Annotated in this window: 56 protein-coding genes and 2 tRNA genes (2 of these 58 running past the window's edge); 37 read left to right on the top strand and 21 right to left on the bottom strand. The window is 65.3% G+C overall.

The features are described from left to right. Together preA and AC2D9V_RS15000 are read left to right on the top strand one after the other, a co-directional pair. Positions 1 to 1173, top strand: partial view of an NAD-dependent dihydropyrimidine dehydrogenase subunit PreA gene (gene preA, locus AC2D9V_RS15005; RefSeq protein WP_484714894.1) — the 3' portion only. Its footprint begins 126 nt before the window's first position; the window shows 1173 of its 1299 coding nt (coding positions 127-1299); the start codon falls outside the window, past its left edge; it ends in the stop codon at positions 1171 to 1173. Further along, positions 1170 to 1841, top strand: coding sequence for an SDR family NAD(P)-dependent oxidoreductase (locus AC2D9V_RS15000; protein ID WP_484714893.1), 672 nt, complete (start codon positions 1170 to 1172; stop codon positions 1839 to 1841). The genes preA and AC2D9V_RS15000 overlap by 4 nt, the downstream gene beginning before the upstream one ends. Position 1842: 1 nt before the next feature. Here AC2D9V_RS15000 and AC2D9V_RS14995 read toward each other — a convergent pair whose 3' ends face one another. The 4 genes from AC2D9V_RS14995 to AC2D9V_RS14980 all read right to left on the bottom strand — a co-directional run bounded on the left by AC2D9V_RS14995 (position 1843) and on the right by AC2D9V_RS14980 (position 4266). Beyond that, on the bottom strand, positions 1843 to 2142 hold the full coding sequence (locus tag AC2D9V_RS14995; RefSeq protein WP_484714892.1) for a hypothetical protein: 300 nt from the start codon (positions 2140 to 2142) through the stop codon (positions 1843 to 1845). Positions 2143 to 2307: 165 nt separating this feature from the next. Then, complete coding sequence (locus tag AC2D9V_RS14990) at positions 2308 to 2925, bottom strand: TetR family transcriptional regulator C-terminal domain-containing protein (protein WP_484714891.1); 618 nt, start codon at positions 2923 to 2925, stop codon at positions 2308 to 2310. A gap of 233 nt (positions 2926 to 3158) precedes the next feature. Continuing rightward, a complete protein-coding gene (locus AC2D9V_RS14985) occupies positions 3159 to 3611 on the bottom strand; it encodes a heme-degrading domain-containing protein (protein ID WP_484714890.1) in 453 nt (150 codons plus the stop codon). A 7-nt stretch (positions 3612 to 3618) separates the two neighbouring features. Beyond that, positions 3619 to 4266, bottom strand: coding sequence for a TetR family transcriptional regulator C-terminal domain-containing protein (locus tag AC2D9V_RS14980; protein WP_484714889.1), 648 nt, complete (start codon positions 4264 to 4266; stop codon positions 3619 to 3621). A 134-nt stretch (positions 4267 to 4400) separates the two neighbouring features. Here AC2D9V_RS14980 and AC2D9V_RS14975 point away from each other — a divergent pair, with 134 nt between their 5' ends. Genes AC2D9V_RS14975 through hydA form a run of 3 tightly spaced genes read left to right on the top strand, consistent with a single transcriptional unit; the run spans position 4401 to position 8226 of the window. Further along, the gene (locus AC2D9V_RS14975; RefSeq protein WP_484714888.1) at positions 4401 to 5651 is read left to right on the top strand and encodes a Zn-dependent hydrolase; all 1251 of its coding nucleotides are present in this window, start codon (positions 4401 to 4403) and stop codon (positions 5649 to 5651) included. 9 nt (positions 5652 to 5660) lie between these two features. Further along, entirely contained in the window at positions 5661 to 6779 is a 1119-nt protein-coding gene (locus tag AC2D9V_RS14970; protein WP_484714887.1) for a glycosyltransferase family 61 protein, read from the top strand. After that, positions 6772 to 8226, top strand: coding sequence for a dihydropyrimidinase (hydA, locus tag AC2D9V_RS14965; RefSeq protein WP_484714886.1), 1455 nt, complete (start codon positions 6772 to 6774; stop codon positions 8224 to 8226). The genes AC2D9V_RS14970 and hydA overlap by 8 nt, the downstream gene beginning before the upstream one ends. Before the next feature lie 4 nt (positions 8227 to 8230). Here hydA and AC2D9V_RS14960 read toward each other — a convergent pair whose 3' ends face one another. Then, positions 8231 to 8368 (bottom strand): hypothetical protein, encoded by a 138-nt coding sequence (locus AC2D9V_RS14960; protein ID WP_484714885.1) that lies wholly within the window; start codon positions 8366 to 8368, stop codon positions 8231 to 8233. Positions 8369 to 8460: 92 nt separating this feature from the next. Here AC2D9V_RS14960 and AC2D9V_RS14955 point away from each other — a divergent pair, with 92 nt between their 5' ends. The 10 genes from AC2D9V_RS14955 (at position 8461) to AC2D9V_RS14910 (ending at position 18176) form a co-directional block, all read left to right on the top strand. Then, complete coding sequence (locus tag AC2D9V_RS14955) at positions 8461 to 9258, top strand: ABC transporter ATP-binding protein (RefSeq protein WP_484714884.1); 798 nt, start codon at positions 8461 to 8463, stop codon at positions 9256 to 9258. 60 nt (positions 9259 to 9318) lie between these two features. Further along, the gene (locus tag AC2D9V_RS14950) at positions 9319 to 9654 is read left to right on the top strand and encodes a hypothetical protein (RefSeq protein ID WP_484714883.1); all 336 of its coding nucleotides are present in this window, start codon (positions 9319 to 9321) and stop codon (positions 9652 to 9654) included. Further along, positions 9651 to 10517 (top strand): ABC transporter permease, encoded by an 867-nt coding sequence (locus AC2D9V_RS14945; protein WP_484714882.1) that lies wholly within the window; start codon positions 9651 to 9653, stop codon positions 10515 to 10517. The genes AC2D9V_RS14950 and AC2D9V_RS14945 overlap by 4 nt, the downstream gene beginning before the upstream one ends. Further along, the gene (locus AC2D9V_RS14940) at positions 10514 to 11359 is read left to right on the top strand and encodes an ABC transporter permease (RefSeq protein ID WP_484714881.1); all 846 of its coding nucleotides are present in this window, start codon (positions 10514 to 10516) and stop codon (positions 11357 to 11359) included. The genes AC2D9V_RS14945 and AC2D9V_RS14940 overlap by 4 nt, the downstream gene beginning before the upstream one ends. A 40-nt stretch (positions 11360 to 11399) precedes the next feature. After that, the gene (locus AC2D9V_RS14935; RefSeq protein WP_484714880.1) at positions 11400 to 12380 is read left to right on the top strand and encodes an ABC transporter substrate-binding protein; all 981 of its coding nucleotides are present in this window, start codon (positions 11400 to 11402) and stop codon (positions 12378 to 12380) included. Between the two features lie 87 nt (positions 12381 to 12467). Then, complete coding sequence (locus AC2D9V_RS14930; RefSeq protein WP_484714879.1) at positions 12468 to 13745, top strand: helix-turn-helix domain-containing protein; 1278 nt, start codon at positions 12468 to 12470, stop codon at positions 13743 to 13745. 79 nt (positions 13746 to 13824) lie between these two features. Next, positions 13825 to 14187 carry a response regulator transcription factor gene (locus tag AC2D9V_RS14925; protein WP_484714878.1) on the top strand — a complete coding sequence of 121 codons (363 nt, stop codon included), beginning with the start codon at positions 13825 to 13827 and terminating at the stop codon, positions 14185 to 14187. Continuing rightward, a complete protein-coding gene (locus tag AC2D9V_RS14920) occupies positions 14187 to 14447 on the top strand; it encodes a hypothetical protein (RefSeq protein WP_484714877.1) in 261 nt (86 codons plus the stop codon). The genes AC2D9V_RS14925 and AC2D9V_RS14920 overlap by 1 nt, the downstream gene beginning before the upstream one ends. A gap of 1 nt (position 14448) precedes the next feature. Continuing rightward, positions 14449 to 17133, top strand: coding sequence for an ATP-binding protein (locus AC2D9V_RS14915; RefSeq protein WP_484714876.1), 2685 nt, complete (start codon positions 14449 to 14451; stop codon positions 17131 to 17133). A 74-nt stretch (positions 17134 to 17207) separates the two neighbouring features. Continuing rightward, the gene (locus AC2D9V_RS14910; RefSeq protein WP_484714875.1) at positions 17208 to 18176 is read left to right on the top strand and encodes a FliM/FliN family flagellar motor switch protein; all 969 of its coding nucleotides are present in this window, start codon (positions 17208 to 17210) and stop codon (positions 18174 to 18176) included. A 6-nt stretch (positions 18177 to 18182) separates the two neighbouring features. Here the strand turns inward: AC2D9V_RS14910 and AC2D9V_RS14905 are convergent, their stop codons facing one another. Continuing rightward, on the bottom strand, positions 18183 to 18614 hold the full coding sequence (locus AC2D9V_RS14905; RefSeq protein ID WP_484714874.1) for a protein tyrosine phosphatase family protein: 432 nt from the start codon (positions 18612 to 18614) through the stop codon (positions 18183 to 18185). A gap of 149 nt (positions 18615 to 18763) precedes the next feature. Between AC2D9V_RS14905 and AC2D9V_RS14900 the strand changes: the two genes are divergently transcribed. From AC2D9V_RS14900 to AC2D9V_RS14890, 3 genes are all read left to right on the top strand, one after another. Next, positions 18764 to 19096 carry a TraR/DksA family transcriptional regulator gene (locus tag AC2D9V_RS14900; RefSeq protein ID WP_484714873.1) on the top strand — a complete coding sequence of 111 codons (333 nt, stop codon included), beginning with the start codon at positions 18764 to 18766 and terminating at the stop codon, positions 19094 to 19096. Continuing rightward, positions 19093 to 19314: a hypothetical protein gene (locus AC2D9V_RS14895; protein ID WP_484714872.1), complete on the top strand. Its 222-nt coding sequence runs from the start codon at positions 19093 to 19095 to the stop codon at positions 19312 to 19314. Before AC2D9V_RS14900 ends, AC2D9V_RS14895 begins: the two co-directional genes overlap by 4 nt. An 85-nt stretch (positions 19315 to 19399) precedes the next feature. Beyond that, positions 19400 to 21115 carry an enoyl-CoA hydratase/isomerase family protein gene (locus AC2D9V_RS14890; RefSeq protein WP_484714871.1) on the top strand — a complete coding sequence of 572 codons (1716 nt, stop codon included), beginning with the start codon at positions 19400 to 19402 and terminating at the stop codon, positions 21113 to 21115. On the opposite strand, the gene AC2D9V_RS14885 is transcribed toward AC2D9V_RS14890, so the two are convergent. Next, entirely contained in the window at positions 21112 to 21327 is a 216-nt protein-coding gene (locus tag AC2D9V_RS14885) for a hypothetical protein (RefSeq protein WP_484714870.1), read from the bottom strand. The genes AC2D9V_RS14890 and AC2D9V_RS14885 overlap by 4 nt on opposite strands. Positions 21328 to 21460: 133 nt before the next feature. Here AC2D9V_RS14885 and AC2D9V_RS14880 point away from each other — a divergent pair, with 133 nt between their 5' ends. Next, positions 21461 to 21715 carry a DUF2312 domain-containing protein gene (locus AC2D9V_RS14880; protein ID WP_484714869.1) on the top strand — a complete coding sequence of 85 codons (255 nt, stop codon included), beginning with the start codon at positions 21461 to 21463 and terminating at the stop codon, positions 21713 to 21715. A gap of 25 nt (positions 21716 to 21740) precedes the next feature. Here the strand turns inward: AC2D9V_RS14880 and AC2D9V_RS14875 are convergent, their stop codons facing one another. Continuing rightward, complete coding sequence (locus AC2D9V_RS14875; protein ID WP_484714868.1) at positions 21741 to 22613, bottom strand: hypothetical protein; 873 nt, start codon at positions 22611 to 22613, stop codon at positions 21741 to 21743. Between the two features lie 111 nt (positions 22614 to 22724). Here AC2D9V_RS14875 and AC2D9V_RS14870 point away from each other — a divergent pair, with 111 nt between their 5' ends. Together AC2D9V_RS14870 and AC2D9V_RS14865 are read left to right on the top strand one after the other, a co-directional pair. Further along, a complete protein-coding gene (locus AC2D9V_RS14870; protein WP_484714867.1) occupies positions 22725 to 24377 on the top strand; it encodes an ABC transporter permease in 1653 nt (550 codons plus the stop codon). 43 nt (positions 24378 to 24420) lie between these two features. Next, a tRNA-Thr gene (locus AC2D9V_RS14865) sits at positions 24421 to 24496 on the top strand. Positions 24497 to 24586: 90 nt separating this feature from the next. Here the strand turns inward: AC2D9V_RS14865 and AC2D9V_RS14860 are convergent. From AC2D9V_RS14860 to AC2D9V_RS14845, 4 genes are all read right to left on the bottom strand, one after another. Continuing rightward, positions 24587 to 26680, bottom strand: coding sequence for an oxidoreductase (locus AC2D9V_RS14860; RefSeq protein ID WP_484714866.1), 2094 nt, complete (start codon positions 26678 to 26680; stop codon positions 24587 to 24589). An 89-nt stretch (positions 26681 to 26769) separates the two neighbouring features. Beyond that, a complete protein-coding gene (locus tag AC2D9V_RS14855) occupies positions 26770 to 27108 on the bottom strand; it encodes a TfoX/Sxy family protein (RefSeq protein ID WP_484714865.1) in 339 nt (112 codons plus the stop codon). A gap of 74 nt (positions 27109 to 27182) precedes the next feature. Further along, positions 27183 to 27317, bottom strand: a complete 135-nt coding sequence (locus AC2D9V_RS14850) for a hypothetical protein (RefSeq protein WP_484714864.1) — start codon at positions 27315 to 27317, stop codon at positions 27183 to 27185. A gap of 180 nt (positions 27318 to 27497) precedes the next feature. Continuing rightward, entirely contained in the window at positions 27498 to 27695 is a 198-nt protein-coding gene (locus AC2D9V_RS14845) for a heavy-metal-associated domain-containing protein (protein ID WP_484714863.1), read from the bottom strand. Positions 27696 to 28036: 341 nt separating this feature from the next. Between AC2D9V_RS14845 and AC2D9V_RS14840 the strand changes: the two genes are divergently transcribed. The 7 genes from AC2D9V_RS14840 to AC2D9V_RS14810 all read left to right on the top strand — a co-directional run bounded on the left by AC2D9V_RS14840 (position 28037) and on the right by AC2D9V_RS14810 (position 40854). Next, positions 28037 to 30445 (top strand): glycogen/starch/alpha-glucan phosphorylase, encoded by a 2409-nt coding sequence (locus AC2D9V_RS14840; protein ID WP_484714862.1) that lies wholly within the window; start codon positions 28037 to 28039, stop codon positions 30443 to 30445. 33 nt (positions 30446 to 30478) lie between these two features. Beyond that, complete coding sequence (gene glgB, locus AC2D9V_RS14835; RefSeq protein ID WP_484714861.1) at positions 30479 to 32650, top strand: 1,4-alpha-glucan branching protein GlgB; 2172 nt, start codon at positions 30479 to 30481, stop codon at positions 32648 to 32650. A gap of 34 nt (positions 32651 to 32684) precedes the next feature. After that, on the top strand, positions 32685 to 33956 hold the full coding sequence (gene glgC / locus AC2D9V_RS14830; RefSeq protein ID WP_484714860.1) for a glucose-1-phosphate adenylyltransferase: 1272 nt from the start codon (positions 32685 to 32687) through the stop codon (positions 33954 to 33956). Positions 33957 to 34032: 76 nt separating this feature from the next. After that, on the top strand, positions 34033 to 35475 hold the full coding sequence (glgA, locus tag AC2D9V_RS14825) for a glycogen synthase GlgA (RefSeq protein ID WP_484714859.1): 1443 nt from the start codon (positions 34033 to 34035) through the stop codon (positions 35473 to 35475). Beyond that, positions 35472 to 37604, top strand: coding sequence for a glycogen debranching protein GlgX (glgX, locus tag AC2D9V_RS14820; RefSeq protein WP_484714858.1), 2133 nt, complete (start codon positions 35472 to 35474; stop codon positions 37602 to 37604). Before glgA ends, glgX begins: the two co-directional genes overlap by 4 nt. After that, positions 37601 to 39226: an alpha-D-glucose phosphate-specific phosphoglucomutase gene (locus AC2D9V_RS14815; RefSeq protein WP_484714857.1), complete on the top strand. Its 1626-nt coding sequence runs from the start codon at positions 37601 to 37603 to the stop codon at positions 39224 to 39226. Before glgX ends, AC2D9V_RS14815 begins: the two co-directional genes overlap by 4 nt. 95 nt (positions 39227 to 39321) lie before the next feature. Continuing rightward, positions 39322 to 40854, top strand: a complete 1533-nt coding sequence (locus AC2D9V_RS14810; RefSeq protein WP_484714856.1) for a trimethylamine methyltransferase family protein — start codon at positions 39322 to 39324, stop codon at positions 40852 to 40854. A gap of 58 nt (positions 40855 to 40912) precedes the next feature. Here AC2D9V_RS14810 and AC2D9V_RS14805 read toward each other — a convergent pair whose 3' ends face one another. From AC2D9V_RS14805 to AC2D9V_RS14795, 3 genes are read right to left on the bottom strand one after another with little or no spacing between them, the layout of a single operon-like run. Continuing rightward, complete coding sequence (locus AC2D9V_RS14805; protein ID WP_484714855.1) at positions 40913 to 41713, bottom strand: metallophosphoesterase family protein; 801 nt, start codon at positions 41711 to 41713, stop codon at positions 40913 to 40915. Beyond that, on the bottom strand, positions 41710 to 42633 hold the full coding sequence (locus AC2D9V_RS14800) for a diacylglycerol/lipid kinase family protein (protein ID WP_484714854.1): 924 nt from the start codon (positions 42631 to 42633) through the stop codon (positions 41710 to 41712). Before AC2D9V_RS14800 ends, AC2D9V_RS14805 begins: the two co-directional genes overlap by 4 nt. 24 nt (positions 42634 to 42657) lie before the next feature. Beyond that, on the bottom strand, positions 42658 to 43116 hold the full coding sequence (locus AC2D9V_RS14795) for a transglycosylase SLT domain-containing protein (RefSeq protein ID WP_484714853.1): 459 nt from the start codon (positions 43114 to 43116) through the stop codon (positions 42658 to 42660). 178 nt (positions 43117 to 43294) lie between these two features. On the opposite strand from AC2D9V_RS14795, the gene AC2D9V_RS14790 reads away from it, so the two are divergent. The 9 genes from AC2D9V_RS14790 to pgi all read left to right on the top strand — a co-directional run bounded on the left by AC2D9V_RS14790 (position 43295) and on the right by pgi (position 52844). Beyond that, complete coding sequence (locus tag AC2D9V_RS14790; protein WP_484714852.1) at positions 43295 to 43816, top strand: SRPBCC family protein; 522 nt, start codon at positions 43295 to 43297, stop codon at positions 43814 to 43816. Between the two features lie 39 nt (positions 43817 to 43855). Beyond that, positions 43856 to 44341: a (2Fe-2S)-binding protein gene (locus AC2D9V_RS14785; protein WP_484714851.1), complete on the top strand. Its 486-nt coding sequence runs from the start codon at positions 43856 to 43858 to the stop codon at positions 44339 to 44341. A gap of 13 nt (positions 44342 to 44354) precedes the next feature. After that, positions 44355 to 46733, top strand: coding sequence for a xanthine dehydrogenase family protein molybdopterin-binding subunit (locus AC2D9V_RS14780; RefSeq protein ID WP_484714850.1), 2379 nt, complete (start codon positions 44355 to 44357; stop codon positions 46731 to 46733). A 12-nt stretch (positions 46734 to 46745) separates the two neighbouring features. Further along, positions 46746 to 47534 (top strand): FAD binding domain-containing protein, encoded by a 789-nt coding sequence (locus AC2D9V_RS14775; RefSeq protein ID WP_484714849.1) that lies wholly within the window; start codon positions 46746 to 46748, stop codon positions 47532 to 47534. Between the two features lie 179 nt (positions 47535 to 47713). Further along, complete coding sequence (locus tag AC2D9V_RS14770; protein ID WP_484714848.1) at positions 47714 to 48298, top strand: HNH endonuclease; 585 nt, start codon at positions 47714 to 47716, stop codon at positions 48296 to 48298. Positions 48299 to 48301: 3 nt separating this feature from the next. Next, entirely contained in the window at positions 48302 to 49000 is a 699-nt protein-coding gene (locus tag AC2D9V_RS14765; protein ID WP_484714847.1) for an MgtC/SapB family protein, read from the top strand. Positions 49001 to 49119: 119 nt separating this feature from the next. Beyond that, positions 49120 to 50574: a glucose-6-phosphate dehydrogenase gene (gene zwf / locus AC2D9V_RS14760; RefSeq protein ID WP_484714846.1), complete on the top strand. Its 1455-nt coding sequence runs from the start codon at positions 49120 to 49122 to the stop codon at positions 50572 to 50574. Further along, positions 50571 to 51242, top strand: coding sequence for a 6-phosphogluconolactonase (pgl, locus tag AC2D9V_RS14755; protein ID WP_484714845.1), 672 nt, complete (start codon positions 50571 to 50573; stop codon positions 51240 to 51242). The genes zwf and pgl overlap by 4 nt, the downstream gene beginning before the upstream one ends. A 3-nt stretch (positions 51243 to 51245) precedes the next feature. Further along, positions 51246 to 52844 (top strand): glucose-6-phosphate isomerase, encoded by a 1599-nt coding sequence (pgi, locus tag AC2D9V_RS14750; protein WP_484714844.1) that lies wholly within the window; start codon positions 51246 to 51248, stop codon positions 52842 to 52844. A gap of 79 nt (positions 52845 to 52923) precedes the next feature. Here pgi and AC2D9V_RS14745 read toward each other — a convergent pair whose 3' ends face one another. The 6 genes from AC2D9V_RS14745 to AC2D9V_RS14720 all read right to left on the bottom strand — a co-directional run. Next, a complete protein-coding gene (locus tag AC2D9V_RS14745; protein ID WP_484714843.1) occupies positions 52924 to 53277 on the bottom strand; it encodes a RidA family protein in 354 nt (117 codons plus the stop codon). A gap of 35 nt (positions 53278 to 53312) precedes the next feature. Beyond that, entirely contained in the window at positions 53313 to 53624 is a 312-nt protein-coding gene (locus tag AC2D9V_RS14740; RefSeq protein ID WP_484714842.1) for a hypothetical protein, read from the bottom strand. Positions 53625 to 53701: 77 nt separating this feature from the next. Then, positions 53702 to 53775 (bottom strand) — tRNA-Gly (locus AC2D9V_RS14735). Positions 53776 to 53889: 114 nt separating this feature from the next. Further along, entirely contained in the window at positions 53890 to 54435 is a 546-nt protein-coding gene (locus AC2D9V_RS14730) for a fasciclin domain-containing protein (RefSeq protein WP_484714841.1), read from the bottom strand. A gap of 107 nt (positions 54436 to 54542) precedes the next feature. Continuing rightward, positions 54543 to 55196 carry an anti-sigma factor gene (locus AC2D9V_RS14725; RefSeq protein WP_484714840.1) on the bottom strand — a complete coding sequence of 218 codons (654 nt, stop codon included), beginning with the start codon at positions 55194 to 55196 and terminating at the stop codon, positions 54543 to 54545. Further along, positions 55193 to 55570 carry the 3' portion of a sigma-70 family RNA polymerase sigma factor gene (locus AC2D9V_RS14720; protein WP_484714839.1) on the bottom strand. 159 nt of this gene lie beyond the right edge of the window, so the window shows 378 of its 537 coding nt (coding positions 160-537); its start codon lies off the right edge, out of view — the gene reads right to left on this strand; it ends in the stop codon at positions 55193 to 55195. Before AC2D9V_RS14720 ends, AC2D9V_RS14725 begins: the two co-directional genes overlap by 4 nt.

Raw genomic sequence — 55570 nt, 5'->3', positions numbered from 1 at the left:
GTGTGGAAGACACTGGGTGCCGAAGGCCCGCCGATCGTTAACGTGAATGGCCCGCGCTATGGCGCGATCTGGGGCGCGGACCGCCGCCTTCTGGGGCTGAACAACATCGAGCTCATCACCGACCGCCCGCTGGAGGTGAACCTGCGCGAGATCAAGGAGGTCAAGCGCAAGTGGCGTGACCGGGCGATGATCATCAGCCTGATGGTGCCCTGCGACGAGGAGTCGTGGAAAGACATCCTGATGCGGATCGAGGATACGGAAGCCGACGGGGTGGAACTGAACTTCGGCTGCCCGCATGGCATGGCGGAACGTGGCATGGGGTCTGCGGTGGGCCAGGTGCCCGAATACATCGAGATGGTCACCCGCTGGGTCAAGCAGTACAGCCGGATGCCCTGCATCGTGAAGCTGACGCCCAACGTGACCTCGATCCTGCCGCCGGCCATGGCGGCGCATCGCGGCGGGGCCGATGCGGTCAGCCTGATCAACACCGTGAAGTCGATCACCAATGTCGACCTCGACCATTTCTCGCCCTTCCCGATGATCGACGGCAAGGGCAGCCACGGCGGCTATTGCGGCCCGGCGGTCAAGCCCATTGCCCTGAACATGGTGGCCGAGATTGCCCGCAACCCGGAAACGCGCGGCCTGCCGATCTCGGGCATCGGTGGCGTCACCACCTGGCGCGACGCGGCCGAGTTCCTGGCACTTGGCGCCGGGAACGTTCAGGTCTGCACCGCTGCCATGACCTACGGCTTCAAGATCGTGCAGGAGATGATCTCGGGCCTCTCGCAATACCTCGACGACAAGCAGATGTCGCTCGACAGCCTGATCGGACGCGCGGTGCCGAACTTCGTCGAATGGCAGGACCTGAACCTGAACTACGTGACCAAGGCGCGGATCGACCAGGACCTCTGCATCAAATGCGGTCGCTGTTACGCCGCCTGCGAGGACACGAGCCACCAGGCCATCTCGATGAGCGCGGATCGCGTGTTCGAGGTGATGGATGACGAATGCGTCGCCTGCAACCTCTGCGTCAACGTCTGCCCGGTCGACAATTGCATCACGATGGAGGAACTGCCGAAGGGTGCGGTCGACCTCCGGACCGGCAAGCCGGTGGGTGACTATGCCAACTGGACGACGCATCCGAACAACCCCAGCGCTCGCGCGGCAGAGTGAGGCGGATCGTCGTCGCCGGAGCCTCGCGCGGCATCGGTGCCGCGGTGGCGGGACATTACGTGGCAAGGGGCGACGATGTTATCTCCCTGTCGCGGGGGGCACCGCCGCATGGCCGCTGGCTGTCGGTCGATCTTGCCGAGGCCGCCCAGATTGCGGCCTTGCCCGAAAGGATCGGCGGGCAGGTCGATGCATTGCTCTACACCGGCGGGATCTGGGAGGACGGGGCCTTCACTGATGCCTACCGTTTTGCTGCCAGCCCGCCCGAAGAGGCGCAGCGCGTCATTGCCGTCAACCTGACGGCGCCGATCCTGCTGACCCGGGCGCTCTTGCCCCTAATGTCCGCCGGGGGCAGGGTAGTCTTTATCGGCTCGCTTTCTGCCCTCGACAACACCGCCACTCCAGAGGTTGCCAACAGTGCCTCGAAGTATGGCCTGCGCGGCGCGGCGCAGGCCCTCGCCAGAACGTTGCAGCAGCTCGGAATCGGTGTCGGGGTCATCAACCCGGGCAATGTCGCGACCGATGAAGTGCTCAGCGACATATCCGAAGGCCGGTTCGACGATCAGGTGCCGATCCCGATGTCGGATCTGCTCTCTGCGTTCGACTTTGCGCTGTCACTGTCCCCGGCCAGCGTGGCGACAGAGATCAACCTGGCGCAGATGCGCGGTTAGCTCAGGGCAAGGGCAGCGGACTGACACCGGCAGCGATGCTCGCCTTGATATAGGCTTCGCGCGCGGCATCTGCCGCGGCGCGGGCCTCGGCTGCGGGATGCTCGCTTTCGTCGCGTTCGGCTAGCCGTGCCGTCACGATGCCCGCCGAGACCGCTGGCTGGCGCACGGCATCGAAGCGCTCGGCCTCTGCCACCGGCGGCGCGGTCTGCGCCGCGGGTGCGCTGGTCAGGCGGTCCGTGGCAGGCTGGGTCGGCTGGGATGGCACCGGGGCCTGCAGACGGATCGCAGTGACAGGGTCCATCTCGGCCTCCTCGTGTCAGGCGTTCCTCGCCCCAGAAATAGCGCAGAAAGCGCTAACGCGCTTGAGGAAACTGCCTAAAATGCCGTGGAACAAACCTTTCCAAAACCTTAATGCGAACTTTTAAGATATTGATAAAAATATACAAAGCGGAAATGACCACTGTGGTCACTGCGGCGCCAGAAGGCGCGTAAAGAGCGTCTCCAGATACCCCCCGGCCTCGGCAAAGGGGTCGTGCCCGGGCCCCAGGACCGCCCGCACCTGCACTTCGAAGTCGGCATAATGCTGGGTCAGGGCCCAGATCGAGAAGATCAGATGCACCGGATCGACCCGGGCGATGCGCCCCTCGTCCATCCAGCCGGTCAGGACCCTCGACTTCTCGGCCACCAGGTCCCGCAAGTCTCCCTCGATCGCCGCCCGCATCCGCGGCGCGCCCTGCAGGATCTCGTTGGCGAAGAGCCGGCTCTCACGCGGGAAGTCGCGGGCAAGGTCCAGCTTGCGGCGGACATAGCCCAGGATCTCGCGCAGGGGGTCACCCTTGGGGTCCATCGCCCGCAATGGGTCAAGCCAGGTGTCCAGAAGCCCGGTCAGAAGGGCAGTATGCACCTCTTCCTTCGACGGGAAGTAGTATAGGAGGTTCGGCTTCGACAGCCCCGCCACCTCGGCGATCTGGTCCAGCGTCGCCCCCCGGAAGCCGTGCAGCGAAAACACCTCCAGCGCCGCGTCAAGGATCGCTTCGCGGTTCTTCTGCTGGATGCGGGATCGCGGACGCGGGTTGGGTGACATGCGGGACCTTGCCGGACGGGCCCCTTGGATAGCCCGGCGGCAGGATCAGGTCAAACCCGCCCCCTGATTACTGGACGATCTGCATGATCCCCCAGGGCAGGACTGTCAGCATCGCGACGATGATGGCAAGCGAACGGGTAAGGCCGGTGAACATCCCTGTACTCCCTGTGGCGTCTCACGTGGCACATGGGTTCGGGCCGTGGAGGCTCAACGGGGCGGAATGTCGCAGCTCTTCAGCCCGCCATCAGCGCGCGGATCGCCCGGACGACCAGCCGGTGATCCTCAACCTGCGGCAGGCCCGACACGGTGGCAACCGCCACCACGCCAACCCCCAGCACCCGGATCGGCACCGCGCCACCGTGGTCGGCGTGGTCCGAAAGGTCCAGCCCATGCTTGGCCAGGGTCTCGCCCTTTTCCCGGTGCCGGGTCCCGACCAGAAGCGAGGCTTCGTGGAACTTGAGCGCCGTGTTCGACTTCCGCCGCGCCCAGAGGTCGTTCAGGGGCGCCGAGCCGGGCAGCGCGGCGTGGAAGAGGGTGCGGTCCGGGGTGCGGATGTCGATCACTACGGGCAGGTCCTCGGCCAAAGCGAGATCGACAAGGATATTGCCCAACCTCAGTGCTGCGGCCTCGTCGAAGGCGGGGAAAATCAGGCCCGCGGCCTCGGCTTCCAGATCCTTGGCGTCCATCATCCCCTCATTTCGCCCCGATCCCGCGCAGGACCATCTGCTTCACGCTGTCCTTGGCCTCGCGCCACTGCCTTTCGCTCAAGGGCTTGCCGCCGTTCAGCGTCTGGATCTGGTGGCCGAAGTCAGCGTAATGCTGCGTCGTGGCCCAGAGCATGTAGAGGAGGTGCCGTGGGTCGACCGGCGCCATCTTGCCCTCGTCGATCCAGCGCTGGATCACGGCGATGCGGCCGTCGGTCCATTCCCTTAGGGTCGTTTCCAGATAGTCCTGGATCACCGGCGCGCCATGCATCACCTCGGACGCCCAGACCTTGGACCCATGCGGATGGGTCCGGCTGATGTCCATCTTGGCGTCTACATAGGCCCCGATCCCCTCCACCGGACCCGGGGCTTCGTCGAAGCTTGAGGCTGCATCCAGCCAGATCTCGAATATCTGCGCCACTACGCGGCGGTAGAGGTCCTCCTTGGTGGCAAAGTAGTAATGCAGGTTCGCCTTCGGCAGCCCCGCCATGTCGGCGATGAGCTGCATCGTTGCCCCCCCGAACCCGGCCTCGGCAAAGACCTTCTCGGCGGCGTCCAGAATGACACGCTCATTCTCGCGCCGGATATCTGTGCGCCGACCCGGTTTGAGCCTTGAAATCTGGGCATCACCGCTCATCGCGTTCCCATATTTTCGTTGACCGTCTGGTCAGGTTGTGGTGCGCTTCACCCTGACCATACGGTCAGGAAACGAGTCGTTCAACGTGCTTTGGGCAAGGGGCAGGATGGCCCCGCCCGACCAGGGAGCTACAGATGCCAGCCACCGGGGACAACCTGCGGATCGACCCTGCGCGCTTGTGGGAGTCGCTTGAGGAGATGGCGAAGATCGGCCCCGGCGTGGCGGGCGGCTGCAACCGGCAGACACTGACCGATGCCGATGGCGAGGGGCGGCATCTCTTCAAGCGCTGGTGCGAGGCGGCGGGAATGTCGATGGGCGTCGACACGATGGGCAACATGTTCGCCACGCGGGCGGGGACGGACCCTGCGGCACTGCCGGTCTACATGGGTTCGCATCTGGATACCCAGCCGACGGGCGGGAAGTATGACGGCGTGTTGGGAGTCCTTGGTGCGCTGGAGGTCGTGCGGACGCTGAACGACATGGGTGTGAAGACGAGGCACCCGATCGTGGTGACGAACTGGACCAACGAGGAAGGCGCGCGGTTTGCGCCGGCAATGCTCGCCTCGGGTGTCTTCGCGGGGATCCATACGGAAGAATACGCCAAGTCGCGGAAAGACCTCGACGGCAAGGTCTTCGGCGAGGAACTCGCGCGCATCGGCTGGGTCGGCGATGAGAAGGTCGGCGCGCGGAAGATGCACGCGATGCTGGAACTTCATATCGAGCAGGGACCCATCCTCGAGGCCGAGGGCAAGGACATCGGCGTCGTGACCCACGGGCAGGGCCTGTGGTGGCTGGAGATCACGCTGACGGGGAAGGACGCCCACACCGGCTCCACCCCCATGCACATGCGGGTCAATGCAGGCCTCGGCATGGCGCGGATCACCGAACGCGTCCACCAGATCGCGATGAGCCACCAGCCGAACGCCGTGGGCGCAGTGGGGCAGGTGAAGGTCTTCCCGAACTCGCGCAACGTGATCCCGGGCAAGGTGGTGTTCACGGTCGATATCCGTTCCCCGGAACAGGCCAAGCTCGACGCGATGAAGGCCGAAGTCATCCGCGCCGCCCATGCGGTGGCAAGGGAGCTGGGGCTGGGCTGCGAGATCGAGGATGTGGGTCACTTTGACCCCGTCACTTTCGACCCGGGTCTTGTTAAGATCGTCCGCCAGGCCGCTGAAAAGCTGGGCTATTCCCATATGGACATCGTCTCTGGTGCCGGTCACGACGCCTGCTGGATCAACCGCGTCGCCCCCACGGTGATGGTGATGTGCCCCTGCGTGGACGGGCTTTCGCACAACGAGGCCGAGAAGATCAGCCCCGAATGGGCCGCGGCGGGGACGGATGTGCTCCTTCACGCTTGTCTCGAGGTGGCAGAGGTGGTGGGGTGAGGATGGTCCATGGCCTATGACCTGCCGCGCCAACCGGACCTTCCCTTGCGCGGACGCATTGCCGAGATAAGGGGTGCGCTTCTGGTGCCGGCTGCGGTGCGTGGCTTGCCGAAGCCCTGCGGGGTCTTTTCGGAGGGAGTGCCCGTGGAGATGAGCACCTGTTTTGGCGGCAAGGCAGGTGAGGCCATCACCGTCTTTCCCGAACCCAGCGCACCCGAACGGCATCTGGCCGGAACCTATCTCTTCGGTGGCGTGCTCTGGGACCATTTCGGCCACATGCTGTGTGAAGGGACCGCGCGGCTCTGGGCCCTTGCCGGTCGTCAGGACATTGACGGTGTCCTGTTCTTTCCGCAGCCAGCAGACAATGCCCGACTGTGCGCCAGGGGGTTTGCGGCTTTGGCAAAGCAACTGGGCCTGCCTGAGGTCATCGTACTGGAGGCCCCGGTCACAGTTGATCTTCTTCTTGTTCCTGAACAGGGACTTGGTTCGGGCGACCTGATGCTTGGTCGTCCGGAGTCGCGTGCCTTCCTTCGCAACCGGCTTGCGCGGCCACCCGGGAGAGAGCGATCCCGTCGGCTCTATCTCAGCCGGTGCGGACAGCCGCGCCGCCGAGGCATGGTTCTTGGCGAAGCGGGGCTGGAGAGGTTATTCGCTGCGCAAGGCTTCGAGATCATTCGGCCAGAGCGTCTGGACCTGTCGGCCCAATTGGACGCCTATCACGCGGCCAGCCACGTTGTGGGCACGGAAGGCTCGGCCTTTCATCTCCTCGCTCTCGCGGGGGGGAGCGGCTGTCAGGTCGCTGTGATCAAGCGGCGCGAGTCGCCGCTGTTCGGTCTGATCTGTGACCAACTGGATATCTTTCTTCAAACCCGGTCCGTCCGGATCGAGACGGTGCTTCAGATTTTCGCCCCCAGGCGGTTCCGTGACCCGAACTTCATCTTTCTGGAGATGTCGCGGCGGGCAATGTGGAGCGACCTTGCGGCGCATGGCTTCGTTTCGGGCGATCCGTGGGATGAGATGGATGAGGAAGAGCGTCAGGCCGCAAAGGCATGGCTGCAGGAAGGCATCGGCAAACGCATTGTGCGGGTCGAGGGCCAGGATGCGATGAAAGGAGAAGAACGTGTCTGAGACCATCATCAAGAACGGCACCGTCGTCACCGCCGACCTGACCTACAAGGCCGATGTCCGGGTGGAGAAGGGTGTGATCACCGATATCGGGCAGGGCCTTAAGGGCGGGACGGAGCTGGACGCGACCGGCTGCTATGTGATGCCCGGCGGGATCGACCCGCATACGCATCTGGAGATGCCCTTCATGGGCACCTATTCGGCGGATGACTTCGAAAGCGGAACGCGCGCGGCCCTCAGCGGCGGGACCACGATGGTCGTCGACTTCATCCTGCCGGGCCAGGGCCAGGACCTGATGGATGCGGCCAAGGCGTGGCACAACAAGTCCACCCGCGCGACCTGCGACTACTCCTACCACATGGCCGTCACCTGGTGGGGCGAGAAGGTCTGGACCGGGATCGAGGATTCGGTGAAGGCCGGGATCACCAGCTTCAAGCACTTCATGGCCTACAAGGGTGCGTTGATGGTGAACGACGACGAGTTGTTCAACAGCTTCCGGCGGGTGGGGGACCTGGGCGGCCTGGCGATGGTTCATGCCGAGAACGGCGATGTGGTGGCGGAGCTGACGGCGAAGCTGCTGAAGGAGGGCAACACCGGCCCCGAAGGCCACGCTTACAGCCGCCCGCCGCAGGTCGAGGGCGAGGCCACCAACCGCGCGATCATGATCGCCGACATGGCGGGCGTGCCGCTTTACGTCGTCCACGTCTCTTGCGAGGACGCGCATGAGGCGATCCGGCGGGCACGGGCCCAAGGCAAGCGGGTCTGGGGCGAGCCGCTGATCCAGCACCTGACGCTGGATGAGTCCGAGTACTTCCACCCTGACTGGGACCACGCCGCGCGCCGGGTGATGAGCCCGCCGTTCCGGAACAAGCAACATCAGGACAGCCTTTGGGCGGGGCTGATGTCGGGGTCGCTCTCGGTGGTCGCAACCGACCATTGCAGCTTCACGACCGAACAGAAGCGCTTCGGCCTTGGGAACTTCTCGAAAATCCCGAACGGGACGGGGGGGCTGGAGGACCGGATGCCGATGCTCTGGACCCACGGGGTGGGTACCGGGCGGCTGACGCCGAATGAATTTGTCGCCGTAACCTCAACCAATATCGCGAAAATCCTGAACTGCTACCCGAAGAAGGGCGCGGTTCTGGTGGGGGCGGATGCCGACCTGGTGGTCTGGGATCCGGAGAAGACAAAGACGATCTCCGCCGGAAAGCAGCAGTCGAAGATCGACTACAACGTCTTCGAGGGCCACACGGTCAAGGGCCTCCCGCGCTTTACCCTGACCCGCGGCCATGTCGCGATCCACGACGGCGAGGTGCGGACGCAGGAAGGCCACGGCAAGTTCGTCGCCCGCGAGGCGCGGCCTGCGGTGAACCGTGCGCTGACCCAGTGGAAGGACCTGACCGCCCCGCGCCCGGTGGAGCGGACGGGTGTTCCGGCGACGGGGGTCTGAGGTGTCAGGGTTCGCCGGGTTCGCTTTCCTCGTCGTCGGCAGGCGTGCGGAAGGTGACCACGGGGGCGCGGAAGTCGATGTCGTCAAGATCCTCGGGCACGGGGGCGAAGGCGAGGGTCGTCTGCAAGGTGTTGAAAAGCATGGCGGTCCTCCGGTTTCGCACGAGGTGGGAAGGCCAGTGGCGACGTGCAAGGGTAGCATGGCCAGGCAACGGGAATGTGAAGGAATGTCAGGGTGAAGGATACGTTGAACGCCCATCCGCCGGTGATCGAGGCCAGGGGGCTGAACCTGGTGTTCCAGACCGCCGACGGGCCGGTGCAGGCGCTGAAGGACGTGAACCTGACGGTCAATCAGGGCGACTTCGTCAGCTTCATCGGGCCAAGTGGTTGCGGAAAAACGACTTTCCTGCGAGCCGTCGCGGCGCTGGAGCATCCGACCTCCGGCACGCTCACGGTTAACGGAATGTCTCCGGACGAAGCGCGGCGGAAGCGGGCTTATGGCTATGTGTTCCAGGCGGCGGGGCTTTATCCGTGGCGGACGATTGCCGGGAACATCAAGTTACCCTTGGAAATCATGGGATTTTCAAAGAGCGAGCAGGACGAGCGGACGGAACGGGTGCTGGAGCTGGTGGAGCTGAAGGGGTTCGGGAAGAAGTTCCCCTGGCAGCTTTCGGGGGGGATGCAGCAGCGCGCCTCCATCGCCCGGGCACTGGCCTTTGACGCGGACATCCTTCTCATGGACGAACCCTTCGGGGCCCTTGATGAGATTGTCCGGGACCGGCTGAACGAGGAGACGCTGAAGCTTTGGGCGCGGACCGGAAAAACCGTTGGATTCGTTACACATTCCATCCCCGAGGCGGTTTACCTTTCGACCAAGATCGTCGTCATGTCCCCCCGACCGGGCCGGATCACGGATGTGATCGACAGCCCACTTCCGAAGGAACGCCCGCTGGATATCCGCGACAGCCGCGAGTTCATCGAGATCGCCCACCGGGTGCGGGAGGGGCTGCGGGCCGGGCATCATGAAGACTAGGTTAAGCGTCTTCCCTGCATCTTCCTTGTGTCTTCCTTCCGTCTACACGGGAGGTGGCGCGTGACGGGTCTGACCTTCCTCTGGCTCGGGGCGGCGACGGCGGTCTTTGTCGCCGCAAATGCCGTCCTCAAAGTCTATGCGACGAAGGGACAGGTGCCGGTCCTGATCGGGGCGCTGCTGCTGTTCTGCCTGGGCAACTGGCTGATGGTTCAGGTCATGCGGCTGAACGGGCTGGGGCTGGCCATCGCGCTTTCGGCGATCTTTCAGTTGGTGGCGATTTCGGTCATGGCGATCTTCGTCTTTGGCGAGCGGCCCACGGGGCTGCAACTGGCCGGGATGGCTCTTGGCGTGGTGGCGGTGGCGATGATCGCCTGGCCGTCGGGAGGGAATGCATGAACCGCGTGCTTCCCGTCCTGACCGTCCTCGCCGGGATCGTCGTGATCTGGTACGCCGCTGCCGTCTGGATGAACTCCACCTGGGTCTTCGATCAGGCCGAAAGGGCCGGAACGCCTGTCATCTGGGCCGAGGTCATCCCGCAGACGATGGCGCAGGAACGGCCGCTCTTGCCGCCCCCGCATCAGGTCGCGGCGCAGCTTTGGGACGGGATCGCGGGGCAGGCGGTCACTTCGAAGCGGAGCCTTGTCTACCACGCTTTCGTCACGCTGAAGGGCACGATGATGGGCTTTGCGCTGGGGATCGTCTTCGGCGTCGGGCTGGCCATGGCGATCGTGCGGTTCCGGGTCATGGACATGAGCGTGATGCCCTGGGCAATCATCAGCCAGACGATCCCCATTGTGGCGTTGGCGCCGATGATCCTGGTGGTGTCGAGCCAGCTGGGGATTCAGGGACGCGACATTCCGAAGGCGATCATCGCCGCTTACCTGTCGTTCTTCCCGGTGCTGGTCAGCATGGTGAAGGGGCTGCGGTCGCCTGACCAGATGCAGCTGGACCTTCTGAAAACCTATGGGGCGAGCGAGGCGCAAACCTTCCTCAAGCTGCGGATCCCGGCCTCGATGCCCTATTTCTTCGCCTCGCTGAAGGTTGCCATCGCGGCCAGCCTGATCGGGACCATCGTGGGCGAGCTTCCGACCGGGGCCATCGAGGGCCTGGGCGCGCGGATGCTGATCGGCAGCCAGTTCGGCGACCCGCTGATCATGTGGTCGGCACTCTTTGCGGCGGCAATTCTGGCGGGGCTTTTGATCGTCGCGGTCGGGTTTGTCGAACGTTTCGCGCGGGCGCGGATGGGGGTGCCGGCATGACCTGGATTGCGGGCACCGTCGCGTTCTGGCTGGCAGCCTGGGCCCTAAACGCCCGGATCGCGGCCAGTGCCTGGTCGCGGACGACGGCAGGGCGGCTGTTTGTGCCGATTATGTTCGGTCTGACCGTGCTGGTCCTGTGGGAGGGTCTGGTGCGTGGCCTGGGCGTGGCACCTGTGATCCTGCCTGCACCAAGCGTGATCGCGGCGAAGATCGCCACCTCACTGCCCGTGCTGTGGGGCGACTTCGTCCAGACCGTGCTGAAGGGCGCGGTGCCGGGCTTCCTGATCGGCGCGGGGGCCGCGGTAGCGACGGCGATTGCCATCGACCGTTCCCCCTTCCTGCAGCGGGGCCTTCTGCCCGTGGGCAACTTCGTCGCGGCCCTGCCGATCGTCGGCCTCGCCCCGATCCTTGTCATGTGGTTCGGCTTTGACTGGCAGTCGAAGGCGGCGGTCGTGGTGGTGATGGTGTTCTTCCCGATCCTTGTGAACATGGTTGCGGGGCTTCAGGCGTCCGAGCGGATGCAGCGCGACCTGATGGCGACCTGGGGCGCGTCCTACTGGCAGACGCTCTTCAAGCTGCGGCTGCCGGCGGCGATGCCGTTCCTTTTCAACGGGCTAAAAATTGCATCGACTCTGGCCCTGATCGGGGCCATCGTTGCCGAGTTTTTCGGCAGTCCGATCTATGGCATGGGCTTCCGCATCTCGACCGAGGTGGGGCGGCTTGGCCTTGACATGGTTTGGGCCACGATTGCGGTCGCGGCTCTGGCGGGGTCGGCCTTTTACGGGCTGATCGCGCTGATCGAACGGCGGGTGACATTCTGGCATCCGTCGCAACGGCATTAACCAAAGGCCCTGACAGACGGGCCCAACACGGGAGACGACGATGAAAAGACTGATGACTGCTGCATTCCTCGCCGCGCTTGGCACCGCCGCACAGGCCGAGGACGTGACGCTCCAGCTGAAATGGGTGACCCAGGCCCAGTTCGCGGGCTATTACGTCGCCCAGGCCAAGGGGTTCTATGAGGAAGAGGGCCTGAATGTCACCATCCTGCCGGGCGGCCCGGACATCGCGCCGACGCAGGTGATCGCAGGCGGCGGGGCCGATGTGGTGGTGGAATGGATGCCGGCGGCCCTTGCCGCGCGGGAAAAGGGCCTGCCGCTGGTGAACATCGCGCAGCCCTTCGCGTCTTCGGGCATGATGCTGACCTGCCTTGCGGAAACCGGGATCAAGACCCCGGCCGATTTTGCTGACAAGACGCTGGGCGTCTGGTTCTTCGGCAACGAGTACCCCTTCCTGTCGTGGATGAGCACGCTTGGCCTCAAGACCGATGGCTCGCCCGGCGGGGTTACGGTGCTGAAGCAGGGATTCAACGTCGATCCCCTGCTGCAGAAGCAGGCGGCCTGCATCTCGACCATGACCTACAACGAATACTGGCAGGTGATCGACGCGGGCATCAAGCCCGAGGAGCTGGTGACCTTCAAGTATGAAGACCAGGGCGTCGCGACGCTGGAAGACGGGCTTTACGTGCTGGAAGACCGTCTGGCCGATCCGGCCTTTGCCGAGACGATGGTCAAGTTCGTCCGCGCGAGCATGAAGGGCTGGAAATATGCCGAGGCGAACCCGGACGAAGCCGCGATGATCGTGCTGGAGAATGACCAGACCGGTGCGCAGACCGAGAACCATCAGAAGCGCATGATGGGCGAGATCGCCAAGCTGACGGCGGGGTCGAACGGGGCGCTTGACGTGGCTGCGGCGGAACGCACGGTTGCCACGCTTCTGGCCGGCGGGTCGGACCCGGTGATCACCGCGGCCCCGACCGGCGCCTGGACCAGCGCCATCACCGACGCGGCCCTGGCGAACTGAAGCCGTGTGAAATTGGGGGCGCCGTCCTGCGGGGGCGGCGCCCCTTTTCATGTTTGTAAAGCTTAACAGGGCCTGTAAAGTCGGCCCATGCCCCTGTCTTCGCTTACCGGAACCCGTCTTCGCGAACGCCGTCTGGCGGCAGGTTTGCGGCAGGCGGATGTGGCTGCGATGGCGGGGATCTCGGCCTCGTACCTCAACCTCGTCGAACATAATCGCCGCAAGGTGACGCCAGAGGTGGCCAGTCGCCTGGCCGAGGCGCTAGGGCTGGATCGGGCGGCCCTGTCCGGGAGTGGGGCGGCGGTCCTGCTTGAGGGGTTGCGGTCTGCTGCGGGGCGCACGCCGGCGGTTCCGGCCGAGGTGGAGCGGATGGAGGAGTTCGTCGGGCGTTTCCCCGGCTGGGCGGCACTGGTCGCCGATCTTGACGGGCGGGTCGAGGGGCTGGAGCGGGCGCTGGCGGCGATGAACGACCGCATGACGCATGACCCGCATCTGAGCCAAGCGTTGCACGAGCTTTTGTCCTCGCTGTCATCGGTCCGGGCGACGGCGGCGATCCTGGCCGAGACCCCGGACCTGTCGGGCGAATGGCTGGGAAAGTTCCACCGCAACCTGCATGGCGACAGCGAACGGCTGGCGACCGGGGCGGAGGCGCTGGTCGCCTATCTTGATGCGGGCAGCGCGATTGCCGAGCAGGGGATTGCCGCGCCGCAGGAAGAGGTGGAGGACTGGCTGTCGCGCCGGGAGTGGACGATCGGCGATGAGGAACTGGCTGCGGGGTTGGGGGACGAGGTGGCTGCCCTTGCCTCATCCGCGGCGCGGAGCCTGGCCGAGGCGCATCTGGCGCTGGCGGCGCGGGACGCGGCGCTCTTGCCGATGCCGGTCCTTACGGCGGCGATTGCGGCAGAAGGGGTGGATGCGTTCGGGATCGCGGGGGCGCTGGGGCTGGAGCCGATGGTGGTGATGCGGCGGCTGGCGGCGGTTCCGGCGCTGGGGGTGGGGCTGGTGATCTGCGATGCATCGGGGACGCTGACTTTCCGCAAACCCACCGCCGGGTTTGCACTGCCGCGCTTTGGAGCGGCTTGTCCCTTGTGGCCGCTCTTCACCGCTCTGGGTCAGCCGCGGCAGCCGGTCGAGGCGCTGGTCGAAAGTGCGGGGCAGGGCATGCGCAGCTTTCGCGTCCAGGCCTGGTGCGACAGCCGGCGGGCGGATGGGCCGCGGGGGCCGGAACTGCGGCAGGCGGCGATGCTTGTCCTGCCGGCGGGACGGACGTCAGCCGCACCTCTGGTCGTGGGGTCGAGCTGCCGGGTCTGCCCCCGGCCTGACTGCCCGGCGCGGCGCGAGCCGACGATTCTTTCCGAGGCCGGATGAATTTCGTCTTTTGACAGCCGGGCAGCTTCCACCGATAGTGACCTCAGGGAGCGGGGGGAGAACTGCTCCGGGGGACCGGTTGGCCATGCATGTGCTCCTCGTCGAGGATGAGCCGAACATTGCTGAGGCGATGAGCTTCATTCTGGCGCGCGAGGGCTGGAAGGTCAGCCATATCGCCGATGGGAACCGGGTTCTGGCGGCCCTGCACAGCGATCTGCCGGACCTGATGATCCTGGACCACATGCTGCCCGGAATGTCGGGGCTGGAGATCCTGACCGCGTTGCGGGCCGATCCGGAACTCCGGCATCTGCCGGTGATGATGCTGACGGCAAGGGGCCGGGACCGGGACCTTGCGGAACGGGCCGGGGCCGACCGGTTTGTCTCGAAACCCTTCTCGAATGCCGAACTGGTTGCCGAGGTCCGGGCCATGATGGGCCACTGATGGCACGGCCAAAACCCCCCCTGTTCCTTGCGCGCGCCTCATACCGGATGCGCCGGCTTCGGGATGCGGCGCGTCTTCTGCCGGTCGTCGGGGCGTTCCTTCTGATCCTGCCGACCCTGTGGGTGGCTGACGGCACGATCCACATGACGGCGTCCGACCTGATCTACTTCTTCGCCGTCTGGCTGCTTCTGGTCATCGTCGCGGCGGTCTTTTCCCGGGGGCTGCGCCAGGGGGAAAGGATCGACGAGGAGGAGGATTGAGATGCCGTTCAACCTTCTTGTCGCGGCCTGTGTCCTCTATGTCATCGCGCTGTTCGCCGTCGCCTTCATCGTCGAGCGGCGGGCGGCGCATGGTCGGCTGGGCTGGCTGCGGTCGCCCCTTGTCTACACCCTGTCGCTGTCGATCTATTGCACCGCCTGGACCTTTTACGGCGCGGTCGGCTATGCCACGCGGTCGGGCCTCGAGTTTCTGACCATCTACTTCGGGCCGACGCTGGTCTTCGTCGGCTGGTGGTGGATCCTGCGCAAGCTGGTGCGGATCGGGAAGCAGTATCGCGTGACCTCGATTGCCGACCTGATTTCGGCGCGGTTCGGCAAGTCGAACATGCTGGGGGTGATCGTCACGCTGATCGCCGTTGTTGCGACGACGCCTTACATCGCACTGCAGCTGCAGTCGGTGGTCCTGGCCTTCGGAGTCTTTGCGACCGCTCCGGCGGATGGGAGCGCTGCGCCCGAAGCCACGCAGACCGCCTTCTGGGTTGCGGTGGGGCTGGCGCTGTTCACGATCCTGTTCGGAACCCGGAACCTCGATGCACGCGAGCAGCATCACGGGATCGTTACCGCGATCGCGGTCGAGGCGGTCGTCAAGCTGGTGGCCCTGCTGGCGGTGGGTGCCTTCGTCGTGTGGGGGATCGCAGGGGGGATCGGCGATGTCATTGCCCGGATCGGCGCCGCCGATCTTGCTGCCTGGCAAGTGCAGCCGGGACGCTGGACCGGCCTTATCTTCCTGAGCGCCGTCGCGGTCATCACACTGCCGCGGATGTTCCAGGTGATGGTGGTCGAGAATGACGACGAAGGGCACCTTGCGCGGGCGAGCTGGGCCTTTCCCTTCTACCTGCTTCTGATGAGCCTCTTCATCGTGCCGATCGCGGTGGTCGGGCTGGAGCGGCTGCCCGAGGGGGCCAATCCGGACATGTTCGTTCTAACGCTTCCGTTGTCCGAAGGGCAGGGAGGCTTGGCGATGCTGGCCTTTCTGGGCGGGTTCTCTTCGGCCACATCCATGGTGATCGTGGAATCGATCGCACTGGCGACGATGATCTCGAACCACATCGTCATTCCCCTGTGGCTGCGCCTTCGCCCGGCAGCGGGACCCGGGGATGATTTGCGGACGGTCGTCCTTACGGCGCGGCGGCTGGCGATTGCGGGGGTGCTGGCGCTTGGCTACGGGTATTACCAGTTTTCCGGGGGAACGGCGGCGCTGGCCGCGATCGGGCTGATCGCCTTTCTTGGCGTGGCGCAGGTGTTTCCGGCGCTGGTCGGCGGGCTTTACTGGCGCGGGGCAACGCGGATCGGCGCGATGCTGGGGCTGACGACCGGCTTTGTCGTCTGGGCCTATACCTCCTACCTGCCGTCCTTCGGTCCGGGTGCGGTCCTATCCGAGGCTGTCTACACCCAAGGTCTGTTCGGGATAGGCTGGCTGCGTCCGCAGGCCCTGTTCGGGACCGAAGGGATGGACCCGCTGATCCATGCCATGTTCTGGTCCCTTGCGCTGAACACGGCGGCGTTCTTCCTTGGATCGCTTCTTACCTTTCCCGGTCCAGTCGAACGCCTTCAGGGCGCGGCCTTCGTCAATGTCTTCGAGGGCGGGGCAGGCCGGGGCCACTGGAGCCAGGGCCAGGCCGAGCCGGAAGCGCTGCTGACCATGGCGCAGCGCATCCTCGGGGAAGAGGCGGCGCAGGCGCTGTTCCAGGCGGCGGCGCACGATCAGGGCAAGGACGGTTTCCTTCCCGACCCGACACCGGCCTTCCTTGACCGCCTTGAGGCCCGATTGTCGGGCTCGGTCGGGGCCGCGACGGCGAGCGCTATGATCAGCCAGCTTGTCGGCCGCGCCACGGTGACGGTCGAAGACCTTATGGCCGTGGCCTCGGAATCCGCGCAGATCATGGAGTATTCGGCAAAGCTCGAAGCACGCGAGGCCGAGCTGACCCGGACGGCCGGGGCGCTGCGCGAGGCGAATGAGAAGCTGACGCAGCTGTCGATGCAGAAGGATGCCTTCCTCAGCCAGATCAGCCACGAGCTGCGGACGCCGATGACCTCGATCCGCGCCTTTTCCGAGATCCTGACCGAGGGCGAGCTGCCGCCCGAGACGGTGTCGAAGTATGGCCGGATCATCCATGACGAGGCAAAGCGGCTGACGCGGCTTCTGGACGATCTTCTGGACCTGAGCGTTCTGGAGAACGGCACGGTCCAGCTGTCGCTGAGCCTGGCAAGCTTGCGCGACATGATCGATTCCGCCCTGACGGCGGCGCGGCAGACGCGGCCGGAGCGCAGCTTTACCGTCCACCGGGACCTGCCGTCCGAGGCGATCTTCATCCGCACCGATGCCGACCGGCTGATGCAGGTCTTCATCAACCTGATCTCGAACGCGCGGAAGTATTGCGACGCGAAGGATCCCGAGTTGCGGATTGCCGTCCGCCAGCGCGCCGGGCGGGTGATGATCGATATCATCGACAACGGCAGCGGCATCCCGAAGGAGAGCCAGTCGCTGATCTTTGAGAAGTTTGCGCGACTGACCGATGCGAACCGGGCCGGCGGGGCAGGGCTGGGGCTGGCGATCTGTCGTGAGATCATGACCAACCTCGGGGGGTCGGTCACTTATGTTCCGGGGCAGGGCGGGGCGGCGTTCCGGGTGACCGTGCCCCTGCGGCTGGAAAAGGCCGCGGCCTGAGCCGCCAGGCCTTAACGCTTCGGCAAGGCCGGGTCGTCTAGGCTGGCGCGGTTCCAGACCGCCGGGGCCCGCCGATGCCAGATATCCTGCGCCGCAAGATCGACCTCTCCCGCCAGCCGCAGGCCGATGGTGCACCGGGGGCTGACCGCGGCTGGCGGCTGGCGCTGGCGCGGGCGACGCGGGATGCGATGGGCCTCGACATCGACTTTCGCCAACTGGTGATCAGCCGCGCCGGGCTGGCCGAGGTGCTGGACCTTGCGCCGCTGCACGGGTTGATCGCGCTTCTGGATGGGCCGCAGGGGGGGCTTGGGGTCCTGATGCTGGGACCGGCGGTCACGGCCAGCCTGATCGAGATGCAGACTCTGGGCCGCCTCGCGGGCCCGGCCCCGGAACCGCGGAAGCCGACGCGGATCGATGCGGCGATGGTGGCGGGGGTGGTCGACCGGGCGCTGGCGGGGCTCGACCAGTCGCTGGCGGAAGAGGCGGACCGGGTCTGGGCGGGGGGGTTCCGCTATGCCTCGTACCTCGACGAGGTGCGACCGCTGGGCCTCATGCTGGAAGAAGAGAGCTACCGGATCCTCTCGGCGGAGATTTCGTTGGGCAGTGGCGGCAGGAGCGGGCCGGTGATCCTGGTCCTGCCGGCGGTCGGGCGGGGGCAGCGGCCGGAGGGGACAACGGGGGCCGAGGCGGATACCGCGCCGCAGTTCACCACGGCGCTGGCGGCGCAAGTGGAGCAGGCGGAATGCTACCTCGATGCGGTGATCGGGCGGCTGGTGCTGCCGATCGGGAGGATCCTGGCGCTGGCGCCGGGGGAGGTTCTGGACCTGCCGCAGGCGGGGCTGGATGCGATCACGCTGGAGACCCGTGACGGTCGCCGGATTGCCCGCGCGCGGCTGGGGCAGAACCGGGGTATGCGGGCGCTGAAGATCTCATTGGCCGAACCTGCCGGGCGGACGGCAGCCGCGCAGGTGCCGGTTGATCCTGCGCCGGCTCCCCCCGCTGCGGAAAACCCGCCGGTCGAGGATTTGCGGGCGGCAAGCTGAAGGGCGTCAGCCGGACTGGCGGGCCAGCGCCTCGATCTGCGGGCGCAGGTGGTCGAGCTGGTAGCCGAAGCGCGCTGGCAGGCCGACGAGTTCATCGACCGGGCGCTTGCCGGCATTGGCCAGGGCCCAGACGATCGAACAGCGGTTGCCGCTGGCGCAATATGCGAAGACCGGCCCGGGCGAGGCAGCCATGGCCGCGGCCTGGGCGGTGACATTCTGCATCGTGAGCTGGCCGCCGATCACGGGGTTGGCAACGAAGGTCAGCCCCAGCGCCTCGGCCGCCGCCTGCATGTGCGGGGTGTGGAGATGCGGCGGGATCTCGCCGTCGGGCCGGTTGTCGATGATGGTGACATAGCCCGCCGCCTTGATCGCCGGAAGGTCACCCGGTTCGATCTGGGGAGAGACCGCGTAATCGGGGGTCAGCGCGCGGATATCCATGGTCCTGCCTTCGGTTATGGCGCCCGTCCGGGCGTTTGCGGAGCGATCCTAGCCGCTGGCTTGGCAAAGCGGAAGGCGCGACGTTGACTTGCATCAAGGCCCGGCCCTGCCGCCTGTGCGATACTTCCTGACATGAGGAGAGAGTGAACATGAGTGCAATTTCACGTCAGGACACGGAACGCTACAAGGCGCTGCTTGAAGGACGGATGAAGGAGCTTGGCGTCAGGCTTGAAGCCATTGATGACGAGTTGACCAGCCACAACTCCGCCGACTGGGAAGAGTTGGCGGTCGAGCGTGAGAGCGACGAGGTGCTTGAGGCGACAGGAAGTGCCGGGCTGGTGGAGATCGCGCAGATCCGGCTGGCGCTTGGCCGGATTGCCGATGGCACTTACGGCCACTGCGCCCGCTGCGGCGAGGAAATCGCCGAGGCGCGTCTGAAGGCGATTCCCTGGACCCCCTATTGCCGGAGTTGTGCGCAATGACGAAGAAACTGCCGGATGACCTTGCAGGCAAAGAGGCCGATCTGATCCAGAGCGGCCTTGCCCTTCAGGCACAGGGACTTGACCTCCTGCTGACCGAAATGCACGCCCTTGCCGCCCTCATGACGCTGTCCACTGCGCCGAAGCCGACCAAAGACAAAGAGTCCGAAGCCGCGGCCGAGGCGGAGACCGAGGCCGGGTTCGACAACATGCCGGTCTGAGGACGGCATCAGGCGGACCGGGGCTTGCCTGAACGGGCGGTTGGGTCTTAGCTTTCAGTGTTTTTTGGGTTACGGGACCGGGGGCATGGTGACAGAACGGCTGACGATCACGGATGTCGGGGATGTCCGGGTCCTGACGATCGCCTCGCCGCCCTCCAACAGCCTGACCCCGGTCGTTCGGGCAGGCCTCATTGCAGCGATCGAGGCTGCGCCGGCGCAAATCGGACGGATCGTGCTTGCCGCCAGCGGCGCGACCTTTTCCAGCGGACTGCCGCTTGAGCCGGATCCGGCGGTGCCGACGCTGGCCGCGCTGTGCCTTGCGGTTGAATCCTCTCCGGTCCCGGTCGTCGCCGCGGTGCATGGGCTGGTTCTGGGCCCGGGGGCGGAACTGGCGCTGGCGGCACGGGCGAGGGTGGCGGCACCGGGGACGCGGATCGCCTTTCCCGAGATCGCGCTCGGGCTTTGTCACGAAGGCGGAACCTCGCGCCGGCTGGCCAGTCGGATCGGCACGGCCGCGGCGCTGAGGCTCGTGCTCTCCGGGCGGGCGATACCGGCCGATGAGGCACTGGCGATCGGGTTGGTCGATGTGGTCGAGGCCGACCCGGTGGCGGTTGCCCGGCGGCTGGACCTTCCGCAGGAAGCGCCAGCCGTACCGCGCGCGGATGCCGCTGCCGTAATCGAGGCACGGCGCAGCCATGTTCGGTCCTCGCCGGCTGCGGGCCGCATCATCGGCTGCATCGAGGCCGCAGCCCTGCTGCCTCCCGAGGCGCATCAGGCCTTCGAGGCGGTCGCACGCGAGGATCTTGAGGCCAGCCCCGAGGCGGCAGCGTTGCGTTGGGTTGCCAAGGCAGAGCGGCGCGCGGCTGCGATGCCGTCAGCGATTGCCCGGGTCCGGCCCGCGGAACCGGACCGGATCGCGCTGCACGGGTCGGCACCGGACCTCGTCACGCTGGCGCGGCTGGCCCTGGCACGGGGGTTGGGGGTGGTCTGGCACCATGCGGGTCCCGAGGCCGCCGAAGCCAGCCTTGCAGCGCTGGACCTTGCAGAAGCCGCTGAACAGCGGGCGGGCCGCCTTTCAGCCGCAGCGCGTGCCGTGGGACGCGCGCGGCTGAGCGAGGACGGAGACGCACCGCTGCATGTCCATGCCGGGCTGCCGGCCGAAGACATGGGGACGGGCCCGGTGCGGCTGGTTCTGGGCGACGGGGGACGCCACCCGGGTCTGGTCCTGGCACCGCTGGGATCAGGGTGCGAACTGTCGCTGCCGGTTGAGGGTGGGCCGGAGGGGCCGGCGCTGGCCCTGGTCACGCTACGGCGGCTGGGCTTGCAACCGGTTCTGGTCGGCGCGCGACCGATCCTGGGGCGGGGACTCGTCGCTGCCGGGAAGTCCGCGCTTGCGGCGATGGCGGCTCGTGTGCCGGCCTCGGACATCGCCAGGGCGCTGGAAGCGTTCGGGGTCGTGTCTGACGTGCCCCCGAGCGAGACCGGTGCAGCCCTGCGCAAGATTGACAGTGAAGAGATCCTCGGCCGCTGGCTTGGGGCGATGGCCAACGAGGGGGTCCGGCTTCTGGAGCAAGGGATCGCGCGTCGGCCGTCGGATATCGATCTGCTTCTGGTCCAGAGCTATGGCTTTCCGCGCTGGCGGGGCGGACCGATGCATTGGGCCGAGCGCCGGGGTCTGATGGCCCTGCGCGCGGATTTGCGCAACTGGGCTGCGGAGGATCCGGTCTGGTCCCCGGCACCGCTGCTGGACCGTCTGATTCGAGACGGCCAGCGGCTTGAGACATTGGAACCTGCAGCCTAGCCGAGCAGGATGCCCGCAACGACCGCAGCAAGCCCCAGGGCAGAAAAGCCGAGCGCCCCCACGTTGATCGTCACGACACGCTGGAGTTCGGCCCGCATCGCCGCATCGTCAAGCTTGGCGCGCCTTGCCCGGACGGTGCGCAGGACGCAGTAACCAAGGCCGCCCACGCCGATCAGCGTCATGATCGTTCCCGCCCAGATCAATGCCTGCATGCTGCCACCCGCCGCGCTGTTGCCCCGGCTGGCTACCCTGTCTCTGCGGGGGATTGCAAGCCGGTCGCCGAAGCCGCTTGAACCCGGCCCGCACGACGGGATAGGAACCGCTAGTCCCGACTGGAGAGACCCGATGGCAGACGCAAGCGACCCCTATGCCGTGACCGCCGACGAGCTTCGGCAGTTCATCGAACGCTTCGAGCAGCTTGAGGCGGAGAAGAAGGACGTGGCCGACCAGCAGAAGGAGCTGATGGCCGAGGCGAAGGGCCGCGGCTATGACACCCGCGTCATGCGCAAGGTGATTGCGCTGCGCAAGCGCAAGCCGGACGAGCTGGCCGAGGAAGAAGCGGTGCTGGAGCTTTACAAGACCGCGCTCGGGATGACCTGACGTCTGCCCGCTGTTGCCGGCCTGGTCAGGAGGTCAGGAAGGTGACACCTGGCATGGCCCGGATGCGTTCGACATCTTCTGCGTAGCGGTCGGTTAGCCGGTCGACGAGGTCTTCGGTCCAGCCGGGCTTTTCGATCTCGTATGTGACGCTTTCGGGTCGGGAGAACTTTTCCAGGAACGCCGATACGACGCGGCGGCGTTGGTGGATGCTTTGCGGCGGATGTTCGGCCAGATAGGTCTTCATCCGCGCAAGGCCGATCTCGTTCATGATCAGGGACAGAAGCTCGTCGGTGTCCGCGAGCTGTATTTCCGGCCCGTGACCCGACACCGCCTGCAGGACTTCGGGCCAGATCAGGGGAGTTTCCTCGTCGCACCAGACAGTTATCGGCGTCTCGGGATTGCGTTCCCGGATCAGCTCCACCACCTCGGACCACCTAAGATCGAGCGGGTCGGCGCCGGCCAGAATGTCGTTCTGGCCTTGCGCGTTCGCAATCTTCTGGAGCGCCGGCAGGAAGGTTGCCGGGTTGCGGATGGCGAGGTGAAACTCGGCCTCGAAATCGGCAAAGATGCGCTTGACTGAACGGACGCGTCGGCCGGCGTAGGGGTAGAGCATTCCGCGCACGACCCAGGGTGTGTGGCTGAGAAACCCCTCCCAGGACAGGATCATCCTGTCGGCATGGTGGTCGCCCAGAATCCGGGAGAGGAGAAGCATCTGCTGGTCCTGGGGCGCGGCTTCTCCCTTCAGATGCAGGATGGCTTCCTTGACGAGACGGCGGTAGCGGGTGGGAGGCGGCACGGCGATCCCGGCGTCGGCAAGCACGGTACGGTTTTTCAGAAGGCATCGGACAAGGCGGTCCTCGTCGGTGCAATGGGCGCCAAGATGGTAGACGATGCGCATCGGGTATTGCCTTGCGGTCGACCCGTCATCTGCATCCGACCAGGCCAGGATGCGCCGGACTATACGGGCTTTTCTGGACAGGGAAACCGCTTTCCTGTAACTGCCGCAGGGATGACCGACGGTTTCAGTCAACTTGGCTCGCCCGCGCGCCGGATCAGCCTCTGGCTGCCCGGGGCGGTGTTGATTGCGGCAGTGATCCTGGCGCCGATCATCTCGATCTTGTGGATCGCCCTGACCCCGACCGAAAACATCTGGCCGCATCTGATGGCGACGGTCCTGCCTCGGTACATCGGCACGACGCTGGCGCTGATGCTGGGGGTGGCGGGGCTATCTTTCTTGATGGGAACGGGGGCGGCCTGGCTGGTCAGCCAGTACCGTTTTCCGGGGCGCGACTGGCTGGGCTGGGCGCTGTTCTTCCCGCTCGCGATCCCGGCCTATGTCGGGGCCTACGCGCTGGTTGATTTCCTTGATTATGCCGGGCCCTTGCAGACCGCGATTAGGACGGCATTCGGCTGGACCTCGGCCCAGGATTACTGGTTCCCCGAGACACGGTCTCTATGGATGGCGGTGCTGGTCCTGTCCTTTGCGCTTTATCCTTATGTCTACCTTCTGGCACGGGCGGCGTGGCGGGAGCAGTCAGCGGGGACATATGAAGTCGCGCGTTCGCTGGGCTGCGGACCCTGGGGTCTGTTCCTGCGGGTCGGCCTGCCGATCGCGCGGCCAGCGATCGCAGCGGGGCTGGCACTGGTGATGATGGAAACGGTGGCTGATTATGGCGCGGTCCACCACTTTGGCGTGCAGACGCTGACGACCGGCGTTTTCTCGACCTGGCTTAACGGCAACAATGCGGGCGGGGCGGCGCAGATCGCCGGGGTGATCCTGGCGCTGATCCTGATCCTTGTCGGGCTGGAGCGGGCTGGGCGCGGCTCTGCGCGGTTCCACCGGCCAGGCAGGTCGATCCGCCCGCTGGAACGGCAGGAACTGACAGGAGCGTCGCGCTGGCTGGCGGCTGGCGTGTGCCTTCTGCCCTTTGCAGGCGGGTTCTTGTTGCCGGTGGGGGTCATGCTGGCCAATGCGGCGAAGGCACCCGAGGGCTGGCTGGCACCGGGGCTTGGCGACGCGCTGGCGAATACGCTTCTGGTGGGCGGGCTGGCGGCGCTGGCGACGGTCCTGGCGGCGCTGTTCATGGTTTATGCCTTGCGGCTGTCGCAGTCGACGTTCCTGCGCCGGCTGATGCCATTGACGCTGATCGGCTATGCGGCGCCAGGCGCAGTCCTGGCGCTAGGGTTGCTGGTGCCGCTGGCGGCGCTGGACCACCGCCTCGCCGACGGGATTCTTGCCCTGACCGGCTGGGACCCCGGCCTGATGATCACCGGGACCGCCTTTGCCATCGGCCTGGCCTATGTGGTGCGCTTTTTCGGGGTCGCTCAGGGCGCATTGGAAGCGGCGTTCGACCGGGTCTCGCCCTCGCTGCCGATGGCCGCGCGGTCCCTTGGGCGCAGCGCAGGCGGAGCACTTGGGTCGGTGTACCTTCCCCTGATGCGTGGGTCGGTCCTGACGGCCTGTCTTGTCGTCTTTGTCGACTGCGTGAAGGAACTGCCTGCGACGCTGCTGTTGCGGCCGTTCAACTACAATACGCTGTCCACGAGGGTTTACGAACTGGCGAGCCTCGAGCGGCTGTCGGAGGCCGCCCCTGCGGCCCTGGTGGTGATGGCGGTCGGCATGGTCGCGGTCTGGCTGGTCGCGCGGGGCGAGCGGGACTGAACCCTTGCGCCGCGGGAACGACGGGGCTATTTGATCGGCGGTGGCCCCTATAGCTCAGCTGGTAGAGCATCTGATTTGTAATCAGAGGGTCGGGGGTTCAAGTCCCTCTGGGGGCACCATTCACCTTGGCGTTGATCGTTGCGCTGCGTAGCGGATGCTGGCTGGCGGAGCAGAGGTTTGCGCCGTTGCCGGTGTGTTTCGGGCGATGCTCATTCCCCCGCCCGAAACGATTGCGGCTGTGGGAGGTGGCCGACGTCAACCTTATCGTGCCGCATCGGCTGGTCGGGATCGACTACCGCCTCAAGCTGCCGCGCGTAGCGGTGCCCGGCGTAGGTCGCGGCCGCAATGATCGCCGGGGCCTCGCAGTCGCCGATACGGGCAAGCGTGAAGGGCAGATCGGCGTGATTGCCATGCGCGTCGTAGCGAAGTGCGGTATAGAGATCGTCCACCGGGGCGCGCTGGCCGACGAGGACAAGGTGCGCCGCCGTCAGCCGGCTTTCCCGCCCGGAATGCGCGCAGGCGAGCGTCACGCCAGAGGCGTCGAACCACGTCAGCTCCTGCGCTGTCACCAGAGTGACCCCCCGGTTGATCAGATGTCCGGCCACGCGCCAGCCTTCACCGGTGTGTCCCGCCCAAGGTGAGACCTGATTGTCCGGGGTGACGAGCGTCACCGGAAGGCCTGCGTCGCGCAGGCGTTCAGCGATCACCCCGCCCATGTAGTAGCCGTCCGCGTCGTAGACGACGACCGGGCCTTCGGTGGGCAGGTTGCCATCCATGATGTCGTCGGGGGTGAAGACGGGTGTCGTGTCTTCGGCGATGGGCTCGAACCGCTTGCCGGTGAAGAGGTCGCGCCGCCAGCGGGCCCCGGTGGCGATCACGACATGATCGGCCCCGAACGCAAGGATGTCTTCGGCCGTCAGGCGACTTTCGCGGAAGACCTCGACATTCGGCATTCTGGCGATCTGACCTTCACGCCAGTCACGGACGCGGATGTATTCGCGCATGCCGGGCAGGGCTGCCTCGCGCACAACGCGCCCGCCAAGGACGCGGCTTGCCTCGGCAAGTGCGACGCGATAGCCGCGGGCACCCAGGGCGCGCGCGGCCTCGAGCCCCGCCGGTCCCGCCCCGACGACCAGAACCTGTGAGTTAGAGGCGCGCGGGGCGATCTGTTCGGGGTGCCAGCCGTAGCGCCATTCTTCGCCCATTGTGGGGTTCTGAGTGCAACGGATCGGCACCGACAGGCTATCGCCCGAATAGCAGATGTTGCAGCCGATGCATTCCCGGATGTCCTCGATCCGGCCTTCCTCGATCTTCTTCGGGATGAAGGGGTCGGCGATCGACGGCCGCGCTGCGCCGATCAGATCGGTCAGGCCCGACTTTACCCAGCGCACCATGGTGTCAGGGCTGGTGAAACGGCCCACGGTGACCACGGGCTTTGTGGTCTGCGCCTTGACCCAGTGCATGTAGGGCTCCAGCGCCCCTTCCTTGACGAAGCGCGAGGCTCCCATTTCCAGCGAATAGTCGGCGATGTTGATGTCCCAGAGGTCCGGCATCTCGGCCAGCATGGCGAACATCTCCTGCCGTTCGCCGACGACCGGCTGGCCGTCTGTTCCAACCTCGGCATCGGAAGCAAAGCGGACCGCCACGGCACAACGGTCGCCAATGGCCTCTTTCGTTTCCTCGATCAGTTCCCGGACGAGGCGGGTGCGGTTTTCCAGGCTCCCGCCGTATTCGTCGGAGCGCGTGTTCGTCTCGGGGTCAAGGAAATGCGCCAAGAGGTAGCCGTGGGTCGCGTAGACGTAGACGATGTCGAATTCGGCCGCCTTCGCGCGCAGAGCGGCGTTCCGGTGCCAACGGCGGAGGTTGCGGATATCCTCCTTGTCCATCGCGCGGGACTGGAACGGGTGGCCCACGCCGTTCGGGCGGCTGGCCACGTCCATCGACACGAGCCGGGTCGCGATATTGGCGCTGCGCGAGCCTGAGAACCAGAGTTCGGCCCCTGCAAGAGCACCATGAGCATGGACCTTGTCGGTCATCAGCCGGTGACTGCGGATATCGGTGTCATCCCAGAGCGTCGCCGAGATGTGCAACTGGTCGTCTGACGCGGGGTGGATCGAGCAGTATTCGGTATTGACGACGCCCCAGCCGCCTTCGGCCTTGATGCCCCGCATTTCCGCAAGCGTGCGTGGACGCACCCAGCCCATGCCGGTGCAATGCGGCACCTGGTAGAAGCGGTTCCGTGTCGTTACCGGACCGATACGGAGCGGCTGGAAGAGGATGTCATGGCGCGGGTCGCGTGACATGGTGCAGGTCCTTCATGCTGCAGGCCCAACGGTCGCAAGGCATCTTCGGCTTGGCGACCGAATAACTGGCTGGTAAACGGACTGATGTTCTAACCTTTCGGCACGACCCCCAGGATTTGCAGCGCCTCTTCAAGGTCGGCCCGCTGCTTAGCATCCGAAAGGTTGAACCCGGCGCAGATCGCATCGAAGCGCCTGCGGAGCGCCTTCTTTTCCTCGCCTTTGCAATCGTTCCAGGGGCGGCCTTGCAGGCCCATCACCAGAACGTAGTACCCGATGAAATGCGGACGGCTTCCGGATGCGAGGAGACGGCCGTAAGCCTCATCCGCGCCAAGGGCGCGAAGTTCTTCCGCCGAGGTGATGCCGGCGCGAGCAAAGGCTGCCTCGGACGCAGGGCCGAGGTTCGGGATGGTCGAGACAGGGTGCGGCACGTGTGTGATCCGGCAGTGGCGAAGCGGATTTGAGGGTCGTGGCCCGCAGCCCGCCTGTCAACTGCCGATCAGGATCAGATCGATGCCCAGTCGCGGAAGATCGGCTGGCCCTGCTGCTGCTGCGGGCTTTCGGACTGCTGGCCCTGCTGTTGTTGCTGGGGCTGGCCCGTGCTGCCGCCTTGCTGGGGCTTGGAGGGGGATTTGGCCATCTGACTGCTCCGTTCGCTGGCTCTTCTTGTCGCCTTCACCTGATATTGCGTCGCACCCTGACAACGGCAAGCCGGCTTCATGACGATTCTGCGGCCATTTGTCAGGTCTGTGGACGCGCTGCAACAGGATGGCGTTCACATTCCAGCGCGCGATCCGGCCCTTGTGGAAGAGGGCAGGCGTCAGGCTGGAACCGCCGGATAGCCGGCCTGTTCAAGCGCCGAGAGGAGGCCGGGCAGGGGCGCGTCGCCCTGCACCTCTGCGGTCCGCGCTTCAAGATCAACGGTTACCTTGGTCACGCCGGGCATAGCGGCAAGCGTCGACGTGACGGTGGCCCTGCAATGGCCGCAACTCATGTCGGGAATCGAAAGCCTGGTCATCGTGCATGCTCCTGCAATTTGCAGCTGCCATTCTGCCTGATGCGGAGGCAGGTTCAAGCCGAGGGTGTTGCACGTTCTCCCAGCACCGGGTTCCGAAGGTGTTCGCCCCCGCGGCAGCTTTTCCTTTAGCCATATGGAGTTGACTGCGGCCAGACCTCCAAAGCGCTTTGGGAAATCCAGCGTCCCAATCAACTATCTGGCAGGGAATTGGAAAAAACCTGTGGACAGGGCGTCTGTTTGCGATAACACGAAAGCGTTTTGGCGGATATGGCGAGGTTCACTGTTGCCTCTCTGCGCTTGACCGCCGCCGCCCGGGGCTTAGGCTTCGCGAAAGTAGCTTTATGCTGGACAGAAAAGTGACCGATCTGAGCGTGACCCCGAGCCTGCTCCAGGCTGATATCCTGCGCCATCTGACATTCACCGTAGGCAAGGACGCGCCGCATGCCTCGGTGCACGACTGGCGGATGGCGCTGAGCCATGCGATCCGCGACCGGATTGTCGAGCCGTGGTTTGCCTCGACAAAGCGGACCTGGGCCGAGGATCGCAAGCGCGTCTACTACCTTTCGATGGAATTCCTGATCGGACGGATCCTCGAAGATGCGACGATCAACCTTGGGCTCTACGAGCAGGCCGATGCGGCGATGGCGGCGATGGGCCAGGACCTGCGCGCGGTGATCAGCGACGAACCGGACGCGGCGCTTGGGAACGGCGGGCTTGGCCGGCTGGCGGCCTGCTTCATGGAATCGATGGCGACGCTTGGCTGCCCGGCCTACGGCTATGGCATCCGCTATGAGCATGGCCTTTTCTGCCAGCGATTCGAAGGCGGGCGGCAGATCGAGACGCCGGAGAACTGGCTGGCGCAGGCCCATCCGTGGGAATTCGCCCGGCCCGAAAGCGCCTATGTGGTCGGTTTCAAGGGCCATGTCGAAAGCCGCGACGGGCGCGAGGTCTGGTATCCGGGCGAAACGGTGCTGGCCGAGGCACATGACACGCCGGTGATCGGCTGGCAGGGCAAATGGGCCAATACGCTGCGGCTTTGGGGTGCGAAGTCGACCGGGCAGTTCGACCTCGAACGCTTCAACCGGGGTGACTACACGGCGGCAGCCGAGCCCGAGAACCTGGCGCGGACGCTGAGTCGCGTGCTCTACCCCGACGACACGACCTACCAGGGCAAGGAGCTGCGGCTGAAGCAGGAATACTTCCTGACCTCGGCCGCCTTGCAGGACATCCTGCGCCGCTACCTGACTGACCATTCCGATCTGCGTGCCATGCCGAAGCATGTGGCGATCCAGATGAACGACACCCATCCCGCAATCGCGGGGCCGGAACTGATCCGGCTTCTGTCGGACGAGCACGGTCTGCCCTTCGACGAGGCGCTGACGGTAGCGCGGGCGTGCCTTGGCTATACCAACCACACGCTTCTGCCCGAGGCGCTGGAACGCTGGGCGACCTTCACCTTCGGCAACGTGCTGCCGCGGCACATGCAGATCGTGGAGCGGATCGACAGCTGGCACCGCCGCGCCTATCCGAACCGGCCGCATTACGTCGGCATCGTAAAGCACCAGGAAGTGCGGATGGGCGAGCTTGCCTTCATCATGTCGCACAAGGTGAACGGCGTCTCGGCGCTGCATTCGGACCTGGTGAAACAGAACCTCTTCCCGGAACTGAACCGCCTGCATCCCGGACGGATCATCAACCAGACCAATGGTGTCACCCCCCGGCGCTGGCTGCGGATGGCGAACAAGCCCCTGGCGGCGCTCATCACCGAGACAATCGGGGAAGGGTGGGAGGCCGACCTTGACCGGCTGCGCGCGCTTGAGCCGCATGTCGAGAAGGCCGATTTCCGCGCGGCCTTCGCGGCGGCGAAGCGGGCGAACAAGGTGGAACTGTCGAACTGGATCGGGCGCGAGATGGGCGTGAAGGTCAGCCCCGACGCGATGTTCGACGTGCAGATCAAGCGCATCCACGAATACAAGCGCCAGCTGCTCAACATCCTGGAAACCATCGCCCATTGGCAGAAGCTGAGGGCGAACCCGAAAGAGGCATGGGTGCCGCGGGTCAAGGTCTTCGGCGGCAAGGCCGCGCCGGGCTATGCTGTTGCAAAGGAAATCATCCGCCTTATCAACGACGTGGCGCAGATTGTTAACAACGATCCGGTGACCGGCGATCTTCTGAAGATCGTCTATCCCGCCAACTACAACGTGAGCATGGCCGAGCGGGTGATCCCGGCGGCGGACCTGTCCGAGCAGATCTCGACCGCTGGGAAAGAGGCCTCGGGCACCGGCAACATGAAATTCATGATGAACGGCGCGCCAACGATCGGGACGCTGGACGGGGCGAATGTCGAGATCCTGAAGGAAGTCGGGGCCGAGAACTTCTTCCTCTTTGGCCTTACGGCGGAAGAGGTCGCGAAGCGGCGCGAAGACCCGGATCACTCCAAGAAAGCGATCGAGGCCAGCCAGCCCCTAATGGACGTCCTGCAGATGATCGCCGAGGGGCGGTTTTCACCGGACGAACCGGGGCGCTATCACCAGCTGGTGCACCGGGTCTGGCATCATGACTACTTCCTCGTGGCAAGCGACTTCGCTGCCTACCATGCGGCGCAAGGTGAGGTGGACAAGGCCTATGCCGACCCGGCACGCTGGTGGAAGATGGCGGCGCTGAACACGGCGCGGAGCGGGTTCTTCTCGTCTGACCGGACGATCCGCAGCTACATGGACGAGATCTGGCAGGCGACATCGGCGCTGTAATGCGTGCTTCGGCAGGCTTTCGGGGAGGAGAGCATGGCTGAGACGACACTCGACAGGGGCGCGGCCGAGGCGATTGCCGGGGGCTGGCATGGTGATCCTTTCGGCGTGCTGGGGCCGCACAAGGTGGCGAAGGGCTGGGAAATCCGGGCCTTCGTGCCGGGGGCGGACCGGCTGTGGGTGCTGATCGGGAAGACCGAGGCGGAGGCTGCGCCCTTTCCCGGTGTGCCGGGGCTTTTCACCCATCAGGTGGCGCGGAAGCCCAGCTACAGGTTCAGGGCGGAAGGCCATGGAACCACGTGGGAATTCGAGGATCCCTACCGCTTCGGCCCGGTGCTGGGGGAGATGGATGAATACCTGCTTGGGGAAGGCACGCATCGCCGTCTCTGGCAGGCGCTCGGCGCGCATGTCATTACGCATGAAGGGGCCGAGGGCGTGCATTTCGCCGTATGGGCGCCGAATGCCGAACGCGTCAGCGTCGTCGGCGATTTCAACGTCTGGGATGGCAGGCGGAACCCGATGCGGCGGCGGGGTGCGACGGGCGTCTGGGAGATCTTCGTTCCCGGACTGGGCGAGGGCACGACCTACAAGTACGAGATTAAAGGACCGGGCGGGCAGGTCCTGCCGCTGAAGGCCGATCCGGTTGGTTTCGGGTCTGAACATCCGCCGGCAAATGCCTCTGTTGTCAGGACAATCCGGGGCGAATGGCATGACCGGGACTGGATGACGGGGCGCGAGGCACGGCACGGCATCGACGCGCCGATCTCGGTCTACGAGGTGCATCTGGGCTCTTGGCGGCGCGCACCCGGCAACCGGATGTTGAGCTATCTGGAGCTTGCCGAGCAGCTCGTCGACTATGCTGCCGACATGGGCTTCACCCATATCGAATGCCTGCCGGTCAGCGAATATCCCTTCGACGGTTCCTGGGGCTATCAGCCGGTGGGCATGTTCGCGCCCACGATCCGCCACGGCACGCCATCTGAGTTCCGTGCCTTCGTGGATGCGGCGCACAGAAAGGGCCTCGGCGTGATCCTGGACTGGGTGCCGGGCCATTTTCCGACCGATCCGCATGGCTTGGGCCGGTTCGACGGGACGGCGCTTTACGAACACCAGGACCCGCGCGAGGGGTTCCACCAGGACTGGAACACGCTGATCTACAACTACGGCCGGGTCGAGGTGAAGAACTACCTCGTCTCCAACGCCTTGTATTGGCTGGAGGAATTCCACGTCGACGGTCTGCGCGTGGATGCCGTGGCCTCGATGCTTTACCGCGACTACAGCCGCAAGCACGGGGAGTGGATCCCGAACCGGGACGGCGGGCGCGAGAACTATGAGGCGATCGATGTTCTGCGGTCGATGAACATCACCGCCTATGGCGAAGTACCAGGGATCATGACGGTGGCCGAGGAATCGACGGCTTTCCCCGGCGTGTCGCGGCCTGCGAACTGGGGCGGCCTCGGGTTCGGGTTCAAATGGAACATGGGGTGGATGAACGACACCCTGAGTTACATGCAGAAGGACCCGATCTTCCGGAAGTATCACCACCACCAGATGACCTTCGGCATGGTCTATGCCTGGTCGGAAAACTACATCCTGCCGATTTCCCATGACGAGGTCGTCCACGGCAAGGGCAGCATGCTGTCGAAAATGCCGGGCAATGCCTGGGAGAAGTTCGCCAACCTGCGCGCCTACTACGGGTTCATGTGGGCGCATCCGGGCAAGAAGCTGCTTTTCATGGGGCAGGAGTTCGCGCAAGGGGCGGAGTGGAACCACAACCAGAGCCTGGACTGGCATCAGCTTGATATTGCCGAGCACAAGGGGATGCAGGCGCTGGTCCGTGATCTGAACCGGGTCTACCGCGACCATCCGGCGCTGCATGTGAACGACTGCCGGCCCGAGGGGTTCCAGTGGATCGAATCGAACGATGTCGAGGCGGGGGTCTATGCCTGGGTCCGAAAAGGCAATGCCGGCGACAAGCAGGTCGTGGCGGTGGTGAACATGACACCACTGGAGCGCAGCTACCGGCTGGGGCTGCCCGCTGCAGGCAAGTGGCATGAAATCCTGAACACCGACGCTGCGGTCTACGGCGGGGGCAATCGCGGCAACCTGGGAGGGGTGACCACGGAGAAGACGCCTTGGCACGGCCAGACGCAATCGGCGCTTGTCACGCTGCCGCCGTTGTCGGCACTCTATCTGCAACAGGACTGAGACCGGCGGGAAAACCGCCTTGGGGAGGGAACACATGAAGCCAAGACCGAACCAGCGCCTTTCGTCGCAGGCGATGGCCTTTGTCCTTGCGGGTGGTCGCGGGAGCAGGCTGAAGGAGCTGACAAACACGCGTGCGAAGCCGGCGGTCTATTTCGGCGGCAAGACGCGGATCATCGACTTCGCGCTGTCGAACGCGCTGAACTCGGGCATCCGGAAGATGGCGATCGCGACGCAGTACAAGGCGCACAGCCTGATCCGTCATGTCCAGCGCGGCTGGGGCTTCTTCCGGGCGGAACGGAACGAATACCTGGACATTCTGCCCGCCAGCCAGCGGATGGACGAGGTGAACTGGTACCGTGGCACCGCGGACGCCGTGGCGCAGAACATCGACATCATCGACAGCTACGGCATCAAGTATGTGATCGTGCTGGCGGGCGACCACATCTACAAGATGGATTACGAGGTCATGTTGCGCCAGCATGTGGAGGCGGGGGCGGATGTGACGATCGGTTGTCTTACCGTGCCACGCAAGGAGGCTTCGGCCTTCGGCGTTATGCATGTCGACAAGGCGATGCGTATCACGGACTTCCTGGAAAAGCCGAAGGATCCGCCGTCGATCCCCGGCGATCCCGACCATGCGCTGGCCTCGATGGGGATCTATGTCTTCGACTGGTCCTTCCTGCGTGATCTCTTGATCCGCGACATGTCGGATGACAATTCCACGCATGACTTCGGATTCGATCTCATCCCGCATATCGTGAAGAACGGTAAGGCTGTGGCGCACAAGTTCGCGGACAGCTGCGTGACAAGCGGGCTGGAGACCGAGCCCTACTGGCGCGACGTGGGGACGATCGACGCTTTCTGGCAAGCCAACATCGATCTGACCGACTTCGTGCCGAAGCTGGACCTTTACGACAACGCCTGGCCGATCTGGACCTATGCCGAGATCGTGCCGCCCGCGAAGTTCATCCATGACGAGGATGGTCGTCGTGGGTCGGCGGTCAGTTCACTGGTCTCGGGCGATTGCATCGTCTCGGGTTCGGCGGTGTCGAACTCACTTCTCTTCACGGGCTGCCGGACGCATTCCTATTCCAGCCTGGAATATGTGGTGGCGTTGCCGCAGGTGACTGTGAATCGAAAGGCGCAGCTGAAGAATTGCGTGATCGACCGGGGTGTGGTTATCCCCGAGGGCCTTGTGGTGGGCGAGGACCCGGAAGAGGACGCGAAGTGGTTCCGCCGGTCCGAGGGCGGGATCGTCCTGATCACGCGGGACATGCTGGAGGCGCGGGCGAAGGCGCTGTCCTGAGGCGTCGGTTTTTCGGATATGCCGGGGGGACTTTGCGTCCCCCCGGACCCCCCTGCAGGATTTTTGAGGACGAAGAATGAGCGGGTCCAAGGGGTTGCGCGGACGGGTGCTTTCGGTGGCGTCGGAATGTGTGCCGCTGGTCAAGACCGGCGGGCTGGCCGATGTGGTGGGGGCGCTGCCGGGGGCACTGGTGGCGACCGGCTGGGACATGCGGGTGCTTTTGCCGGCCTATCGCAGCTTGCGGGTGCAAGGAGCGGACTGGCCGGTGGTCTGGGAAGAGCCTGACCTCTGGGGCGGGCCGGGGTTGGTGCGGGCGGGCGAGACCTGTGGCGTGCCGGTGATGCTTCTGGACGCACCGCATCTCTTTGACCGCGATGGAGGTCCCTATTCGACTGCGACCGGCGACCATCCGGACAATGCCGTTCGATTTGCTGCCCTGAGCTGGGTTGGTGCCCGCATCGCGCGCGAGGGGCTGGACGGTTGGAAGCCCGACATCCTGCACGCGCATGACTGGCAGGCCGGGCTGGCGCCGGCCTATCTTGCCTATCACGGGTCGGGTGGCGTGAAGTCGGTCATCACCGTGCACAACATCGCCTTTCAGGGCTGGGCACCGGCGCAGCTGCTGGGCGTGTTGCGGTTGCCGGGCCATGCCTTCCACCCCGGCGCGTTGGAGTATTACGGCGGCATCTCCAGCCTCAAGGCCGGGCTGGTGACGGCGGACAGGATCACGACCGTTTCGCCGACCTATGCGGCCGAGCTCATGCGGCCCGAGTTCGGCATGGGCCTGCAGGGCGTGATCGCGGCGCGGGGACCCGTAGTGTCGGGCATCCTGAACGGGGTGGATACCGGCGTCTGGAACCCCGGCGCCGAGGACCCGCCCTATGGGCCGAAGGCGATGGCGGGCAAGGCTGCTGCCCGGGCGGCGCTGTGCCAGGAGTTCGGGCTGGAAGTGCCGGGGCCGCTGGCGATCGTGGTCAGTCGCCTGACCGACCAGAAGGGGATCGACCTTCTTCCGGCAATGGTGCCGGATTTCGTGCTGGCGGGCGGGGGGCTGATCGTTCTTGGATCCGGCGACCCGGCGCTGGAGGGCGCGGTTCGCGATCTGGCGCAGAGGTTCCCCGGAAGGGTGGCGGTGCGGATCGGGTATGACGAGGCCCTGAGCCATCGTCTCTTTGCCGGGGCGGATGCGGTGCTGGTGCCTTCGCGGTTCGAGCCTTGCGGGCTGACCCAGATGTACGGTTTGCGCTATGGCACGCTGCCGGTCGTGTCGCTGGTCGGCGGCTTGGCGGACACGGTAATCGGCGTCTCGCCGGCCACGATGGCGGCGGGCGTGGCGACGGGCGTGACCTTCCACCCGGTCGATGCCATGGCCTTCGGTCGGGCGCTACAGCAGCTGGTGGACCTCTACGCCCAGCCGAAGCTTTGGGCCAAGGTCCGGGCCAATGCGATGGCCCAGCCCGTGGGCTGGGAGACCAGCGCCGCCGCCTATGCAAGCCTTTACGAAGGGCTGGTCCCGTGACACCGCAGACCGTTTCGCCCCCGGCCCGGCTGTCGGGCCATGCGGTCAGTGCCGGGCGGCCCTGGCCGATGGGGGCGTCCTTCACTGGCGACGGGGTGAACTTTGCGGTCTTTTCCGCCCATGCCGAAAAGATCGAGCTTTGCCTCTTTTCCCCCGACGGCCGGAAAGAGACGGCCCGGCTGCCCATCACCGAACGGGATGGGGATATCTGGCACATCCATGTCGGCGGGCTGACCCTTGGCACGGTCTATGGCTTTCGCGCACACGGCCCCTACGCGCCGGAGAGGGGGCATCGCTTCAACCCGCACAAGCTGCTGCTCGACCCGTATGCCCGCGCACTGGAGGGACGCTTGCGCTGGTCGGATGCGCTGATGGGCTACAAGATCGGCAGGCCGCGCGGGGACCTTAGCATCGACACCCGCGACAGCGCTTTTGCCGTGCCGAAGGCGGTGGTGGCCGATCCGTCGTTTAGCTGGGGGAACGACCAGCCGCCCCGGACGCCACGCATCGATACGGTGATCTACGAGGCGCATGTGAAGTCGATGACCGCCCTCCACCCGGGCGTCGACAAGGGGTTGCGGGGCACCTACCTTGGCCTCTGCTCGGACACGGTGATCGAGCATCTCCTGCAACTCGGCGTAACCGCGATCGAGCTTCTGCCGGTCCAAGCCTTCATCGACGACCGCTTCCTCGTCGCCAAGGGTCTGAGGAACCATTGGGGCTACAACACGCTGGCCTTCTTCGCACCCGAAGCGCGCTACATGAGCCAGGGCGCGCTCTGGGAGTTCCAGACCATGGTCCGCCGGTTCCATGCAGCGGGTATCGAGGTGATCCTTGACGTGGTCTATAACCACACGGCCGAAGGGGATGAGTGGGGTCCGACGCTGAGCTTCCGGGGCCTCGACAACGCCAGCTATTACCGTTTGTCGGGCGGCGGGCGGCATTACGTGAACGACGCCGGGACCGGCAACACGCTGAACCTGACGCATCCGATGGTGCTGCGGATGGTGATGGACAGCCTGCGCTACTGGGTTGAGGTGGCTCATGTCGACGGCTTCCGCTTCGACCTGGCCACGGTCCTGGGGCGCGAGGCGCATGGGTTCGACCCGAACGGGGGCTTCTTCGATGCGATCCGGCAGGACCCGACCTTGAGCCGCGTGAAGCTGATTGCCGAGCCCTGGGACGTGGGCCCGGGCGGCTATCAGCTTGGTGCCTATCCGCATCCTTTCCACGAATGGAACGACCGGTTCCGTGACGGGGTCCGGCGGTTCTGGAAGGGCGATGCCGGGATGACCCGCGATCTTGCCGCGCGGTTACTGGGCAGTGCCGACCGGTTCGACCATTCGGGCCGCGCCGCCACCTCGTCGGTCAACTTCGTAACCAGCCATGACGGGTTCACGCTGGAGGACCTCGTCAGCTATACGATCAAGCGCAACTTCGCCAATGGCGAGGACAACCGCGACGGCCATCACGAGAACCACTCGGACAACCTTGGGCATGAGGGGCCGACCAGGGATGCCAAGGTCCTTGCCGCGCGGGCGCTGCGCAAGCGCAACCTGATGGCGACGCTGATGCTGGCGCAGGGCGTGCCGATGGTCCTTGCGGGCGACGAGATCGGTCATAGCCAGGGCGGCAACAACAACGCTTATGCCCAGGACAACGAGACAAGCTGGATCGACTGGAAAGAGGCGGATCCGGATCTCTTGCGCTTTGCCGCCCGGCTTGCCGCTTTGCGGCGCGCCTTGCCGATCCTGCGGCAGCGGCGGTTCCTGCATGCCCGCCCGCGCCTGTCGGACGGGTTGCCTGACGTGATCTGGCGCCGGGCCGATGGGACCATTCCGCAATCCGAGGAATGGCACGACCCTGCTTTCCGCTGCCTGTGCGTCGAGCTTCGGATGCAGGCCGAAGGGGGTGATCCGAATCCCGAGGCGATCTTCGCCGTTTTCAACTCGGGTCCGGCCGCGGCGCTGCATCTGCCGGATACCGCGCCGGGGTGGGAGTTGCTTCTGGACACCACCAACCCCGACCAGCAGCCGACCGGCAGGCCTTCGGACCTGCGGCACGTGGCGGCGCAGTCGGTTCTTGTATTCCGGTCCACGACCGGCACGCCCAGGGGAGGGAAAGCATGATCACTACCGTCACCACGGCCCCGATCGCCGGGCAGAAGCCGGGAACCAGCGGCCTGCGGAAGAAGACGCCGGTCTTCATGGGCCGACACTATCTTGAGAATTTCGTCCAGTCGATCTTCGATGTGGTGGGCGCCAAGGGGAAGACCTTCGTCCTTGGCGGCGACGGGCGCTATTTCAACGACCGGGCGGCGCAGGTGATCCTGCGGATGGCGGCGGCGAATGGGGCGGCGCGGGTGATCGTGGGGCAGGGGGCTATCCTGTCCACCCCTGCCGCCAGCCACCTGATCCGCCTCAACAAAACGGACGGGGGGATCATCATGTCGGCAAGCCACAACCCCGGCGGCCCGAACGAGGATTTCGGGGTGAAGTTCAACATGCCGAACGGCGGCCCCGCACCGGAAGGCGTGACCGAGGCGATGTACAAGCGCACGACCGAGATCACTGAGTACAATATCCTCGAGGCGCAGGATGTCGATCTGGAGCGGATCGGGCGGCATGACCTTGGCGGAATGGTCGTCGATGTGGTGGACCCCGTGTCCGACTACGCCGCGCTGATGGAGACGTTGTTCGACTTTCCCGCGATCCGGGCAATGTTCGCCGAGGGTTTCCGGATGCGGATGGATTCCATGTGTGCCGTGACCGGGCCCTATGCAGTGGAAATCCTGGAAAACCGGCTGGGTGCGTCGCGGGGGACGGTCGTGAACGGAACGCCCCTGCCGGATTTCGGCGGCATGCACCCCGACCCGAACCCGACCTGGGCCAAGGCGCTGATGGACGAGATGTTCGGGGCGGCAGCCCCTGACTTCGGCGCGGCGAGCGACGGCGACGGCGACCGGAACATGGTGGTGGGACGAGGAGTCTATGTCTCGCCGTCTGATAGCTTGGCCGTGCTGGCCGCGAACGCGCATCTCGCGCCGGGCTATGCCAAGGGGTTGAAAGGGGTGGCGCGGTCGATGCCGACCTCAGCCGCCGCCGACCGGGTGGCGGATGCGCTGGCGATCGGCAAGTACGAGACGCCGACGGGGTGGAAATTCTTTGGCAACCTCTTGGACGCCGGGCGGGCCACGATATGCGGCGAGGAAAGCTTTGGCACCGGGTCCGACCATGTGCGGGAAAAGGACGGGCTTTGGGCGATCCTGCTTTGGCTGAACATCCTTGCGGTCAGGAAGCAGCCGGTGGCCGAGATCCTGGCCGAGCATTGGGCGCGGTTTGGACGCAACTACTACAGCCGCCACGACTTTGAAGCGATCGAGACGGCTAAGGCCGACACGATGTTCGCGGCGGTGCGCGGGTCGCTGGCTGGCCTGCCCGGCCGTATGGTCGAGGGGATGACGGTCAGCGCGGCGGATGACTTTGCCTACACCGACCCGGTGGACGGCAGCGTCAGCACGAAGCAGGGGGTGCGGGTGCTCTTCAGCGACGGGAGCCGGATCGTCTACCGCCTGTCGGGCACCGGGACGGAAGGCGCGACGCTGCGGGTCTATCTTGAGCGCTATGCGGCGGGCCCCGGGGGGCTGGATCTTGATGCGCAGGAGGCATTGGCTCCGGTCATCCGGGCCGCCCATTCCCTCGCTGGAATTGCCGCCCATACTGGACGCACCGCGCCGGATGTTGTGACCTGACGGCGTATTTGCCGCATCCGTGTCGCGAACGGACCAGACCAGAGGTCGGCATGCGACAAACCTGACACTACTGTCGAGTTTTAGGAGGGGCGACGATGGGCGAGGTCAGGGTGCGCGGGGGTCGGCAGGCGCGGCAAGCCGAGCGGGCACAGAAGGGTCATGGCGTCGGGCGGCCCTACATAGTCCGCAACATCCCGACCTATGACGTCTTGTCCGAGGAAAACCTCGTCCGGATAGAAGTTGCCGCAGACCGGGTGCTGGCCGAAACCGGGATCGAGTTCCGCGATGATCCAGTGGCGCTTGACCACTGGAAGCGGGCTGGGGCGAAGGTCGACGGGCTGTTGGTAAAGTTCGAGCCGGGGATGTTGCGGGAGATCCTGAAGTCTGCCCCGTCGGAGTTCGTCCAACACGCGCGGAACCCGGCGAATTCGGTGCGGATCGGGGGGAAGAATGTCGTCTTCTCCCCCGCCTATGGCAGCCCCTTCGTGATGGACCTCGACCGGGGTCGGCGGTTCGGCACGATCGAGGACTTCCGGAACTTCATCAGGCTCGCGCAGTCCAGCCCGAATTTACACCACTCAGGCGGCACGATCTGTGAGCCGACGGATGTGGCGGTGAACAAGCGGCATCTGGACATGGTGCTGGCACATATCGAGCTTTCCGACCGACCTTTCATGGGATCGGTCACTGCCGAAGAGCGAAGCGAAGACAGCATCGCCATGGCACGAATTCTGTTCGGCGACGCATTTGTGAACGAAAATTGCGTTATCCTTGGAAATGTGAACGTCAATTCGCCTTTGGTCTGGGATGGAACCATGACCAGAAGCCTGCGGGCCTATGCCCGGGCCAATCAGGCGGCTGTAATCGTGCCCTTCATCCTAGGTGGCGCGATGGGGCCGGTGACGAACGCCGGCGGGATCGTGCAGTCCCTTGCCGAGACGATGGCCGGCTGTGCGCTGACCCAGTTGGAACGCAAGGGCGCGCCGGTGATCTTCGGGAACTTCCTTTCCTCGATGTCCTTGCGATCTGGCAGCCCGACCTTCGGGACGCCTGAGCCGGCGATCGGCAGCCAGGTGATCGGGCAGCTTGCGCGCCGACTGAACCTGCCGCTGCGCTGTTCGGGGAACTTCACCACGTCGAAGCTGCCCGACGGGCAGGCGATGATGGAAGGCACGATGTCGATGCTGGCGGCCGTCCACTGCGGCGCGAACTTCATCCTGCATTCGGCGGGGTTCCTGGATGGCCTTCTGTCCATGTCCTACGAGAAGTTCATGCTGGATGCCGACCTTTGCGGTGCGCTGCATGCCTACCTGGACGGGATCAAGATCGACGATGACCAGCTTGCGGTGGACGCCTTCGCCGAGGTGGGGCCGGGGAACCATTTCTTCGGCTGCTCGCACACGATGAAGCATTACGAGACGGCGTTCTGGGACAGCGAGCTTTCCGACAACGAGCCCTTCGAGAAGTGGGAGGCGGCGGGGTCGGTCGATGCGGCCACGCGGGCGAACAAGCTTTGGAAGAAGCGGCTGGCGGAATATGAGGCTCCGCCGCTGGATGAGGGCATCCGGGACGGGCTGCATGACTTCGTGGCCCGGAAGAAGGCCGGGGTGGCGGATGCGTGGTATTGAGGAGCCACGCGTGGCGCATTTTTCCAACACAATGAAATCAACGCCTAGAGTGTGGGCGTTATGGATCTGGCAATTTCCGCCACGCCGCGTCGGGCCTTTCGTAGACCGCGGTAGGGCCGGGCCGGAAGCGGGACTCCGCGGGTGATGAGAGCCAGGTTTCGACCGTCACCCGACCCTGGCCAAGCGTGACGAGCGCGAAATCGTTCGCATCGGTCTTGAGCCGGGTAGAAATGGCCGTCCCAACCTGAAGGAAAAGGACGCCCGCCGCCGTTTCTGCGAAGCCCGCATGTGGCATGTGGGTATGGCCTGAGAGGACGATGTCGGCCCCGGCATCGGCCAGGGCGGCCAGCGTTTGAGCAGGCTGTGCAATGTCAGCGGGCGTACCGTCCGCGGCGGGCACGGGCGCGTGGTGCATCAAGGCGATGCGCCAAAGCCCAGGCGGGGCATCCGCGAAGGACCGGGTCAGCCGCCGGATCGACGCCTTTCGCAGTCGCCCGGCCTTCCAGACCAGAGGGTCCGCCGTGTTCACCCCATGAAGGATGGCATCAGGCAGGTGGATCACGGGTTCGAGGTCATCCCCGAAGGCGCGGCGATAGCCGGCAAACGGTGCGGCGAGCCGCAGGGCGAGATTGTAGAGCGGCATGTCGTGATTGCCGGGCACGGTCAGGACCGGCCCGGGCAGACGGTCGACATAGGCGCGGGCTGCGTCGAACTGATCCCGTCTTGCCCGTTGTGTAAGGTCGCCCGAGATGACCGTGGCATCCGGGGCAAGGCTTTCAGCCAAGGCGACGAGCGGTTCGAGCAGGCGTGCGTCGACAGTGCCGAAGTGCAGGTCGGAAAGATGCAATATGCGGGTCATGGCGTCACGCCGGGCGCCTTCGGATTCTCAGGCGGCAGGATGACATGCAACAGGTGATCCGACAGCTTGATCCGCAAGGGCAGCCGCATCCGCAGCTTTTCGCCGTCGAGCGCCACCGATATCCGCCTGCGTCCCCGAACCGCCACAGCGATCCGGCGCGGGGTGGAGACGATCACGTCCCGCCCGTGGTCGACCTTGCGACGCACCAGACGCCACGCGAGGCGCAGGAAGCCCAGCCGCGTCTGCTGGTGCGCGAGGAACAGGACGAAACGGTCGTCCGAAATCGCCTCGCCGCCTTCAAGGCCGAACTGGTCAAGCTGGTAGGCCGAGCGGGCGACGAAAAGCATCGGGGTGCGGATCCGGTGGCGCGTTTCGTCCTGGAAGAGCTCCATCCGGTGGGGCCGCTGGAACCGCAGGATCGTGCGCAGCGAAGCGAGGTGAGCGAGGAAACGGTAGCGTCCGAAGCGGGCGTAGGTGGCCTCGCGCTCTTCGAGGATCGCAGGGTAGAGCCCGATCGAGACGTTGTTGAGGAACACCCGTCCGTTGAGCGTGCCGACGGCGATGAAGTGGCTTGACCCGGCCAGTATGGCGCGGGCGGCTGCTTCGGGGTTTTCGGGCATCCCGAGGCCACGGGCGAAATAGTTGAAGGTTCCCATCGGCAGGACGGCAAGCGCGCAATCGGTTCCGGCCAGGGCATGGGCCACACCAGCGACGGTGCCGTCACCGCCGGCGGCAACGATGATGGCAAAGCCATCGCGTACTGCCCGTGCCGCCTCGTCCGCCGGGTCGCCTGTGAAGGGACGGAGGACGGCACGTGCGCCGAAGATGGTCATGGCGCGTTCAACGGCACCCGGATTGCGCTGCGCGGTGCCGGAGCGGGGGTTCGCGAGGACGCAGATATCGGGTCGCGGGTCGGGCATCGGCACCTCCTGTCCAGAGGGGACTTAGGTGCGCAGGCCGGTCTCTTCCAGAAGACCCAGACGCTTGGCCTCGTAATAGTAGCCGGCGGCGTACCAGCGCACGGCCTCGTCCTCGTCGCCGTCCGACACCAGCCATGCGCCGCGCAGGTATCTGCCCGCGTATTGGAGGTTGGTTTCGGGGTCGAGTAGCCCCTCGGGCGGGCCGTCGTAGCCCATGGTACGCGCGGTCTGCGGCAGGATCTGCATCAGCCCATAGTAGGGACCGTTCCGTGCCGCGGGGTTGTAGCCGCTTTCCCGCTGGATCACCCGGTGCAGCAGGCTTTCGGGGATGTCGTGTACACCGGCATATTTCTGCACCAGCGCCCGCATCTCTGGTGTCTCGCCGGGGTAAAGCGAGATGGCGGCCGTCGGTTCGGGCCGACCGCAGGCTGCAAGGCCGGAGAAGGCAGCTAGGATCAGGAAATGGCGGCGCGAAAGGGGCATCGGCAGGCTCCGTCTGTCTGGCCGCTGGTTAGCGCGGCACCCGGCTTCGGGCAAGCCTGCGGTGGGCCGGTTGGCGGGACCGGCTGCGACACAAAGTTTCGCCACTGCCGCGAAAAGTCACTTAGCATGCACATGAATTGGCATAGTCTTCCGTAGGGAAAACGGAGGGAATCGGGCCATGCAGCTGAGCGACAGCCGGGAAATCAGGGCCGAGCCGGCGATCGTCTGGCGGGCAATCCTTGACCCCGAAGTTCTGAAGGCCTGCATTCCCGGTTGCGAAAGTATGACCGGATCAGTTTCCGAAGGCTACGAGGCGGTGGTCAAGCAGAAGGTCGGGCCGGTCAGCGCCACCTTCACCGGGCTGGTTCAACTGTCCGACATTGTTGAGGGCCGGTCCATCCGTATCTCGGGCGAGGGCAAGGGCGGTGTCGCAGGCTTTGCCAAGGGCGGTGCGGACGTCAGCCTTGAGCCTATACCGGAGGGCACCCGGCTGACCTACGCCGTCGACGCATCGGTTGGCGGCAAGATCGCCCAGCTTGGCAGCCGCATCATCGACGGGTTCGCCCGCAAGATGGCGGACGAGTTTTTCACCCGCTTCCAGGCGGCGGTGGAGGGCCCGGAGGAGGGGTCCGACAGCGCAGAGGCTGAAGGGGCGGACGCACCGAAGAAAGGTTGGTTCAAGCGCCTTGTCGGAGGCTGATCCGGCATCGTTACCAAGGATACCCAAGGGAGGATATTGATGACAAATGTCAGCATGACGGTGAACGGCAAGGCCGTCTCCGGCGAGGTGGAGGGGCGGACGCTGCTGTCCGGCTTCCTGCGCGAAAACCTGCGACTGACCGGCACGCATGTCGGTTGCGACACCAGCCAGTGCGGCGCCTGCGTCGTTCATGTGAACGGCCAGCCGGTGAAAAGCTGCACCGTCTTTGCTTTGGACCTGGCGGGCGCCGAGGTCCGCACCATCGAGGGGATGGCGAATGCCGATGGATCGCTGGGCGTGATCCAGCAGGCCTTCCAGGACCACCACGGGCTCCAGTGCGGTTTCTGCACGCCGGGCATGGTGATGTCGGCAGCAGCGCTGCTGAAGGAAAACCCGAAGCCGACCGAGGCCGAGATCCGCCATTACCTTGATGGCAACATCTGCCGTTGCACGGGCTACCACAACATCGTCAAGGCCGTGATGGCTGCCTCCGGGCAGGACGTCAGCGCCCTGGCCGCCGAGTAAGGGAGGGGAGAAGATGCCGAAGGATCATGGGATTGGCGCCAGCATGAAGCGGCGCGAGGATGTCCGCTTCCTGACCGGGAAGGGCGTCTATACCGATGACATGAACATCGCGGGCCAGGCGCATGCGGTGATGGTGCGGTCCACCGTCGCGCATGGCCGGATCAAGAAGGTTGATACGGCACGCGCGGCGGGGATGCCGGGCGTTCTGGCGGTCTTCACGGGCGAGGATTTCGCCTCCGTGGGAGGGAACCCTGCGGGCTGGCTCATCAACTCGCGCGACGGCACGCCAATGCGCGAACCGAAGCGCCCGGTTCTGGCGCATGGCAAGGTCCGCCATGTGGGCGACGCCTATGCCGCCGTGGTGGCCGAGACCTACCAGCAGGCGAAGGACGCCGCACAGGCGATCGCTGATGACAGCGTGATCGAGGAACTGCCGGCGGTCATCAACATGGCCGCAGCCGTGGCCGACGCCTCGAATCGTGTGCATGACGAGATCCCGGACAATGTCTGCTACGACTGGGGCTGGATCGAGGACAACCGCGCCAAGGTGGACGAGGCGATCCGAAACGCGCCGCATGTCACCACGCTGGAACTGGTGAACAACCGTCTCGTGCCGAACGCGATGGAACCCCGCGCCAGTATCGGCGAGTATTTCCCTGGCACGGGCGATTACAAGCTGACGACGACCAGCCAGAACCCGCACCTGACGCGGCTTCTGGTGGCGGCCTTCGTGCTGGGGATCCCGGAAAACAAGCTTCAGGTCGTGGCCCCGGACGTGGGTGGCGGCTTCGGCTCGAAGATCTACCACTACGGCGAAGAGGCGCTGGTCTTAGCGGCAGCGAAGAAGCTGGCCCGCCCGGTGCGCTGGACGGCGGAGCGGTCGGAAAGCTTCCTTTCGGACGCGCATGGCCGAGATCACGTGACGAAGATCGAACTGGCCTGCGAAAAGGACGGCACCTTCATTGCCTTCCGGACCGAGACGCTTGCGAACGTCGGCGCGTATCTGTCGAACTTCTCGACCGTGACGCCTACCTTCCTGCATGGCACGCTGATGGCCGGGCCTTACAAGGTGCCGAACGTCTATGTGAACGTGAAGACCGTCTTCACCAACACCGCCCCGGTCGATGCCTATCGCGGTGCGGGCCGGCCCGAGGCGACGTTCAGCCTTGAGCGGGTGGTGGACAAGATGTGCCGGGAACTGGGCCTTGACCCGTTCGAGGTGCGGCGGAAGAACTTTGTCACCCAGGACATGTTCCCCTACACCACGCCCGTGGCGCTGGTTTATGACACCGGCAACTACCATGCCACGCTCGACAAGGTGATTGAGCTGGCCGACGTCGCGGGGTTTGAAAAGCGCGCGGCGGCGTCGAAGGCGAAAGGCAAGCTTCGGGGCATGGGGCTTTCGACCTGGATCGAGGCCTGCGGCATCGCGCCCAGCCACCTCGTCGGCATCCTTGGCGCGCGGGTCGGGCTTTATGACGCGGCAACGGTCAGGGTGAACGCGACCGGTAACATCTCGGTCATGGTCGGGGCGCACAGCCACGGCCAGAGCCATGAGACGGTCTTTGCCCAGATCGTCGGTGAAAAACTGGGGATCCCGGAAAGCTCGGTCGAGATTGTCCATGGCGACACGGCGAAGATCCCGTTCGGCATGGGGTCGTATGGCAGCCGCAGCCTGGCGGTCTGCGGGGTCGCGGTGACCAAGGCGGTGGACAAGATCATCGCCAAGGGCAAGAAGATCGCCGCCCACATGCTGGAGGCGTCGGAGGGTGACATCACCTTCGAGGGCGGCAAGTTCAGCGTGGCCGGGACCGACAAGGCCAAGACCTTCGGCGAGATCGCCTTCAGCGCATACGTCCCGCACAACTACCCGCTGGAAACGCTGGAGCCGGGGCTGGAGGAGACGGCGTTCTACGATCCGGCCAACTTCACCTATCCCGCAGGGGCCTATCTTTGCGAGGTCGAGGTGGACGAAGGCACTGGCAAGGTCGACGTGGTGGCGTTCCACTGCGCCGACGACTTCGGCAACATCATGAACCCGATGGTGGTCGAAGGGCAGGTGCATGGCGGCGTGGGGCAGGGGATCGGCCAGGCCCTGTGCGAGTTCACGACCTATGACGAGAACGGCCAGCTTCTGACCGGGTCCTACATGGATTACCCCATGCCCCGGGCCGAGGACGTGCCGTTCTACAACGTGGACTATTCCTGCCAGACGCCCTGCACCCACAACCCGTTGGGCGTGAAGGGCTGCGGCGAGGCGGGGGCCATCGGCTCACCCCCGGCCGTCGTCAACGCGGTGATCGACGCGCTGCATCGCGGTGGGCACAAACACGTCAAGCACATCGACATGCCAGTCTCGCCGTCGCGGGTTTGGTCGGCGATCAACGGGTAAGCGGAGGATATCATGCATAATTTCGACTTCGCGAAACCCGGCACGATTGCCGATGCGGCTAAGGCCCTGGCGACGGATGGGGCGCAGGCCCTGTCCGGCGGGCAGACCCTGATCCCCACGATGAAGCAGCGTCTCGCCGCTCCTTCGGTTCTGGTCAGCCTGACCGGGATCAAGGAGATGCAGGGCGTCTGCCTTGGGGATGGTGGCCTGCACATCGGGGCGGCGACGCCCCATGCCGTCGTCGCCAGGGAAGCGGCCAGGCACTATCCGGCGCTGGCCGCGCTTGCCGGCGGGATCGGGGATCCGGCAGTGCGCGCCCGGGGCACCATCGGCGGCAGCCTTGCCAACAATGACCCAGCGGCCTGCTATCCTTCGGCAACGCTTGCCAGTGGCGCCACGATTGCGACGAACAAGCGCAAGATCGCGGCGGATGACTATTTCCAGGGTCTCTTCACTACGGCGCTGGAAGAGGGCGAGTTCATCACCGAAGTCGCCTTCCCGATCCCTCAGAAGGCCGCCTACATCAAGTTCGTGCAACCGGCCAGCCGGTTTGCCCTGACCGGGGTCTTCGTGGCGAAATACGCCGCAGGGGTGCGGGTCGGCGTCACAGGTGCCTCGCAGAACGGTGTCTTCCGCTGGGCCGAAGCCGAGAAGGCGCTGTCGGCGAACTTCACTCCTGCCGCGATTTCCGGGCTGACGGTCGATGGGTCCGACATGATTTCGGACCTCCACGGCAGCGGGGCCTATCGCGCGAATCTGGTGAAGGTGCTGACCGGTCGTGCGGTGACCGCCGCGGGCTGAGAAGGTCTCTGACTGGACTGCGGCCCCCAAGGCATGACCTTGGGGGCCTTTGTCATTCCGCTGTCACCGCGATCGGGCAGGAAGCATGTGGATAAGCCCAAAGTGCCGCAGGCGCTTGGGGGTTGCCACGGGCAAAACGCCAGATATAGTTTCTGACAACGGACGGAGACTTCGACGGAATGGACGGCGATTTCAGAACCCAGTTCGTGCGTGATCCGGCGGCGCTGAAGCATTACCCGGCTTTGGTGCTGAACGCGGACTATCGCCCGCTTTCCTACTATCCCCTCAGCCTCTGGCCCTGGCAGGAGGCGATCAAGGCCGCTGTCCTTGACCGGGTGCAGATCGTCGCGGAATATGATGCGGTGGTGCACAGTCAAAGGCAGGTGTTCCGGATACCTTCGGTCGTCGTGCTGAAGGACTATGTGAAACCCCAGAAGCGCGTGGCATTCACGCGCTTCAATCTTTTTCTGCGGGACGAATTCTGCTGCCAGTACTGCGGCGCGAAGGGCGACCTGACCTTCGACCATGTCCTGCCCCGTTCGCGCGGCGGGGTGACGAGTTGGGAGAATGTCGTCGCTGCCTGTTCACCCTGCAACCTCCGGAAGGGCAACAAGACGCTCCGCCAGTCGGGCCTTGCGCTGCGCCGCGCGCCGCGTCAGCCCACGGCCGAGGAGATGCAGGCCCATGGCCGCCGCTTCCCGCCGAACCACCTGCATGAAAGCTGGATGGACTATCTTTACTGGGATGCCGAGCTCGAGGCGTAGGGCATGAGTGTCGAGGCGGAATGGGCCGCACTGTCCATGGCGGCTGCAATCGTCTGCGGCTCTGTCATCGGGCTGGAGCGGCAGGCGCGCCAGCAGTCGGCCGGTGTGCGGACCAATGCGCTGGTCGCACTTGGCGCGGCAAGCTTCGTCATCTTCGCCCAGACCTTTCCCGGCGACGTGAACCAGGCGCGGATCGCAGGACAGATCATCACCGGCGTCGGCTTCCTGGGTGCGGGCCTCATCTTCCGGGACGGTGTCCGGCCCAAGGGGATCAACACGGCCGCGACGCTCTGGTGTTCGGCGGGTGTCGGCATGATGTGCGGGGTGGGGGCCTATCATCTGGCCGCCATCCTTACCTTCATGGTGCTGATCCTGAACCTTTTTCTGCGTCCGGTGGTCAACTGGCTGGACAAGCGCCTTCTGCGCGGAACGGCGGGACGAAACGTCCGGCTGACCTTGGTATGTCGTTCCGACCGCGAAGAAGAACTGCGCGCGCTGGCGCTGCGCATGCTGGTGCAGGCCGGGTTCCGTCTGGTGGAGATGGACTCGCATCCGGCCGAGGATGGCGGCGGGGTTGAGGTGGTGCTGATCCTTTCAAGTCTTGAAGGCAGCCTGGATGTTCTGGAGAAGACCCTTGCCCTGCTGGCCGTGGAACCGGGCGTGACCCATGTCGACGGCTCACTGATCGACGGCGAGGGCTAGGCGCGGACGCTCTGGCCCTGTAAACGGGTGGGTATGGCTGGACTTTTCCGCGCTCCCTCGCTATCAGCGGCACCGTTAGCGCTAACAGACCAGGCCCGAAGGCGAAGACGGAGCAAATCATGGTATCGCGTGTCATCCCCGTTGACGTCTTCGACCTGGTGATCTTCGGGGCGACTGGCGACCTTGCCCGCCGCAAGATCCTTCCCGGCCTCTACCGGCGGTTCCGTGCAGGTCAGATGCCTGCGACCAGCCGGATCATCGGGGCGGCCCGGGCCGACCTGACTGAGGCCGCGTTTCGGGCGCAGGTCCGCGCCGCCTTGGTCGAGTTCGTGTCCGGCGACCGTCTGGACGAGGCGACGATCGATGGCTTCCTGGAACGGCTCTTCTACGTGGCGATCGATGCCACCGGAAGCAATGGCTGGACGGCGCTGCGCGACCTGATGCGCCCGAACGTGGTGCGGGCCTTCTATTTCTCGGTCGCCCCCAGCTTGTTCGGTGACATCGCCCAACGGCTGCACCAGCACGGGATTGCTGACGCCTGGAGCCGGATCGTAGTGGAAAAGCCCTTCGGCCGAGACCTTGCCTCGGCCCGGGCGCTGAACGAGGTGCTGGCGCAGCATTTCAACGAAACGCAGATCTACCGGATCGACCATTACCTCGGGAAGGAAACCGTCCAGAACCTGATGGCGGTGCGGTTCGCGAACATCCTGTTCGAGCCGTTGTGGAAGGCGGAATACATCGACCACGTCCAGATCACCGTGGCCGAGACGGTGGGTGTCGACGGTCGGGGCGCCTATTACGACAAGTCAGGTGCCATGCGGGACATGGTGCAGAACCACATGATGCAGCTTCTCTGCCTCATCGCCATGGAGCCGCCCTATCACTTCGACCCCGACGCCGTCCGGGATGAGAAACTGAAGGTGATCCGGGCGCTGAAGCCCGTCCCGCCGGAACACATCGTGCGCGGACAGTACGGGCCGAATGGCAAGGACAAGGGCTACCTTGCCCATGCCGAAAACCCCGCCAGCCGCACGGAAAGCTACATCGCGCTGAAGGTCCATGTCTCGAACTGGCGCTGGCAGGGGGTGCCCTTCTACCTCCGCACCGGCAAGCGGCTGCGCGCCCGGGCAAGCGAGATCGCGATCACCTTCAAGCAGCCGCCGCATGCGATCTTTGATGATGCCTCGGGCTGGCACGAGAACGTCCTGGTCATCCGCCTTCAGCCGAACGAGGGCATGAACCTGATGGTCATGATCAAGGAACCGGGGCCGGGGGGCATGCGTCTGATGCAGGTGCCACTGGACATGTCCTTCGCTGATGCGCTGGGGGCCGAGGCCGAGGATGTGCCGGATGCCTATGAACGCCTGATCATGGACGTGATCCGCGGCAACCAGACGCTCTTCATGCGCGGGGACGAGGTCGAGGCGGCTTGGGCCTGGACCGACCCGATCATCGAGGGCTGGGAAGCGCGCGGTGACCGCCCGCAGACCTATGATCCGGGTTCTTCCGGGCCGGAGGATGCGCTGATGCTGATGCACCGCGACGGTCGCCGCTGGCGGGAGATCAAGGGATGAAACTGGAAGTCTATCCCGACCGGGAAATGCTGATGCTGGGGCTGGCGAACACCATTGCAGGCCAGCTTGCGGATTTCCTGCGCCGGGATGGCAAGGCCACCCTCTGCGTCCCGGGCGGGACGACCCCCGGGCCGATCTTCGATACACTGTCGGGCGTCGATCTTGACTGGGCCAATGTCGCGGTCGTGCTGAACGATGAGCGCTGGGTGCCTGAATTCTCGGACCGGTCCAACACCCGGCTTGTGCGACAGCGGCTGATCCGGGGCAGGGCAGCGCAGGCGCGGCTGGTACCGCTCTATCTTCCGGCGGAACGGCCGGAGGACATGCTCGAGGCGCTGGAGGATGGTCTGCGCCCGGTGCTGCCGATCTCGGTCCTCCTCCTCGGGATGGGGGCGGACATGCACACGGCGAGCCTTTTCCCCGGTGCCGACCGGCTGGACGAGGCGCTGTCGGCTTCGGCCCCCCTTGTCTTGCCGATGCGGGCCGAGGCCGCGGGCGAACCGCGGATCACCCTGACCGCGCCCGTGCTGCGCGGGGCGTTCCACACTCATATCCTGATCACCGGGGCGGAAAAGCGCGCGGCGCTGGAACGCGCGCAGACCCTTCCGCCGCATGAGGCGCCTGTACGGGCGGTCCTCGACACCGCAACTGTGCACTGGGCAGAGTGAACCATGCAGAAATGGGCTGAGCTGAAGCGTCTTCATGAGACGAAGAAAGACCGCCATATGCTTGATCTGATGGATGATTCCCGGGCCGAGGATTTCTCGGTCTCGGCCGACGGGATGCTGTTCGACTATGCCAAGACCAACATCGATTCCGACACGCATTCCGCGCTGGTAAGGCTGGCCGAGGCCTCCGGCGTTGCTGAAAAGCGGGCCGCGATGTTTTCCGGTGAGAAGATCAACCTGACGGAAGGCCGCGCCGTCCTGCATGTCGCTCTGCGGGCTGGCGATGACGATGTCATCAAGGTCGACGGCAAGGATGTCCTGACCGAGGTGCGCCGGATTCGTGCCGCCTGCGCGGCCTTTGCCCGCGATTTGCGGTCGGGGGCGTTCAAGGGGCAGGGTGGCAAGATCACCGATGTGGTGAATATCGGCATCGGCGGGTCGGACCTTGGCCCGGCGATGGCGACACTGGCGCTGGCGCCGTTCCACGATGGGCCACGGGTGCATTTCGTCAGTAACGTCGATGGAGCGCATATCCATGACGTGCTGAAGGGACTGAACCCGGAGACGACGCTGGTGATCGTCGCCTCGAAAACCTTCACCACCATCGAGACGATGACTAACGCCGACACGGCCAAGCGCTGGATGGGGGCCAAGCTTGCAAACCCCGCCGCGCAATTCGCCGCCGTCTCGACCGCCGGTGACAAGACCGCCGCCTATGGCATTGATCCCGAACGCGTTTTTGGGTTCGAAGATTGGGTCGGAGGGCGCTATTCGATGTGGGGTCCGATCGGCCTGTCGCTGATGATTGCCATCGGGCCGGAGGCGTTCGACGAGTTCCTTGCCGGTGGTCGGGCGATGGATCGTCACTTCCTGACCGCGCCTTTCGGGCAGAACATGCCCGTCATGCTGGCGCTGGTCGGCATCTGGCACAACCAGCTGTGCGGACATGCCACTCGGGCAGTTCTGCCCTATGATCAACGGCTTGCGCGCCTGCCCGCATACTTGCAGCAGCTTGAGATGGAATCGAACGGCAAGCGCGTGGCCATCGACGGCAGCGACCTTCCTACCCATTCCGGCCCCGTGGTCTGGGGCGAACCCGGCACCAACGGCCAGCACGCCTTCTACCAGCTGATCCACCAGGGCACGCGCGTGGTGCCTTGCGAGTTCCTCGTCGCCCGCCGTGGCCATGAGCCCGATCTTGCCCACCAGCACCTCTTGCTGGTCGCCAACTGCCTCGCGCAGGCCGAGGCGCTTTTGCGCGGGCGCAGCCTTGACGAGGCGCGGGGCATCATGGCGAAGAAGGGCCTGACCGGGGATGAGCTGGAAAAGCAGGCGCGCCACCGGGTCTTTCCGGGCAACCGGCCATCGACCGTGCTTGCCTACGACCAGCTGACCCCCTTTGTCCTGGGCCAGATCATCGCGCTTTACGAACACCGGGTCTTCGTCGAGGGCGTGATCCTGGGCCTCAACTCCTACGACCAGTGGGGGGTGGAACTTGGGAAAGAGCTGGCGCTTGCGCTCCAGCCCGTACTCGAAGGCAAGACCGGGACGACAGGCAAGGATGCCTCGACCGCCGCGCTGGTGGCCTTCCTGCGAGGTTAAGCCGGAACCGATTTTCTGAAAAGATACGGACCGGAGCCGTTGAAAGCTCCGGTCCTTCGTTTCCGGGATTTCCGGCGCTTTACTTCAGCGCGACGGTGACGATGACTTCGACCTTGTAGTCCGGGGTGGCAAGTTTCGCCTCACCCGTCGCACGGGCGGGCGTGTGGCCCTGCGGCACCCAGGTATCCCAGACTGAGTTCATCTCGGCAAAGGTCGACATGTCGGCGAGCCAGATCTGGGCGGACAGGATGCGGGTCTTGTCGGTTCCGGCCTCGGCCAGAATCCGGTCGATCTCGGCCAGGCAGCCGCGCATCTGTTCGGCGACCGAAGCGCCCGGCGTGCCAAGCTGGCCGGCGACCCAGAGGATGCCGTTGTAGGCCACGGCTTCGGACATGCGCGGTCCGGTGCCGTAGCGGGTGATGTCGCTGTTCATCAGATACTCCTGGGTGTGTAAGCGAAAGGCGGGGCTCAGCCGACGCGGCGGCAGTTCAGTTGCGCGCCGGTCTGGCCGGAAACGCGGGTCAGCCCGGTCTCGGTCACGGCGGCAAGCGCCATGATGTAGCCGTTGGCAAAGCGCAGGGTATAGTTCATCCCGTCGCGTGCCACGAACTGGATCGGATAACTGTTGGTGCCATCGTCATAGGTCGTGTTGGTGAAGGTCAGCCTGTCCGTGCCGCAGTCCCATGCGCCAACGAAGGCATAGGGTTCCGACGGGCCCTGGTCCGTGGTGCAGGCCGAAAGCGCCAGCGCGGCGGCAAGGCAGGAAAGAACGCGGGTCATGCGGGGCTCCGACGGAGTGATCCGGTGCAAGGTGCCAACTTCGGCAACAAAGTCAACGCCATCTGCACTGGGGGAATTGGAGCGGGTGAAGGGAATCGAACCCTCGTATTCAGCTTGGGAAGCTGCTGCTCTACCATTGAGCTACACCCGCCTCTTCCGCAGAGTTCCTAAGCGATGGCGCGTCCAGCGTCAACCGGCAACGGCACGGGCCGCCGGGTGAGTGACACACCCGACGGCCCGGCCGACCCGCGCAATGCTGGGGACATTACATTGCGGGCAGAAGCACCGTGTCGATCACATGGATCACGCCGTTCGACTGCTTGACGTCGGCGATGGTGACATTGGCGACATTGCCCATGCCGTCCTTGATCATGATCTTGTCGCCTTCGTACATCGCGGTGAACTCGCATCCGCCGACCGTCTGAACCGGATGCGCGCCCTTGTCGTCGTCGACCATCTTCATGATGGCATCGGAGAGGGCGTTCGCCGCAACGACATGGCAGGTCAAGATCTTCACCAGCTGGTCCTTGTTTTCCGGCTTCAGCAGCGTCTCGACCGTGCCTGCGGGCAGCTTGGCGAAGGCTTCGTTGGTCGGCGCGAAGACGGTGAAGGGGCCGGCACCCTGCAGCGTCTCGACGAGGCCCGCAGCCTGCACGGCGGCGACAAGCGTGGTGTGATCGGCCGAATTCACGGCATTCTCGACGATGTTCTTGTCGTCGAACATCGGCGCGCCGCCGACCATCGGGTTCTCCGCCAGCGCCAGGCCGGTGGAAAGGGTGAGGATCGCGGTGGCAAGTTTCAAGGTTTTCATAGCGGGCTCCCTTCGAGTTTCGGGCGGGGTCATTCCCGCCTCACATCCGAAGGAACGGAGCGCTTCGGCCGAAGTTTCGGCCCGACCGAACGCTCGCGCTTTCGTGATCAGGTACCCGTCGTCACCGCCGTCAGGATCACCGGCCCGGTCGGTGCGCCAATGGGCGAGCCGCCGGCAGGTTCGACCGACACCGCAAGCGTCCAGCCCGCGGGCGGGGAGGGGTAGCTGACAGTCAGGGGTGCCGCCTCAAGCAGGCCAAGCGACACCGGGGCCGCGCCGGGGGCGATCACCCAAAGCTCGTGCACCTGGCCATCCGCCGCCGGATCGCCCGCGACCCTGGTGACCTGCAACGTGTCGCCGAAACTGCGCACTTCGTAAGACAGCCGCGCATCCGCTGTCGCCAGAGTGGCGACGAGAACCTGCTGCGGTGGCGTTAGCGTCGCGACGAGGATGATGACAAGCGAGGCCGCCACCGCGAGGCCCGAGAGCCAGCGCAGCACTGCCGAACCCGTGCCGCGCCCGCCTTTCGCGAAAAGCCGCGCCTCGATCCGCGGCAGAAGGTTCGGGGCAGGGGCCGCCTCGTAATCGTCGTTGAGGGGCGACAGCCGCTCTTCCCAGGCCCGGACCAGCCCGGCAAAGGCGGGATCGGTCTTCATCCGCGTCTCTACCGCCTGACGATCCGCAAGGGAAAGGACCCCAAGCACATATTCCGCGGCCAGCGCGTCATCCTCTTCCCGCCGTGACAAGAGAGCGTCGGTCATCGGTCCAGACACTCCTTTAGTTTCAGGAGGCCGCGGCGTAGCCATGTCCGCATGGTGTTCAGGGGCACTGCGTGGCGGGTCGCAAGTTCCAGATAGGAGAGGCCGCCGAGGTAGGCGCCGCGCACCGCCTCGGCACGGTCCGGCTCTAGCGTGGCAAAACAGTCGGCCATGCGGCGCGCCTCGCCCACCGCCATCAGACGTGTCTCGGCCCGTGGCGTCGGATCGGCAACCGTGTCCAACCCGTCGTCGTCCAGGCTTTCACCCCGCGCGCGCAGCCGGTCGATCGCATGATAACGGGCGATGGTGATCAGCCAGGTCATGCCCCGCCCTTTGGCGGGGTCATATCGCCCGGCGCGGAGCCAGACCCTGGTAAA

The sequence above is a fragment of the Tabrizicola sp. T46 genome (assembly GCF_057219895.1).
This window is presented reverse-complemented; position numbering and strand designations above follow the sequence as displayed.

Coding starts and splice junctions, on each gene's coding strand:
- AC2D9V_RS14800 (WP_484714854.1), bottom strand. CDS start 42,633: ATGCCCGACCCGCGACCCGATATCTGCGTCCTCGCGAACCCCCGCTCC.
- AC2D9V_RS14765 (WP_484714847.1), top strand. CDS start 48,302: ATGAGTGTCGAGGCGGAATGGGCCGCACTGTCCATGGCGGCTGCAATC.
- AC2D9V_RS14815 (WP_484714857.1), top strand. CDS start 37,601: ATGATCACTACCGTCACCACGGCCCCGATCGCCGGGCAGAAGCCGGGA.
- AC2D9V_RS14745 (WP_484714843.1), bottom strand. CDS start 53,277: ATGAACAGCGACATCACCCGCTACGGCACCGGACCGCGCATGTCCGAA.
- AC2D9V_RS14970 (WP_484714887.1), top strand. CDS start 5,661: ATGGCCTATGACCTGCCGCGCCAACCGGACCTTCCCTTGCGCGGACGC.
- AC2D9V_RS14910 (WP_484714875.1), top strand. CDS start 17,208: ATGCCAGATATCCTGCGCCGCAAGATCGACCTCTCCCGCCAGCCGCAG.
- AC2D9V_RS14935 (WP_484714880.1), top strand. CDS start 11,400: ATGAAAAGACTGATGACTGCTGCATTCCTCGCCGCGCTTGGCACCGCC.
- AC2D9V_RS14840 (WP_484714862.1), top strand. CDS start 28,037: ATGCTGGACAGAAAAGTGACCGATCTGAGCGTGACCCCGAGCCTGCTC.
- AC2D9V_RS14870 (WP_484714867.1), top strand. CDS start 22,725: ATGACCGACGGTTTCAGTCAACTTGGCTCGCCCGCGCGCCGGATCAGC.
- AC2D9V_RS14845 (WP_484714863.1), bottom strand. CDS start 27,695: ATGACCAGGCTTTCGATTCCCGACATGAGTTGCGGCCATTGCAGGGCC.
- AC2D9V_RS14980 (WP_484714889.1), bottom strand. CDS start 4,266: ATGAGCGGTGATGCCCAGATTTCAAGGCTCAAACCGGGTCGGCGCACA.
- AC2D9V_RS14895 (WP_484714872.1), top strand. CDS start 19,093: ATGACGAAGAAACTGCCGGATGACCTTGCAGGCAAAGAGGCCGATCTG.
- AC2D9V_RS14995 (WP_484714892.1), bottom strand. CDS start 2,142: ATGGACCCTGTCACTGCGATCCGTCTGCAGGCCCCGGTGCCATCCCAG.
- AC2D9V_RS14905 (WP_484714874.1), bottom strand. CDS start 18,614: ATGGATATCCGCGCGCTGACCCCCGATTACGCGGTCTCTCCCCAGATC.
- zwf (WP_484714846.1), top strand. CDS start 49,120: ATGGTATCGCGTGTCATCCCCGTTGACGTCTTCGACCTGGTGATCTTC.
- glgB (WP_484714861.1), top strand. CDS start 30,479: ATGGCTGAGACGACACTCGACAGGGGCGCGGCCGAGGCGATTGCCGGG.
- AC2D9V_RS14920 (WP_484714877.1), top strand. CDS start 14,187: ATGGCACGGCCAAAACCCCCCCTGTTCCTTGCGCGCGCCTCATACCGG.
- AC2D9V_RS14990 (WP_484714891.1), bottom strand. CDS start 2,925: ATGTCACCCAACCCGCGTCCGCGATCCCGCATCCAGCAGAAGAACCGC.
- glgC (WP_484714860.1), top strand. CDS start 32,685: ATGAAGCCAAGACCGAACCAGCGCCTTTCGTCGCAGGCGATGGCCTTT.
- AC2D9V_RS14940 (WP_484714881.1), top strand. CDS start 10,514: ATGACCTGGATTGCGGGCACCGTCGCGTTCTGGCTGGCAGCCTGGGCC.
- AC2D9V_RS14945 (WP_484714882.1), top strand. CDS start 9,651: ATGAACCGCGTGCTTCCCGTCCTGACCGTCCTCGCCGGGATCGTCGTG.
- AC2D9V_RS14785 (WP_484714851.1), top strand. CDS start 43,856: ATGACAAATGTCAGCATGACGGTGAACGGCAAGGCCGTCTCCGGCGAG.
- AC2D9V_RS14890 (WP_484714871.1), top strand. CDS start 19,400: ATGGTGACAGAACGGCTGACGATCACGGATGTCGGGGATGTCCGGGTC.
- AC2D9V_RS14850 (WP_484714864.1), bottom strand. CDS start 27,317: ATGGCCAAATCCCCCTCCAAGCCCCAGCAAGGCGGCAGCACGGGCCAG.
- glgA (WP_484714859.1), top strand. CDS start 34,033: ATGAGCGGGTCCAAGGGGTTGCGCGGACGGGTGCTTTCGGTGGCGTCG.
- AC2D9V_RS14875 (WP_484714868.1), bottom strand. CDS start 22,613: ATGCGCATCGTCTACCATCTTGGCGCCCATTGCACCGACGAGGACCGC.
- AC2D9V_RS14960 (WP_484714885.1), bottom strand. CDS start 8,368: ATGCTTTTCAACACCTTGCAGACGACCCTCGCCTTCGCCCCCGTGCCC.
- AC2D9V_RS14915 (WP_484714876.1), top strand. CDS start 14,449: ATGCCGTTCAACCTTCTTGTCGCGGCCTGTGTCCTCTATGTCATCGCG.
- AC2D9V_RS14740 (WP_484714842.1), bottom strand. CDS start 53,624: ATGACCCGCGTTCTTTCCTGCCTTGCCGCCGCGCTGGCGCTTTCGGCC.
- AC2D9V_RS14810 (WP_484714856.1), top strand. CDS start 39,322: ATGGGCGAGGTCAGGGTGCGCGGGGGTCGGCAGGCGCGGCAAGCCGAG.
- AC2D9V_RS14860 (WP_484714866.1), bottom strand. CDS start 26,680: ATGTCACGCGACCCGCGCCATGACATCCTCTTCCAGCCGCTCCGTATC.
- AC2D9V_RS14900 (WP_484714873.1), top strand. CDS start 18,764: ATGAGTGCAATTTCACGTCAGGACACGGAACGCTACAAGGCGCTGCTT.
- AC2D9V_RS14795 (WP_484714853.1), bottom strand. CDS start 43,116: ATGCCCCTTTCGCGCCGCCATTTCCTGATCCTAGCTGCCTTCTCCGGC.
- AC2D9V_RS14775 (WP_484714849.1), top strand. CDS start 46,746: ATGCATAATTTCGACTTCGCGAAACCCGGCACGATTGCCGATGCGGCT.
- AC2D9V_RS14805 (WP_484714855.1), bottom strand. CDS start 41,713: ATGACCCGCATATTGCATCTTTCCGACCTGCACTTCGGCACTGTCGAC.
- AC2D9V_RS14880 (WP_484714869.1), top strand. CDS start 21,461: ATGGCAGACGCAAGCGACCCCTATGCCGTGACCGCCGACGAGCTTCGG.
- AC2D9V_RS14975 (WP_484714888.1), top strand. CDS start 4,401: ATGCCAGCCACCGGGGACAACCTGCGGATCGACCCTGCGCGCTTGTGG.
- AC2D9V_RS14770 (WP_484714848.1), top strand. CDS start 47,714: ATGGACGGCGATTTCAGAACCCAGTTCGTGCGTGATCCGGCGGCGCTG.
- AC2D9V_RS14985 (WP_484714890.1), bottom strand. CDS start 3,611: ATGGACGCCAAGGATCTGGAAGCCGAGGCCGCGGGCCTGATTTTCCCC.
- pgl (WP_484714845.1), top strand. CDS start 50,571: ATGAAACTGGAAGTCTATCCCGACCGGGAAATGCTGATGCTGGGGCTG.
- AC2D9V_RS14930 (WP_484714879.1), top strand. CDS start 12,468: ATGCCCCTGTCTTCGCTTACCGGAACCCGTCTTCGCGAACGCCGTCTG.
- pgi (WP_484714844.1), top strand. CDS start 51,246: ATGCAGAAATGGGCTGAGCTGAAGCGTCTTCATGAGACGAAGAAAGAC.
- AC2D9V_RS14885 (WP_484714870.1), bottom strand. CDS start 21,327: ATGCAGGCATTGATCTGGGCGGGAACGATCATGACGCTGATCGGCGTG.
- AC2D9V_RS14725 (WP_484714840.1), bottom strand. CDS start 55,196: ATGACCGACGCTCTCTTGTCACGGCGGGAAGAGGATGACGCGCTGGCC.
- AC2D9V_RS14780 (WP_484714850.1), top strand. CDS start 44,355: ATGCCGAAGGATCATGGGATTGGCGCCAGCATGAAGCGGCGCGAGGAT.
- AC2D9V_RS14790 (WP_484714852.1), top strand. CDS start 43,295: ATGCAGCTGAGCGACAGCCGGGAAATCAGGGCCGAGCCGGCGATCGTC.
- AC2D9V_RS14730 (WP_484714841.1), bottom strand. CDS start 54,435: ATGAAAACCTTGAAACTTGCCACCGCGATCCTCACCCTTTCCACCGGC.